Origin of the sequence: Paenibacillus sp. ClWae2A (assembly GCF_032452295.1) — a bacterium.
GTDB lineage: Bacteria > Bacillota > Bacilli > Paenibacillales > Paenibacillaceae > Paenibacillus.
Genome location: NZ_JAULSQ010000024.1, coordinates 1 through 44,274 on the forward strand (window position 1 = coordinate 1; position 44,274 = coordinate 44,274).

The 44,274-nt window shown below is 44.7% G+C and carries 36 protein-coding genes, 11 tRNA genes, 1 rRNA gene and 1 riboswitch; of the genes, 36 read left to right on the forward strand and 12 right to left on the reverse strand.

What is annotated here, in order from left to right:
* The 12 genes from rrf to QVE09_RS30905 form a co-directional block, all read left to right on the forward strand.
* Positions 1-108: ribosomal RNA gene (gene rrf / locus QVE09_RS30850) — 5S ribosomal RNA — on the forward strand; the annotation flags it as partial.
* 84 nt (positions 109-192) lie between these two features.
* A tRNA-Asn gene (locus QVE09_RS30855) sits at positions 193-268 on the forward strand.
* Between the two features lie 3 nt (positions 269-271).
* Positions 272-344 (forward strand) — tRNA-Thr (locus QVE09_RS30860).
* Positions 345-354: 10 nt separating this feature from the next.
* Positions 355-426 (forward strand) — tRNA-Glu (locus QVE09_RS30865).
* 7 nt (positions 427-433) lie between these two features.
* Positions 434-509 (forward strand) — tRNA-Val (locus QVE09_RS30870).
* Between the two features lie 10 nt (positions 510-519).
* Positions 520-594, forward strand: a tRNA-Gln gene (locus QVE09_RS30875).
* A gap of 9 nt (positions 595-603) precedes the next feature.
* Positions 604-679 (forward strand) — tRNA-Lys (locus QVE09_RS30880).
* A gap of 6 nt (positions 680-685) precedes the next feature.
* Positions 686-766 (forward strand) — tRNA-Leu (locus QVE09_RS30885).
* Between the two features lie 10 nt (positions 767-776).
* Positions 777-851 (forward strand) — tRNA-Gly (locus tag QVE09_RS30890).
* Between the two features lie 7 nt (positions 852-858).
* A tRNA-Arg gene (locus QVE09_RS30895) sits at positions 859-935 on the forward strand.
* 15 nt (positions 936-950) lie between these two features.
* Positions 951-1,024 (forward strand) — tRNA-Pro (locus QVE09_RS30900).
* A 10-nt stretch (positions 1,025-1,034) separates the two neighbouring features.
* A tRNA-Gly gene (locus QVE09_RS30905) sits at positions 1,035-1,105 on the forward strand.
* 234 nt (positions 1,106-1,339) lie between these two features.
* On the opposite strand, the gene QVE09_RS30910 is transcribed toward QVE09_RS30905, so the two are convergent.
* Positions 1,340-1,675, reverse strand: coding sequence for a WGxxGxxG family protein (locus tag QVE09_RS30910; protein ID WP_315939841.1), 336 nt, complete (start codon positions 1,673-1,675; stop codon positions 1,340-1,342).
* 590 nt (positions 1,676-2,265) lie between these two features.
* On the opposite strand from QVE09_RS30910, the gene ppc reads away from it, so the two are divergent.
* From ppc to QVE09_RS30955, 9 genes are all read left to right on the forward strand, one after another.
* Positions 2,266-5,058 carry a phosphoenolpyruvate carboxylase gene (ppc, locus tag QVE09_RS30915; RefSeq protein ID WP_315939842.1) on the forward strand — a complete coding sequence of 931 codons (2,793 nt, stop codon included), beginning with the start codon at positions 2,266-2,268 and terminating at the stop codon, positions 5,056-5,058.
* A 260-nt stretch (positions 5,059-5,318) separates the two neighbouring features.
* A complete protein-coding gene (gene sigW / locus QVE09_RS30920) occupies positions 5,319-5,885 on the forward strand; it encodes an RNA polymerase sigma factor SigW (RefSeq protein ID WP_017692117.1) in 567 nt (188 codons plus the stop codon).
* A 136-nt stretch (positions 5,886-6,021) separates the two neighbouring features.
* Entirely contained in the window at positions 6,022-6,636 is a 615-nt protein-coding gene (locus tag QVE09_RS30925; protein ID WP_315939843.1) for a zf-HC2 domain-containing protein, read from the forward strand.
* Positions 6,637-6,950: 314 nt separating this feature from the next.
* Positions 6,951-7,787, forward strand: a complete 837-nt coding sequence (gene cdaA / locus QVE09_RS30930; protein WP_315939844.1) for a diadenylate cyclase CdaA — start codon at positions 6,951-6,953, stop codon at positions 7,785-7,787.
* On the forward strand, positions 7,780-9,273 hold the full coding sequence (locus QVE09_RS30935) for a CdaR family protein (RefSeq protein WP_315939845.1): 1,494 nt from the start codon (positions 7,780-7,782) through the stop codon (positions 9,271-9,273). Before cdaA ends, QVE09_RS30935 begins: the two co-directional genes overlap by 8 nt.
* Positions 9,274-9,345: 72 nt before the next feature.
* The gene (gene glmM, locus QVE09_RS30940; RefSeq protein ID WP_145325919.1) at positions 9,346-10,686 is read left to right on the forward strand and encodes a phosphoglucosamine mutase; all 1,341 of its coding nucleotides are present in this window, start codon (positions 9,346-9,348) and stop codon (positions 10,684-10,686) included.
* A 348-nt stretch (positions 10,687-11,034) separates the two neighbouring features.
* Positions 11,035-11,190, forward strand: a complete 156-nt coding sequence (locus tag QVE09_RS30945) for a hypothetical protein (protein WP_315939846.1) — start codon at positions 11,035-11,037, stop codon at positions 11,188-11,190.
* Between the two features lie 245 nt (positions 11,191-11,435).
* The gene (gene glmS / locus QVE09_RS30950; protein ID WP_076217241.1) at positions 11,436-13,268 is read left to right on the forward strand and encodes a glutamine--fructose-6-phosphate transaminase (isomerizing); all 1,833 of its coding nucleotides are present in this window, start codon (positions 11,436-11,438) and stop codon (positions 13,266-13,268) included.
* A 365-nt stretch (positions 13,269-13,633) separates the two neighbouring features.
* On the forward strand, positions 13,634-14,812 hold the full coding sequence (locus QVE09_RS30955) for a hypothetical protein (RefSeq protein ID WP_315939847.1): 1,179 nt from the start codon (positions 13,634-13,636) through the stop codon (positions 14,810-14,812).
* Between the two features lie 117 nt (positions 14,813-14,929).
* Here QVE09_RS30955 and QVE09_RS30960 read toward each other — a convergent pair whose 3' ends face one another.
* Complete coding sequence (locus tag QVE09_RS30960) at positions 14,930-15,604, reverse strand: VOC family protein (protein WP_315939848.1); 675 nt, start codon at positions 15,602-15,604, stop codon at positions 14,930-14,932.
* A 21-nt stretch (positions 15,605-15,625) separates the two neighbouring features.
* Positions 15,626-16,492: a LysR family transcriptional regulator gene (locus QVE09_RS30965; RefSeq protein ID WP_315939849.1), complete on the reverse strand. Its 867-nt coding sequence runs from the start codon at positions 16,490-16,492 to the stop codon at positions 15,626-15,628.
* Between the two features lie 182 nt (positions 16,493-16,674).
* Between QVE09_RS30965 and QVE09_RS30970 the strand changes: the two genes are divergently transcribed.
* On the forward strand, positions 16,675-17,856 hold the full coding sequence (locus QVE09_RS30970; RefSeq protein WP_315939850.1) for an MFS transporter: 1,182 nt from the start codon (positions 16,675-16,677) through the stop codon (positions 17,854-17,856).
* A gap of 37 nt (positions 17,857-17,893) precedes the next feature.
* Here QVE09_RS30970 and QVE09_RS30975 read toward each other — a convergent pair whose 3' ends face one another.
* Entirely contained in the window at positions 17,894-18,925 is a 1,032-nt protein-coding gene (locus QVE09_RS30975; RefSeq protein WP_315939851.1) for a helix-turn-helix transcriptional regulator, read from the reverse strand.
* 87 nt (positions 18,926-19,012) lie between these two features.
* Between QVE09_RS30975 and QVE09_RS30980 the strand changes: the two genes are divergently transcribed.
* From QVE09_RS30980 to mmuM, 8 genes are all read left to right on the forward strand, one after another.
* A complete protein-coding gene (locus tag QVE09_RS30980; protein ID WP_076253518.1) occupies positions 19,013-19,456 on the forward strand; it encodes a VOC family protein in 444 nt (147 codons plus the stop codon).
* Positions 19,457-19,704: 248 nt separating this feature from the next.
* A complete protein-coding gene (locus QVE09_RS30985; protein ID WP_315939852.1) occupies positions 19,705-20,247 on the forward strand; it encodes a VOC family protein in 543 nt (180 codons plus the stop codon).
* A 346-nt stretch (positions 20,248-20,593) separates the two neighbouring features.
* Entirely contained in the window at positions 20,594-21,514 is a 921-nt protein-coding gene (locus QVE09_RS30990) for a methyl-accepting chemotaxis protein (protein WP_315939853.1), read from the forward strand.
* A gap of 152 nt (positions 21,515-21,666) precedes the next feature.
* The gene (locus tag QVE09_RS30995) at positions 21,667-23,391 is read left to right on the forward strand and encodes a spore germination protein (RefSeq protein ID WP_315939854.1); all 1,725 of its coding nucleotides are present in this window, start codon (positions 21,667-21,669) and stop codon (positions 23,389-23,391) included.
* Between the two features lie 20 nt (positions 23,392-23,411).
* Positions 23,412-24,512, forward strand: coding sequence for a GerAB/ArcD/ProY family transporter (locus QVE09_RS31000; protein WP_315939855.1), 1,101 nt, complete (start codon positions 23,412-23,414; stop codon positions 24,510-24,512).
* Entirely contained in the window at positions 24,509-25,711 is a 1,203-nt protein-coding gene (locus QVE09_RS31005; protein WP_315939856.1) for a Ger(x)C family spore germination protein, read from the forward strand. Before QVE09_RS31000 ends, QVE09_RS31005 begins: the two co-directional genes overlap by 4 nt.
* 69 nt (positions 25,712-25,780) lie before the next feature.
* Positions 25,781-25,883: riboswitch (SAM riboswitch) on the forward strand.
* 92 nt (positions 25,884-25,975) lie between these two features.
* Positions 25,976-27,388 (forward strand): S-methylmethionine permease, encoded by a 1,413-nt coding sequence (mmuP, locus tag QVE09_RS31010; protein WP_315939857.1) that lies wholly within the window; start codon positions 25,976-25,978, stop codon positions 27,386-27,388.
* Positions 27,366-28,433 carry a homocysteine S-methyltransferase gene (mmuM, locus tag QVE09_RS31015; RefSeq protein ID WP_315939858.1) on the forward strand — a complete coding sequence of 356 codons (1,068 nt, stop codon included), beginning with the start codon at positions 27,366-27,368 and terminating at the stop codon, positions 28,431-28,433. The genes mmuP and mmuM overlap by 23 nt, the downstream gene beginning before the upstream one ends.
* 156 nt (positions 28,434-28,589) lie before the next feature.
* On the opposite strand, the gene QVE09_RS31020 is transcribed toward mmuM, so the two are convergent.
* The 7 genes from QVE09_RS31020 to QVE09_RS31050 form a co-directional block, all read right to left on the reverse strand.
* Positions 28,590-29,762: a PQQ-binding-like beta-propeller repeat protein gene (locus QVE09_RS31020; protein ID WP_315939859.1), complete on the reverse strand. Its 1,173-nt coding sequence runs from the start codon at positions 29,760-29,762 to the stop codon at positions 28,590-28,592.
* 33 nt (positions 29,763-29,795) lie between these two features.
* On the reverse strand, positions 29,796-30,761 hold the full coding sequence (locus QVE09_RS31025) for a hypothetical protein (protein WP_315939860.1): 966 nt from the start codon (positions 30,759-30,761) through the stop codon (positions 29,796-29,798).
* Positions 30,762-31,033: 272 nt separating this feature from the next.
* Complete coding sequence (locus QVE09_RS31030; RefSeq protein ID WP_315939861.1) at positions 31,034-31,267, reverse strand: hypothetical protein; 234 nt, start codon at positions 31,265-31,267, stop codon at positions 31,034-31,036.
* A gap of 142 nt (positions 31,268-31,409) precedes the next feature.
* Positions 31,410-33,812: an ABC transporter permease gene (locus tag QVE09_RS31035; RefSeq protein ID WP_315939862.1), complete on the reverse strand. Its 2,403-nt coding sequence runs from the start codon at positions 33,810-33,812 to the stop codon at positions 31,410-31,412.
* Positions 33,813-33,814: 2 nt separating this feature from the next.
* A complete protein-coding gene (locus tag QVE09_RS31040; protein WP_315939863.1) occupies positions 33,815-34,573 on the reverse strand; it encodes an ABC transporter ATP-binding protein in 759 nt (252 codons plus the stop codon).
* 101 nt (positions 34,574-34,674) lie between these two features.
* Positions 34,675-36,117, reverse strand: coding sequence for a sensor histidine kinase (locus QVE09_RS31045; RefSeq protein ID WP_315939864.1), 1,443 nt, complete (start codon positions 36,115-36,117; stop codon positions 34,675-34,677).
* Positions 36,118-36,137: 20 nt separating this feature from the next.
* Positions 36,138-36,836, reverse strand: coding sequence for a response regulator transcription factor (locus QVE09_RS31050; protein ID WP_315939865.1), 699 nt, complete (start codon positions 36,834-36,836; stop codon positions 36,138-36,140).
* 409 nt (positions 36,837-37,245) lie between these two features.
* Between QVE09_RS31050 and QVE09_RS31055 the strand changes: the two genes are divergently transcribed.
* From QVE09_RS31055 to QVE09_RS31070, 4 genes are read left to right on the forward strand one after another with little or no spacing between them, the layout of a single operon-like run.
* Positions 37,246-38,091, forward strand: a complete 846-nt coding sequence (locus QVE09_RS31055; protein ID WP_315939866.1) for a transporter substrate-binding domain-containing protein — start codon at positions 37,246-37,248, stop codon at positions 38,089-38,091.
* 15 nt (positions 38,092-38,106) lie between these two features.
* Positions 38,107-39,441: a CapA family protein gene (locus QVE09_RS31060; RefSeq protein WP_315939867.1), complete on the forward strand. Its 1,335-nt coding sequence runs from the start codon at positions 38,107-38,109 to the stop codon at positions 39,439-39,441.
* Between the two features lie 49 nt (positions 39,442-39,490).
* Positions 39,491-40,249: an amino acid ABC transporter permease gene (locus tag QVE09_RS31065; protein WP_315939868.1), complete on the forward strand. Its 759-nt coding sequence runs from the start codon at positions 39,491-39,493 to the stop codon at positions 40,247-40,249.
* Positions 40,249-41,001: an amino acid ABC transporter ATP-binding protein gene (locus tag QVE09_RS31070; RefSeq protein WP_315939869.1), complete on the forward strand. Its 753-nt coding sequence runs from the start codon at positions 40,249-40,251 to the stop codon at positions 40,999-41,001. The genes QVE09_RS31065 and QVE09_RS31070 overlap by 1 nt, the downstream gene beginning before the upstream one ends.
* A 178-nt stretch (positions 41,002-41,179) precedes the next feature.
* Here the strand turns inward: QVE09_RS31070 and QVE09_RS31075 are convergent, their stop codons facing one another.
* Complete coding sequence (locus QVE09_RS31075; protein WP_315939870.1) at positions 41,180-42,010, reverse strand: helix-turn-helix domain-containing protein; 831 nt, start codon at positions 42,008-42,010, stop codon at positions 41,180-41,182.
* A 197-nt stretch (positions 42,011-42,207) separates the two neighbouring features.
* Here QVE09_RS31075 and QVE09_RS31080 point away from each other — a divergent pair, with 197 nt between their 5' ends.
* Positions 42,208-42,984, forward strand: a complete 777-nt coding sequence (locus tag QVE09_RS31080) for a sugar phosphate isomerase/epimerase family protein (protein ID WP_047841639.1) — start codon at positions 42,208-42,210, stop codon at positions 42,982-42,984.
* 55 nt (positions 42,985-43,039) lie between these two features.
* The gene (locus QVE09_RS31085) at positions 43,040-44,059 is read left to right on the forward strand and encodes a Gfo/Idh/MocA family protein (RefSeq protein ID WP_315939871.1); all 1,020 of its coding nucleotides are present in this window, start codon (positions 43,040-43,042) and stop codon (positions 44,057-44,059) included.
* The last annotated feature ends 215 nt before the right edge of the window (positions 44,060-44,274 follow it).

Genomic DNA, 44,274 nt, shown 5'->3' on the forward strand with positions numbered 1-44,274 from the left:
GATGGCGGAGGGGTTCCACACGTACCCATCCCGAACACGACCGTTAAGCCCTCTAGCGCCGATGGTACTTGGACCGCAGGGTCCTGGGAGAGTAGGACGCCGCCAAGCGAACTCTTTCATCATACATAGAAAACAGGCTCTGCATGTGGACGTTGTACGATGAATTGCATTTGCACTGCAAATGCATATTATTCCCTGATAGCTCAGTTGGTAGAGCACTCGACTGTTAATCGAGTTGTCACAGGTTCGAGCCCTGTTCGGGGAGCCATTTGCTCTCATAGCTCAGTAGGTAGAGTGCATCCATGGTAAGGATGAGGTCACCGGTTCGATCCCGGTTGAGAGCTTTGGAAATGGGGCCCGTTGGTCAAGGGGTTAAGACACCTCCCTTTCACGGAGGTAACAGGGGTTCGAATCCCCTACGGGTCATATAGTTGGAGGCTTAGCTCAGCTGGGAGAGCATCTGCCTTACAAGCAGAGGGTCGGGGGTTCGATCCCCTCAGCCTCCACCATATCTTTTATTGGGGATTAGCCAAGCGGTAAGGCAACGGACTTTGACTCCGTCATGCATAGGTTCAAATCCTATATCCCCAGCCATTTTAGTATGAGTCATTAGCTCAGTTGGTAGAGCACCTGACTTTTAATCAGGGTGTCGAAGGTTCGAGCCCTTCATGACTCACCATCATATGCGCGTGTGGCGGAATTGGCAGACGCACTAGACTTAGGATCTAGCGTCTTTGACGTGGGGGTTCAAGTCCCTCCACGCGCATCCTTTATTTGCGGAAGTGGCTCAGCGGTAGAGCATCGCCTTGCCAAGGCGAGGGTCGCGGGTTCGATTCCCGTCTTCCGCTCCAATATTTTGCGCCCTTAGCTCAGCTGGATAGAGCGTTTGACTACGAATCAAAAGGCCGGGAGTTCGAATCTCTCAGGGCGCGCCATTATTTTTTTAGTATCGGGATGTAGCTCAGCTTGGTAGAGCACCTGGTTTGGGACCAGGGGGTCGCATGTTCAAATCGTGTCATCCCGATTTTGTTTATGCGGGTGTAGTTCAATGGTAGAACTTTAGCCTTCCAAGCTAATAGCGTGGGTTCGATTCCCATCACCCGCTTACAGGACATAATGAAAGTGCCTTTGCAGATGCAGAGGTTCTTTTATTTTTATTAACGCAAAAATTAGCAGTTATTTTATGTGATTTTTTATGTGAATTACAGTACAGGTTTATTTAAAAAAGAGCCAAGACCCCTTTACTATTGAAATAGGGAGGTCTCGGCTCTTCTGTTTATCTCTGTGGATGAGCTGCTTTTAAGACGTAGCACCTATTGTAACGTGACGTGAGCACAATTTAACGTTCGTTGTGATCCGTCACTGTTTTACGCATGCCAGCTAATCCAAGCAGTCCCAGCAAACCGAGCCAGCCCCAATCCATGCCGTTGTCACGGTCGGTTGTTGTGGCGTTTGCACGAACACTGTTGGTACGATAGTCACCATTGTTGCGGTAGTTTCCATCCATATTCAGGTTGGTGTTTGTGCGATCCATGTAGTTGGTGTCCTGATAAGACCGGACACGTGAGCCGGTTGTATCCATTCCTTTGTTCATATGACCATCAGCAGCAGCAGGGCTGGCCATCGCGGCTACCAGAAGCACGGAAGCAATAATTGTAGTGCCTTTCTTCAACATTTGGATTCCTCCTTTTTAGTAAGAGCTATAGATTAATCTGCCCAAAAAGCTAAGAACATTATGTAGAAATGATGTGTTAAGATATGCCTACGATTACAGTAGGTTAGGAACATACATAAGAAACTCCCCTAATAAACTCCCCTAATAAGCAGACTTGTAGTGGGAAGAAATTTATAATTACATCTTTAATTTATTGCGTCACTGTGGTAAAGTATACAAAAGCTTGCTTTGCCGGTCATGTTTCTTTGTATATTATCTGTTCTCAAATAATGAGATTATGCGGTATAACCTTACTATCAGGTATATGGATCATATCTAAAAGAACTGTATATTTATAAATTTTTAAGTATAGGTATGAGATATTTGAATTATCTAAAGTACGTGAAAAAGGTATCATGCGACAGCATATGACCATTAATTGAAGCAGAACAAGAAAATGAATAAAAAAGCGTGTTTTTGTGCTGTAAATCGGGGATAATCCCCATTTTTTCTAGTAGAAAAATAAAGATTTTCGTACCATTTTATTGTATGATGTTATGAAGGTGTCAAATTTACGTGTACGAATGGAACGATCAGATGGGAGGATAAGCATGACTGAAACTATGGTAACCGCCAGCAAAAGCCAATCCAACAACCTGCTTCGTAGAGACGTGCGGTTCCTGGGCAATATACTCGGAGAAGTTCTTGTCCATCAAGGCGGCACGGAGCTTCTAGATATCGTTGAGAAGATTCGGGAAACGAGCAAATCGTTACGTGCAGAATTTTTGCCAGAACTGTATGCAGAGTTCAAAACGATGATCCAGGAATTAGACTCGGACAATCGTCACCAGGTTATTCGGGCTTTCGCTATTTATTTTCAATTAGTTAATATTGCTGAACAAAACCATCGGATCCGGCGTAAACGGGATTATGAACGTTCTGCAGGGAACGCTGTGCAGCCAGGATCGATTGAGAAAGCAGTACAGGATCTTAAGGAACGTGGATTGTCTCATACAGAGGTGGAAGAGATTCTCGACGATTTGTCGTTGGAACTCGTTATGACAGCTCACCCAACCGAAGCCATGCGCCGGGTTATTCTGGACATTCATAAACGGATATCTGAAGATGTCATGCTTCTTGATAATCCTACGCTGACGTTGCGTGAACGTGAACAGTTGCGTGAGAAACTGCTGAATGAGGTTATTACTCTTTGGCAGACAGATGAACTTCGCGACCGCAAACCGACTGTACTCGATGAAGTGCGGAACGGGATGTACTACTTTCACGAAACGTTGTTCCACGTACTTCCGGATGTATATCAGGAGCTGGAACGCTGCCTGAACAAATTTTATCCTGACCATGACTGGCATGTGCCGACGTATTTGCGGTTCGGTTCCTGGATCGGTGGAGACCGGGATGGAAATCCTTCGGTAACTTCAGATGTAACATGGCAGACGTTGTTGATGCAACGCAAGCTCGCTTTGCGTGAATACCAACGGATTATGATTGAACTTATGGGTCATCTCAGCTTCAGCACAAACATCATTCATGTATCGGATGAGCTGGTGCAGTCGATTGAGCAGGACCGCAATTCTGTTACATTGAAAAAAGTGGATATCTGGCGGAATGAAAAAGAGCCATATCGCATCAAATTGGCCTATATGATTGCCAAGCTGAACAATGTACTGGATGAGAACAAATTAGGTCAGGCTGACCGTTATCATACCGCTCAGGATTTGATTGATGATCTGATGATTATTGATCGAAGTCTGCGCCATCATTTTGCCGATTACGTAGCGGATACGACTATTCGTAAAATGATTCGTCAAGTTGAGTTGTTTGGTTTCCATACCGCTGCATTGGATGTGCGTCAGCACAGTAAGGAACATGAAAATGCGATGTCTGAGATTTTGGCCAAAATGAACATTGTAGAAGATTATGCACGTCTGACTGAAGACGGTAAAATCGATCTGCTTGCTCGTTTGCTGGATGATCCACGTCCGCTTACTTCTCCTTATCACCAATACACAGAGGGAACCAAAGAGTGTCTGGATGTCTTCCGTACCATTAAGCGTGCCCAGAACGAATTTGGGACTGGCTGTATCACAAGTTACCTGATCAGTATGACACAGGGTGCAAGTGACTTGCTGGAGGTTATGGTATTTGCCAAGGAAGTGGGCTTATTCACCAAAGGACACAACGGTGACGTTGTAGCTACACTTCAAGCGGTACCGCTGTTTGAAACGATTGATGATCTTCATGCGGCTTCGGACATTATGCAGAAGCTGTTCAACCTTCCTGTATACCGCGCAAGCGTAAAAGGACGGAATGAACTTCATGAAATCATGCTTGGTTATTCAGACAGTAACAAGGACGGCGGAGTAGTTACTGCCAACTGGGAACTGCGTGTAGCAATGAATGCGATCACGGCTGTAGGTAATGAACACGGCGTTAAGCTGAAGTTCTTCCATGGACGTGGCGGGGCTCTTGGACGTGGGGGCATGCCGCTTAACCGCAGTATTCTTGCACAACCACCACATACCATTGGTGGGGGCATCAAGATTACAGAGCAGGGAGAGGTCATTTCTTCCCGTTACTCCCTTCAGGGGATTGCGTACCGTAGTCTGGAGCAGGCAACTTCTGCTTTGATTACAGCAGCACTGAATGGTCTTGAGCCGCAAGAATCAGAATCCGAGCGTCATTGGGACAGCATCATCAAAGAGATTTCCGAAGTATCTCTGACGAAATATCAGGATTTGATTTTCCGTGATCCGGACTTCTTCACCTTCTTCAAGGAATCCACACCGCTTCCAGAGGTGGGTGAACTGAATATTGGTTCACGTCCGTCCAAGCGGAAGGGTAGCGACAAGTTTGAAGATCTGAGAGCGATTCCTTGGGTATTTGCATGGACGCAAAGTCGTTATCTGCTTCCGGCTTGGTATGCGGCAGGAACAGGGTTGCAAAGTTACTATCAGGATAAAGAGGAAAATCTGGTTGTCCTGAAAGAAATGTATGCAAGCTTCCCATTCTTCCGCACGCTGATTGATACGGTTCAGATGGCCGTAGCCAAAGCTGACCTCGTGATTGCCAAAGAGTACTCGGCCATGACTTCCAACAAGGAAGCACGGGATCGCATTTACGGTCAGATTGAAGCCGAATTCAAGCTCACCAAAGAGCTGATCCTGAAAATTACCGGAGAAGCTGAGATTTTGGATGATGTACCGGTTATTCAGGAATCCATTCGTCTTCGTAACCCATATGTGGATCCATTGTCCTACATGCAGGTTCAACTTCTGAGCGAGCTCAGAGATATGCGTGAACGTGGTGAGGATGATACGGAACTGCTCAGAGAAGTGTTGCTGACAATCAATGGCATCGCTGCAGGGCTGCGTAATACAGGTTGATCATTGAACTGCTGCATTTGAATAATGATGTGTAACAAAGTACCCATTACTTTGTTGAATAAAAGCTCCATTCTCTGCTCTACGGAGTGAGAGATGAAACGGGACTCCTGCGGGAGTTCCCGTTTTTACTGTTTTTGGCGGATATTTGTCATACAGTCTTGATTTTTGACCAAAGTTGATTTACGATTTGATTGGTGAATTACAAGTGTGGACGGGTATCAGAAGACGGAAGACCCATCAGCATGTCTGGGGGAATAAGGGTGGACAATTTGGAGAACAGGCTTGTTAAACTGGTGCTCAAGGGTGACCAGAGAGCCTTCGCAGAAATCGTTGAACTATATAAGGACAAGCTATTTCATTTGGCATATCGGATGCTGAACAATCGTCATGAAGCTGAAGACGTTGTGCAGGAGACGTTTTTGCGTGTGTTTCGAAATATGGAGAAGTATGATCCGAACCAGAAGTTCTCAACCTGGATCTACCGGATCGCGACGAATCTGTGTATTGACCGACTGCGCAGAAAGAAACCTTCATACTCTTTGGATGCTGAACTGAATGACCAGGAAGGATCTGATGGTTATGCGATGCTCCCGAGTGATGATCGTACACCGGAGAGTGAAGCGCTCCTGTCAGAAACGCAGACACTCATTCGTGAGGCCATTGACAGTTTGCCAGCCAAGTATAAGTCCGTTATGATTCTGAGATATTTACAGGACTTGTCGCTACAGGAAATCAGTGATGTGACAGGTATGCCCGTAACAACGATCAAGACACGCGTTCATCGGGGCCGTGATTTTCTACGTAAAAAATTGGAGTATAAGTTATAAATGTTAAACGCCTTTAAATATGGGCGAAATTATTTGAAACATATCCGAAACGGATGCGTATGTAATGTATGCAAGTCTTATGCGTGCTTTTTAATGGCACATGGACTAAGTGATTTAAGAAAGGATTGGCTCTCATATGGATTGCAACTCGGCCGTCTCTTTAATGCATGAATGTTTGGATGAGTCGTTGTCCCCGGCCCAGAAGGTTGACTTGAAAAGTCACCTTGTGATCTGTCCGGATTGTCGCATGCGCTTTAAAGAGTTGGAACAGACGGAAATGCTACTCTTTGCCATGAAACACTATTCACCGTCTGCCTCTGATGAGCTGACCAATCGAATTATGAATGCTCTGCCCCAGCCCAAGAGACAGCAAGCATGGCTCAAATGGGTCAAAGGACATCCCGCGCTGACGGCGGCAGCCTTCTTTTTGGTCGTGATGCTCTTTAGCGCCTTGAATTTCTGGAATCAGAATAACGAAATGGTTGTTAAGGGAAATAATCTGGACCAGATCGTGATTCAGGGTAACACGGTTATTGTTCCTGAAGGTAAGTCAATTGCTGGCGATCTTACGATAGAAAATGGAACCGCACAAGTATATGGTGATGTGAACGGCAATCTGACGGTTATCGACGGACAACTGTTTCAGGCTTCAACGGCGCATATATCAGGTCAGGTGAAAAGTATTGATCAGGCGCTGGACTGGTTCTGGTACAAAATAACCAATATGGTAAATGAAGTGGCTTATCGCTAGAACAGGGTAAAATCTTCAATGGTATATACCAAGCAGGGTACCTCCAGATTGCATGGGGTACTCTTTTTTTATACGAAAACTTTGTAATTAATGGTAAATGTGATGTTTATGTGCAGTTTGAGACTGCCGTAACTTGCAACCTGAACGTTAACGTTATAACCTAGATACTAAAGAGAACATACTACTACATATAGATACGCATTTTGCACAAATCGAATAATGCGAAAATGCGGAGACAAAGGATTATATAAAATCCTAATGGGTTAATATGAGATCAGGGTTTACTCATCAATGGGGATAGCGGGGGCTGGCTTATGAATTATTTTGCTGACTTAACGTGGACAGAGTCCATTAAGGACGTTATCGATATATTGATCGTTACCTATATTATGTACAAACTGATTTTGCTTGTGCGGGGGACACGTGCGGTTCAGCTCTTGAAAGGAATTCTGTTCCTTGTGCTGATCTGGGCATTAAGTACGTGGCTAAACCTATATACGCTCAAATGGCTGATGAATCAGATGTTTACGTTTGGTGTCCTTGCAGTCTTTATTATCTTTCAGCCGGAGCTCCGCCGTGGACTGGAGCAATTGGGACGGGGCAAGCTGTTTGCACGCTCGGCGGCGGCTAGTGAAGAAGAATTAACGGTATTGATTGGTGAGATTATTAAGTCTGTTAATTATTTGTCACGGCGTAAAATTGGCGCTTTGGTTGTATTCGAACGGGAAACGGGTCTGAATGATTACACGGAGTCGGGCATTAAGATGCAATCTCTTGTCAGCTCGGAGCTGATGATTAATATCTTTATACCGAATACACCGCTCCATGATGGAGCCGTTATTATACAGGGAAAACAGATCTCGGCGGCAGCTTGTTATTTGCCATTATCCGAGAATCCGTTTATCAGTAAGGAATTGGGAACACGTCACCGTGCAGCAATCGGGATTACCGAAGTTGCAGATGCGATCTGTTTGGTTATCTCCGAGGAGACAGGACAAGTGTCACTGGCAATGAATGGACAGGTCGTTCGTGATATTAAGGAAGAATCGCTGATTGCCAAACTGTATGAGGAGTTGCGCCCTACATCCAATCTGAAAAAGAATGGTTGGACAACCTTCTGGAAACGGAAGGGAGGACGTAACAATGGATAAGTGGTTTAACAATAATAACTTTGCCAAAATACTTGCGCTTGCGGTGAGCCTGCTGCTCTGGTTCATGATTCATCTGGATGAAGTCCCGACAACGCCGACGATCTCTACAGGGACAACCAGCAAGGTTGTAGAGCGTACGGTGCCTGTTCAGCCTTATGGGCTTGATAGCAATTCCTATGTACTTACTTCCCTGAGCACGGACGAAGTGCGTTTGGAGATTAAAGGGCAGCGTTCCATGTTAACTTCAATATTTACTAATGATGAATATAAAGTGCTTCTTGACCTTAGTCAGGTGAAAGATGGGTCCAATACGTTACCTTTAGTAGCTGATTTGCCTTCAGGAGTTGAGGTAGTCAGCATGGAGCCATCCATGGTTACGGTCAATGTGGAAAAATTGGGCACCAAATCCTTTGACGTGAATATTGTACCCGAAGGAGAGCCATCCGCTGGATATAGTGCTGGGACGCCCGTTGTTGAACCTTCAGGTCAGGTCAAGGTAACTCTGCCCGAAGGGCAACTTGACGCTGTAGCGAAGGTTCAGGGCAGTGTGAGCGTGAAAGATGCCAAGGAAGATGTCATACAGAAAAAAGTGAAACTTCAGGCATACGATGCTGAGGGCAAGGTCCTTGAAAACGCGATTATAACGCCTCAAACGGTTGAAGTCCGTGTTCCGGTCAATCAGCCCTATACATCTGTACCCTTAAGAATCAAATATTCGGGACAGCTACCGGAAGGCCTGGTTCTCTCCACAGTAGAGCCTAGCGTGAAAGAAGTCTCGGTTTATGGATCAGAGGGTGCGCTTGCGGGTATACAGTCCTACGACCAAGTAACCCTTGATCTTACACAGTTTGATCAGTCGGGTACATCGACAGTTAACGTGGACTTGACGCCGCCTCCCGGTTTTGAGAAAATCGAGCCTAGTTCGATTCAGATCAAGGTAACCATATCACCATTTGACGAGGCAGAGGAGACAACCAAAGTCTTTCCGAACGTCCCCATCACACTTACCGGTGCGGGGAATGGACTGGAAGGGACACTGGTTACGCCTCGAAGCGGGGGTCTGAACCTTACACTCACAGGCTCACCAAGTATGCTTGAGGGTCTGAGTAGTGAAGATCTCACGTTGACAGGTGATCTTGCTGGACTTGCGGTTGGAACGCATGAGATCAAGCTTGAAGCCGACCTGCCCCGTTTTGCCAAACTGGATGAATCATCCAATGCATTGAGTGCAACGGTGAAAATTAGCGAAAAGGCTGAAGACACCACGACTACTCCTAGCGAAGATCCAACTGACGAGGGAACGGTAGCACCTGACCCTTCACCAGCCGAGGTCGAAAATGGGGAAACGGAGCCTGTTCCTGATGAAGATGAAACGGAATCGAATACGGATACTCAGGATCAGGGGCAACAGGGGAGCACAAGCAGTCGAGGTAATTTAAATAATAATAACAACGGTACTGGTAGCAAAAGTGGCGCGAATCCGTAAACGTTCTAATTTTAAAATTCTCAAAAAATAATAATAGTGCTCATATATGATGCGAATAGAAGGAGTTAAATCATGGGGAAATATTTTGGTACAGACGGTGTAAGAGGGGTTGCCAATAAAGAGTTAACGGCAGAGCTGGCTTACAGCATTGGACGTTGTGGTGGTTACGTGCTTGCAGGTGGTGTGGAAAGACCAAAAGTGGTTATCGGCATGGATACTCGTATCTCGGGATTGATGTTGGAATCCGCACTGGTTGCAGGTCTGTTGTCCATTGGCGCTGATGTGATTCGTCTGGGCGTTGTATCCACTCCGGGAGTGGCGTATATTGCACGTTTGTTGAAAGCTGACGCGGGCGTGATGATCTCGGCTTCCCACAATCCGGTTGAGGATAACGGAATCAAGTTCTTTGGCGGAGATGGCTTCAAGCTGTCTGATGAAACGGAGAACCGGATTGAAGAGCTGATGGATGCGGAGACAGATCAATTGCCACGACCAGTTGGTGGAGGGCTGGGTACCGTAACGACGGATGAAGAATCCCGTTATCGTTACCTCGACTTCCTGAAAACGACTGTAAATGAGTCGTTCTCTGGTCTTAAAATTGTTCTGGACTGTGCAAACGGAGCAGCTTATGAGCTGGCACCGAAATTGTTCAGTGAACTTGGTGCAGAAGTCATTGCCATTGGCGCTGAGCCTAACGGCCTGAATATTAATGAGCAATGTGGATCAACTCATCCAGAGAACCTGAAACAAGAAGTGCTCAAACATAAAGCGGATCTGGGTCTTGCTTTTGATGGGGATGCGGATCGTTTGATTGCTATTGATGAGACAGGCGCTGAGGTGGATGGAGACTTCATTCTGTGTATCTGTGGTGATGCGATGAATCGTGCAGGCAAGTTGAAGGACAGTACCGTTGTATCAACGGTTATGAGTAACATCGGATTCTACAAAGCAACGGAGAAACTTGCACTGAAAACAGCCAAAACAGCAGTAGGTGACCGTTATGTGATGGAGGAAATGCGTCGCGGTGGTTACAACTTGGGCGGAGAGCAATCTGGCCATGTTATTTTCCTGGATTACAATACAACCGGAGACGGTATGCTGACTGCGATTCAACTCGTGGATACGCTCAAGGCTTCCGGTAAAAAACTGAGTGAACTCAAAGCGCTAATGACCCAGTACCCACAAGTATTGGTGAATGTGCGTGTTGAAGATAAGAGCAAATACGAGGGTAATTCTGCGATCGAGCAAGCTATTGCTACAGTAGAACAACAACTCGGCGATAATGGACGTGTACTCGTTCGTGCTTCAGGTACTGAATCCCTGATCCGTGTTATGGCGGAAGGACCAGATAAAGACGAACTTGAACAATTTGTGTCTCAAATCGCAGATGTAGTGCAAAAAGAACTGGTATAGGACCGGAAAATGTAAAAATTACCTTCTGAATACGGTTTTCTTAAGGGGATTGTTGTGTGGTAAAGGGTATAATATAACATGATTCAGAACTTATGCATGGATATTCCTACGTCCCGGCCTGATGAGACCATAGGTCCGTTTATCCGGTCGGGATTGTGGGTAAATATGCTGAAATTGTCACAGGTACTTTGCTCCATTGCAAAATGGACCTGACGTGCATATAATGAGTGGAGTCGTCATTCAGACACAGAAAGTGAGGAACGTAAGGTTACAGTTACACAAGCGCCAGAGCTTGGAGTTGCGCGGGAAGATGTTGATCAGGATTTCTTCGAGGTTGAAGGAAGGCTGATGGAGATCAACGGCAATCAAGCTGACGAGGTGGAGGTGTTCGGATTGTTCGGCGGGGACCTCCCGGTGAAGCACCAGAGCCGTAAACCGGATTGCGGAAAATGGATGGGTGACTGTCCACACAACGCGCCGGTGCAGGTGCAAGAGTCAAACTAAAATTCAAATGAATGTGCGTGAAGAGTGTAAACAGTACGCGGACGGGAAAATGATGTACATTCATGATTGCATTCATAACAGCTTATGATGACTGCGGGGCGACACGAGGTCGCTCTGATCATTGATAATTGAATAAGTAACAAGTGTTCATGAAACGCTAGGCAATCACTCATTTTTCCGATATGCCGCCTCTGCCTGTTTCTCTTCGTGACACAGTATTCATATACAAACGGAGGAAATAAACTATGTGCGGTATTGTTGGATATATTGGTAATAAGAACACTCAATCGGTATTGGTCGAAGGATTGAAGAAACTTGAGTATCGTGGTTATGATTCTGCAGGTATTGCGGTATTCACACCGGAAGGTCTGCAAATCACGAAAGCTCTTGGTCGTCTTGCGAACCTTGAAGCCAAGCTGGATGGTGCACCACTGGTAGGTAATGCCGGAATCGGACACACACGTTGGGCGACTCATGGTAAACCATCGGATGAGAACTCCCATCCACACACCGACGGAAGCCAGAAGTTCTCTGTTGTGCATAACGGTATTATTGAGAACTACCTGGATCTGAAGGACGAATTGATGGCTCAAGGCCACACATTCACTTCCGAGACAGATACTGAGGTTATCTCTCACCTGATCGCACGTGAATACAATGGTGATATCGTTAAAACAGTGCAAAAAGTGATCACGTTGTTGCGTGGTGCATTCGCATTGGGTGTATTGACAGAGCATGAGCCTGAGAAACTCGTAGCTGTGCGTCAAGCAAGCCCATTGATTATTGGTATTGGTGAAGGCGAGAACTTCATTGGTTCTGACATCCCGGCAATTCTGGAACATACACGTAACGTGTACATTCTGAATGATGGTGAAATGGCTGTATTGACACATGATGCTGTCGAATTGATGACGATTGAAGGCAATTTTATTTCTCGGGAAATGATTCGTGTCGATTGGGATGCTGTAACCGCAGAAAAAGGCGGATTCGAGCACTTCATGCTGAAAGAAATTCATGAGCAACCAAAAGCATATCGTGATACAATGCTGGGTCGCATCGATAATGAAGGTAAAAAAGTTCAACTTCCTGAGTTGAAAATGACTGAAGAACAAATTAAAAATATCCGTAACGTTCAAATCATTGCATGTGGTACAGCGTACCATGCAGGTCTGGTTGGACGTACAGTGATTGAGCAATTGGTACGTATTCCGGTTGAAACAGATGTGGCTTCCGAGTACCGTTACCGTTCCCCAATCGTGCACAAAGATACACTTGTAATCGTAGTGAGCCAATCCGGTGAAACTGCCGATACGCTTGCTGCATTGCGTGAAGCACAATCCAATGGCGCACATGTACTGGCAATCACAAACGTAGTGGGCAGCTCCATTGCACGTGATGCAGATGATGTTATCGCAACATTGGCAGGCCCTGAAATTGCAGTAGCTTCCACCAAAGCGTATACTTCACAGTTGATCGCGTTCAACTTGCTTGGTCTGTACCTTGCACAAGTTCGTGGTACTCAATCTGCTGAAGAGATTGCACACACGCTGGCAGCGATGCAAGCATTGCCTGAGCAAGTGGAATCCATGTTGGAGCAAGCGGAAGCAATCAAAGGATATGCAGAGCAAATCTCCAAACATGAACATCTCTTCTTCATCGGCCGTGGTCTTGACTACGCAGTAGCTCAAGAAGGATCGTTGAAACTGAAAGAGATCTCTTATATTCACTCTGAAGCTTATGCTGCAGGTGAGTTGAAACACGGTACGCTTGCATTGATTGAAGACGGTATCCCTGTTATTGCCTTGGCAACTCAGGAGAACGTGCTTGAGAAAACAGTGAGCAACATCAAAGAAGTGAAAGCACGTGGAGCAGATGTACTGGCAATTACGTACGAAGAGCACGTAGCACCATTGCTGAAATCCGTAGACCAAGCGTTTGCAATTCCTAAGACGCTGCCATTGCTTAGCCCGGCTCTGTCTGTAGTTGCGCTGCAATTGCTGGCATACTACGCTTCCCTGGCACTGGGTCACGATGTGGATAAACCACGTAACCTGGCGAAAAGCGTAACGGTTGAGTAAGGGATAGACTGACTTACATTAACTGTTTAAACCAATGAAAGAATCCCGATGATATTAGATCTCATCGGGATTTTTTGCGTATATATATTTTTAGTTAAAATACTCCATATTGTTCTATGAGAAAAATTATTTTATTTTGAAAAAAATGAAAATACATTATATGATAAAGTCAGCTAACAAAGGGGGTTGAATAATGGGGGTAAACTAGAATCATTTTTTTCATAGTTTGGAATGTTAGAAGATACTCAGAACAACATTGACTTAACAGTTTATTATTTATTTAAGGAGTGAAGGGTTGTATATGTCGTTCAACTATAGTTCAATTAAAATCGATTATTAGAAGAAATGAAAGTTGAGGAAAAGTAATGAAAAAGACGTTTATAAGTTTTATCACTGTTATATTCTTATTTGTAAATGTTTCTGGAATGGCTATTGCTAAAAGCTATGAAACATTACCCCAAGCCGTATGGTCTCAAAAACCTAATGCCGACTATATACCAGCTCAAGAGGACATTTTCTTTGTACCTAATAAAGACACGCTTTATCTACATATGGGAGAAGAAAGATTTTCTCAAACAAAGGTCTGGTCACCTGACACATTACGAGCAGTAGATCCAATTACGGGAAAGGTAAAATGGGTGTTCTCTTTCGCAAAGGTGGGATATGGATGGCCAAGTACTGATGATCCTTTTGTATATGCACCTGATGGTACGGTATATGCTTATTTTGCAAATGAAGGTTTGTTATACTCAGTCAGTCCAAAAGGAAAGGAAAATTGGAGTAAACAATTAGCTTTAGAAGTTGCCCCCTACAACGGAAAATTATATCGATTGGGGGATGGGACCTTAATCATAGCAGCTGAGAAATCAACCAAATTAGGGTCCGAAACGGTTCAGCTTATTTCTTTTGACAAAAATGGAAAACAAAAATCTAATAAAGTGGTCTCGGGTAAGTTGAATGTTGTGACGAAAGACCAGCTAGTGGTAGAATTTCCCTCAAAGGATAAAGAATCTAGAATAGTTCACGTATATAATTCATCTTTGAAGCAGGTTTTCCGCTATACATTCCCTCAGGGAGATTATGTTAACTTCTATACAACATTTGTATTAAATGATGGTACGATTGTTTTTTCCGTTCCTAGCACTAAATTTAATAAGCTCATTGCCTTGTCGCCAAAAGGGAAAGCGATTTGGGAGAGATCTGTTGATTCATTTGGGTTTGCTTTTCAGGCAGGCTCTGGTTATATGATCTTTAACACTCAGTCCAAAAAATTAAGTTATTATAATCAGAAAGGCTTAGTAAAAGAAAGAATAATTCCAAACTTTATCATCCCAGAGGGTGATACGCTACCAAGTGCATACGAAACGGTCGATGGAAAATTATTTGTAGATTTGATAAGCAAACAATTTGTTTTGGATAAAAAAACTTTGTCCACAATTCACGAATTTAAAAATATTAAAGGCTCTATTTTAGATTATCGAAAGAATAGTATAATGGTTTACTATCCCCAAAAGGATACGATTTCCAAGCACATATTGAAGTAAGGTTATTGAATAAAGTAGGGTTTAAATGTAATTATTCCGAAGAAGGGCCATCTGAGGAGGCCCTCTTTTTGTGATTTTGGTTTTATATGTACTATTCTCTACCGAATATTTATCGCTTCATATTGAATCAATAGAGTACAAACCATTCTGTAACGAAATGTTTCCGGTCCGTCCAGTTTCAACCTTTGCCTCAGTGGCAAATACCCCGGGTTTGCGTCCGTCCGGGAACCAGGGCATCTCTTTGTCTATTACAATAAACATGCCCTCTGCGTCACCGATCGGGGAAAATTGTTTTCCGTCTCCCGCAAAGGGTTCGAGGTGATACAGTCCATTCATTTTGCTTATGGTATCGGGTACATCATCGACAGGCAGACCAATTTCACTAATGCATAATAGATGCTTCGCTTCGAAAGCTTCATTGACTGCATTATCGAGTGAGTGGTGAGCGATGAATTCCATCAAGTTGCCACTTGGATCATAGAAATAGATGGCCGTTGCATCCCAGTAAGGAAAATAGAATTCATCTTCTCCATCTATGGAAAGTAACGGAATGTTACGGTCTTGGGCCCACCTTTTCGCATCAGCAAGTTTATTCGTTGGTATCGTAAACGCTACATGATAGTAAGGCTTCTCTTGTTCTGGCGCCTTCTTGAAAGAAAGGACCGAGTTCCCCGCACGGAATGAAACGAATGTTGTACCATCCTCCACAAGCTCCAATTCCAGTAGTTTACCGTAAAAATCCTTTATGGCCTCAATTTGATGTGTCAACAAACCAACTTCTCTTATTTTCATATCAAAATCCTCCTTTTAAACTCACCTTTGATTGAAATACTCGATTGTCTTCTCAATAAATGCCTTGGCCGATTGCGTCAGGTAACGGTCGGAGCGATGGATAATCTCAAAGTGTCGGTATGGCGGATCGTCTGTAATTCGGATGCAACGTAGCGTGGGCTCATTCATGGCTTGAATCAGAGGATAAGGCAGCAGTGTTCCTCCGACGTTGGCTTTGACCAGGCTAATGATGGAGGTTGCCGAACTGGTCTCCATGATGGTATTTAGGGTAAATCCATATTTGCGGCAATAGCCATCGACCAATTCTCTGCCCGTATATCCTTCGGGGAACATCACCGTTTGAATATCACGTAACTCCTGGATTCCAATTGTGCTTCGTTCAGCCCAATCATGATTCTCGGAAACAACAAGTACATATTCTTCACTACACAAAGGAATGCGTACAAGCCGATCATCAGGGGCAGATGTGATCTCAATGCCGATGTCGACTTCATTTTCCAACACTTGATTCACGACATAGATCGAAGAGATAACCTTCAATTGCACCTTGGGGAATCGGGCATGAAAATCAACGAGCAGTGGAGTGAGACGGTAATCCAAATCGGATGGAAGAACACCGATAACCAACCGACCTCGCTGATCATTGCGGAATTCAGCCAACGCATCTTGGGTATTCTGTAAATGCCGGATCATCTGTATACAGTGCTCAAGAAACAGGGTCCCTGCCTGGGTCATCACAATCTTTTTGCCGACACGGTCAAACAAAGGAACACCAAGTTCATCCTCCAACCCACGTATTTGTTGACTCAACGTAGGTTGAGATATGCCAAGTTTCTCAGCTGCCCGTGTAAAATGAAGCTCTTCGCAAACCGTAATAAAATTTTCCATCTGACGAATCTCTATATGGGTCACCTTCAATCATTGATTTTAGTAATCATTTTAATAGAAACAATAGTATTGTTCAATCATTATATTAAATCTATACTTAGTCATGTATCAATCCAAGGCCCTTTCATTGACCAATAAGATCTTGGAAATGCTTCGAAACTACTACCATGAGGTGATCCATAATGAAACTTTTTTATATTGTATTGGCGCTGATTCTGGCTTCACTGAACTTAAGACCACCGATTACTTCCATATCTCCTCTGATGAGCACCATACAGAATGATCTGGGTTTGAGTGGCATGACGGCCAGTCTGTTAACAACACTACCGGTACTATGTATGGGCATATTCGCTCCGTTCTCCGTAAGATTAAGTAGAAGGTGGGGGAACGAAGGTGCCATTGTGCTGGCTTTAATCCTTATTGGGATAGGTACGGGATTACGTTTGTTCGTTGGTGCAACTCCGTTGATGATGTTCACTTCTTTTCTGTCGGGTGTAGGGATTGCATTGGCAGGGCCGCTGTTGTCCAGCTTCATTAAGCAGTATTTCCCTAACCGAGTGGCAGCCATGGTAGGCATCTACTCTACAGCAATGGTGATGGGGGCTAGTATTAGTGTGGGACTATCGGTTCCGCTCCAGCATACGCTGGGTGGATCTTGGAGAGGTTCTTTGGCCACATGGGCATTACTCGCAGCCATTGCATTGCCGATCTGGTTAAAATTAGCTTGGTCTGCGCGTACAGAGCGGCAATCCGGACAAACTTCGGCTGTAGTTCATGCATCACTTCCGGTGAAGAACAGGCGTGCATGGGTGCTGACATTGTTCTTCGGACTGATGGCCGCGATCTTCTATTCATTAACCGCTTGGCTTGCGCCAGCCATTCAAAGCCATGGATATAGCCAAGAGACTGCTGGAAACATCCAAACGTTATTTACATTGATATCACTGCCCTCAACGTTATTCATTCCGATGCTTGTACACCGGTACCAAAGACGTGTCTTCTGGCTTGTCGGCTGTGCGATGTTGGAGTTAATAGGTGTTCTGATGCTGAATCTCTCTGTCAGCCCGTGGCTCGCTGCAATCCCGCTTGGTATTGGTGCAGGTGGACTGTTCCCGATCGCACTGATGCTGCCAATTGATGAGACAAACAATGCTCAGGAAGCTAGTAGCTGGTCCGCGATGACTCAATCTGGTGGCTACATTCTTGGAGCACTTGGGCCGCTGGCGATTGGTTGGCTCCGTGATTTAACAGGCAGCTTCGTGCAAGCATTTTATGGTTTGGCTATCATTATCGTGTTGCAGATTATCGTCCAATTGGCTATTGGTAATAAAAAAAGTTTAAAAGTTAGCCAGGAGCAGAGCTAAAAGGCATGTAAAGTAAATGAATATAGAAATATGATCTTTATACATGATCCAACAAATCCAGATAGTACTGCCTTAATGCTTTCTGTAAGATGACGGGCTCCATAATCTTAATCGATTTACCATAGCCCGCGAGGTATCGAGTGATGAAATCAAGCTCGTGAATTTCATATGAACCCACAAGAAGCGTTTGTGCCGATTCACTGCCCAATTCGTTGACGTGCATGATCTGCATGGATGGAAAATGTTCTTGCTGGAATAGCTCAACCCCGGCTTCATCAATCAGGCATTTGAATGGAGTTGCTTGTTCCGATGGTTCCCATAATGAATGGGTATCCTGTGCATGAAGGTTAATAACATGAGCCAAAGGTTCAATGTCGGATACTTCGGCTGAAATGATCCGGTCGCAGCGGAAGACTCGGTACGCTTGTTTATGCAGATCATAGGCCTGGCAATACCAGTAGCCTTTCCTCGCATAGAGTGCGATGGGTTGAATGGTGCGGATGCTGGTGTTGGATGTACGAGATGCTGAATTTGTTTGCTCAGAATCAGGAAGGTTCGCAGGAGATGGCCTTTGATCAGTAGTTCTCCGCTGATCAGGATACGTAATCTGAATCACTATATTCTGCACAGCAGCCATCAACAGAAACTCCAAATGCGCACTATCGCGAATCTGCTCCGTATGACGGAAGGAAACCCGGTGTTGGATGTTCTCAATATCCTGTCGTTGCTTATCGGATAACGCGCTCATAAACTTATCATGTATGGTCCGGAAAGAGACCTGAAAGGGTAAGCTGGAGAAGCTGCGGAGGGCCTGCATCGCAAAATAAAGGGCATGAAGCTCACCCGTATTAAACGAAATGGGAGGCAGTTGCATCTGCTGCAGCAGTCGATATCCGCCGTAGCGTCCATATTCGACATAGATGGGCGCACCCAACGCTTCCAATGAAGCGATATCTCTTAACGCGGTTCGTTTGGAGATCTGGAACTCCTGCATGAGATCTTGCAGGGTGAACTGTTGTTTTTGATTAATAAAGCGCAGCATCTGGTTCATGCGTTCTGATTTTTTCATATCGAACCCTCTTAATGGTGCCACAGATTGGCACCTTTCGTTGTTATAGTGATAAGTGTAATCCAATAGGAACAAGGAGGCAATATAATGAATTTTGAAGTGATACCATTTTTGTCGATGAACGGGGATGCGGCGGCAGCCATTGCTTTTTATGAGGAGTTTCTGGGCGCCAAGGTGATATTCAAGAAAAGTTATAAAGAGATGAAGGAGATGAACCCGGGCTTCGAGTATCCCGCCGGTCAAGATGAGTATATTACACATTCGGTGCTGGAGATTGGGGTTAACAAAGTCATGATTGCGGAAGAAGCAATGGACACGGAGAGAGCATGGCAGCTGGGGAACAGCACGTCACTATGTATTCAATCCAAGGATAAAGATACAATCGATCAACTGTATCATTCTCTGATGCAACATGAGGGTGTGAAGGTATTGGTGCCTTACGAGCAAAATGAATTTAGTCCAGGTTATGGTATTGTGCGGGACCCGTTTGGCATTGCGATTCAGCTGTGTGTCACTGTGCACGATTTTTAAAATGATATTAAGCCCCCGGGTACTCACTCGTTATGTACACCTATAACTAACTTAAAAACCGAAGAAAGAAGAGCCATGGATATCATGCGCTCTTCTTTCTTCGGTTTTTATACAAGGTCATCTGCACAACCATCAGGATGAGTGAGACAGCTCGATGGTTATAGCGGACCTCTTTTCGTGTAAATCATATAGGTACGGATTTCGCAGTGTACAAGCAAGTTCAATGGATAAAGGGAAGAAGGGATAACATGATTACGAGAGGAATCGACCATATTGGAATAACTGTACCGGATATGGAGCAGGCGACACTATTTCTACAACAGGCGTTTGGAGCTCAACTTGTCTATGACCATATAACGCCGAATGATCCGCCACAGGAAGGCCCTGAGGCAGAGCGTAAATTAGGACTGCGTTCAGGAGCAAAGGTTATTCATATTCGGATGTTATCGCTCGGGGAGAGTGCCAGTATAGAACTATTTCAGTACGCGAATACAGCGCAATCTGAGCCAGTTAGGGCATCGGATTACGGATTGCAGCATATGGCGTTGTATGTGGACGATATGCAAGAAGCTACACGACACTTCAAGGAAGCGGGCGGGGTGTTGCTGACAGACCCTGGCGCACTGTCCGGTCATATTGAAGGTGGGGAAGGCAATCAGTTTGTGTATGGAAGGGCACCTTGGGGGATGCTGATCGAGCTGATCTCCTACCCTGCGGGCATTCAGTATCCGAATCACAGTGAAGCGAAGCGCTGGACACCACAAAAAAATAATAAAGATAAGACCGGATAAGGAACAGGACGATGCACAACAAATCGTCCTGTTTTCTTGTATATAGGGGCTATACGGTTACTAAAAAACAGAAAAAATGTTAGAAATACAGAAGTGTATGCTTCTTTGCTTTGTGTTACGATACGTAGATACAGAGACATTTTAAGGATGGGATAAGCCATTGCCTGCGGATGAGGTGGAGCAGATTTCCCTTTAAAAAAAATAAATGACAACAGGTGATCCAAAATGCTGCAAATTGGGTATCAATAGAAGAGTCATTAGAACCTGATGGATACATATGTTGCTTTGATCGTTGTTTTGCTAGTTAAAGGCTGTCTATTATGGAATGAACTGTGGGGGTTATCAAGTGTCTATATTAGATATGGAAAAGAAAGATGTTGTCACCGATGCAATGGTCATCAAGGCGATGGAGAAAAGTCTCGCTATCATTCGATTCGATCTGGATCGGCGGGTAACCTACGTTAATGAAGTCTTCGCTCAGACGATGGGATATACGGTAGAAGAGATGTATGGCATGAAGCATCAGCAACTATGCTTCGGTCAATTTGCGAATACCCCGGAATATGATGCTTTTTGGAATGGAATATTAAATGGTGTCAGCTTCCAGGACAAGGTTGAACGTAAGGATGCAAAGGGAAATTCCGTATGGCTTGAGGCGACGTATATGCCGGTGTACGATGAGGCGAATCAGAAGGTACTGGGTGTCTCCAAAATCGCCACCAACATTACCAACCGTCAGAACAACATTTCGGTCGTCGTGAATGAGCTGAAAACGATGTCCCATGAGCTAAATGAGCAAGCAGATGTAGGTATTGAACGGAGCCAGGAATTAATGTCCAGTATCTCCTATATCTCAGAGGTGTCGGCTACTAACCGTGCAACGCTGACTCATTTGCAGGAACAGGCGGGTTCGATTCAGGGTGTGGTACGAACGATACGCGAGATTTCATCACAGACACAGTTACTTGCATTAAATGCCGCCATTGAAGCTGCGCATGCAGGGGAATACGGACGAGGATTCGATATCGTGGCTAAGGAAGTTAGGAAACTATCCATAATGGTAGAGAATTCAATTAACGAGATTCGTGATAGCGTGACTGGAATAACCAAGGAAATTGGTAATATTACAGGTGGCACCAAAAAAGTAGAGGAATACGTCGAGCGGAGCCAGAAGCAGATTGAGATCGCTTTGAATGACTTTATGGCAATTGCTGCATCGGCTCACTTGCTGGATGCCAAGGCGGAGCATGTAACCAGAATCGTATAAGAATATATAGTAATAGCGGTTCCTTATACAGGAACCGTTTTTTTTTTGTCGTTCAGTACACAAAAAAACGGGAATTATTGTGATCAAACGGGGACACAATACTTGGGAATACCTGCAGCTTTGTCATGCAGAGAAATATTGGGGTGAGGGTGATGTGGTCAAAAATCGTGTCATACATACCTGAGGGGTCTGTGTGGTTTCAAGCTTTGATGGTTGTTATTGTGCCTATCTTCATCTTTAAGGTAACCCATTGGTTTCATAATTCAGTAAAAAGAGGAAGCTTCAGTAAGAATAACCATCATAGCATGGAGAAAGCGAACAAATCATTGTCTGATACCAGTGACCAGGGTCAGCAAGCAGAAACGGGGAAATATGCCAATATTAAGCTTACTGGAAACTATGCTACGGATCTGATCAGTTCAAGAGAAACGTTTGGTAAAAATGCTGACGTACATATCCGGGAATTCACTATTCGCGGCACGAATACATCGGTTGCTATCATGTATGTTGATGGTCTTGTGGACCAGGAAATGATTGATGAACATCTGATCACACCGCTTATGTTGCGAGGCGTGCCGGAACTGCAGCAGGCTGATTTCCTGCTTCCGAAAAACGAACATCTTCTCAAGGATTATTTAATCAATCACATGTTGCCCGTTAGTCAGGTGCAGGAAACCCAGTCTCTGCAGGAGTTAGCCATAGGTGTACTTCTTGGCAAAAATGCGCTGCTGGTAGATGGTCTGCCAAGTGCTCTGTTAATCGGGACTGCCAAAGGGAAAACCCGAAGCCAGGAGGAGCCTTTGTCGGAGGGATTGCTGAGAGGCCCTCGTATTGGATTTACTGAAGAGTTAAGTGACAATACAGGTATATTACGTCGGTATGGAAGCGAACAAAGTCTGTTTATTGAGAAGTTTGAAGTAGGTGAACGGATCAAAAAGAATCTGGCGATTGCTTATATAGAGGATATTGCGAACCCTGAACTTGTGGAGGAAGTTCGGAAGCGAATTGAAGCGATGAATATGGATGCAATGCTGGAATCTGGGTATGTTGAACAATTGATCGAAGATAACACTCTGAGTCCTTTTCAGCAAGTGCTCAATACAGAAAGACCAGATCGTGTCATGGGTGCGTTATTAGAAGGAAGAGTTGCTATTCTGCTGGACGGTACACCATTTGTATTGGTTGTGCCCGTAACGTTCAGTATGCTGTTACAATCACCGGAAGATTATTATGAACGATGGATTCCAGGTACATTTTTGAGAATTCTGCGTTTTGTTTCGGCCATGCTGGCATTACTTGCACCCGCACTATATATTTCCTTCATTTCGTTTAACCCAGGGCTCATTCCCACTAAGCTGGTTTTAACGATTATTGAAACGAGAACCGGAGTGCCATTTCCTTCGATTATTGAAGTGTTAATTATGGAGTTGTCCATTGAAATTTTGCGGGAGGCAGGGATACGTTTGCCCAAGCCGATTGGTCCTGCGATGGGAATCGTTGGGGGTCTGATTATTGGACAGGCGGCGGTTCAAGCGGGGATTATAAGCCAATTTTTAGTGATCGTAGTTGCCGTTACAGCCATATCTTCTTTCACTATTCCGGTCTATAGTGCGGGACTCACGCTGCGTATTTTACGCTTTGCTGCTATGTTCAGCGCCGCAGTGCTCGGATTGTTTGGAGTGGTCATGTTCTTTCTGCTTGTCTGTACCCATGTTGCAAGACTCACCAGCTTTGGGGTGCCTTATGTTGCGCCGGCTGTCCCTTACAGTTTCAGGGAATGGAAGGATTTCGTTATTCGTGCACCTCTCAGCATGATGAGACTACGTCCGGATATGACGAAACCGATAGACGAGGACCGAAAACAAAAAGAATCCTGAAGGCATGGAGGTGAAAAGGAATGAACGGCTCCCAAGGAAAGATTAGCACCACACAGGCGGTCGTGATTATCGTTAATTATATGCTTGGCGCCGGAATACTGACCCTCCCCCGAACGACCGGTGATGCAGTCGGAACCCCTGATGTATGGATCTCGATTATTCTGTCCGGGCTGATCATCACAGGAGTCGGACTCATTATGGTCACCCTATGCCGAAGATTTCCAGAGAAAACGGTATTTGAGTTCACTCGCGAGATCACAGGAACATGGGTAGCCTACATTCTGGGCCTCGCGATCATCCTGTACTTTATGGTGATTGCTGCATTCGAAATCAGGGTCATGGCCGAAGTTACCGGGATGTATCTGCTCGAACGGACGCCCAACTGGGCAATCGTGATGGTTTTCATGTGGATTGGCATCTATCTGATCACAGGTGGATTGGCTGTCATTGTGCGAGTATTTGAGATCATTTTGCCCCTTACGTTGATTATATTTGTCATTGAAATCCTGCTAGGTAACCAACTGTTCCAGATCAATAACCTGAGACCGGTGTTGGGTGAGGGGATTATGCCGGTTCTCAAAGGACTTAAGCCTTCGCTCCTGTCGTATACGGGATATGAAGTGATGTTCATCATGACTGCCTATATGAAAAATCCGAAAAAAAGCAACAAGGCAATGATTTGGGGCATCTTCGTATCCACGATAGTCTATCTGATTACAGTTGTTATGGTTGTGGGCAGTTTGTCTCTGGATGGAATAAAAACCAGGACCTGGCCAACGCTTGATCTGGTAAGAAGCTTTGAAATTCAGGGGTTGATTTTCGAGCGTTTTGAATCCCTGTTACTGGTGATCTGGATTATGCAAATTTTCTCAACATTCACCATTACCCATTATTGCGCTTCCGTTGGAATACGTGATCTTTTTCGTACGAAGAAGATGCAGATTATTATATACAGTCTGGTACCGTTCATTTATATCGCGGCGTTGATGCCCAAAAACGTGTATGAAACTTTTGCATTGGGTGACATGTTGGGGAATGTATCCGTGTTGTTATTCGGCCTCATGCCTCTGCTGTTATTGCTGCTAAGTCTTATTCGAAAAAAAGGAGGGAGGTATGTATGAATGGGGTACGTGTCTTTATACGCATCATCATTGTCTTGTCACTTCTCCTGATCATATCCGGATGCTGGAGCAGCCGGGAAATTGAGGATCTGAGTGTTTATGTTGGTCTTGGAATTGACGTTGCCCGGGAGACACGCTTTGAGAAAGATATTGCCTCGAAGGGAGGTTCATACTCCAAGGAAAACAACGTGACAACAACGGTACAAATTGCGCCAGGCAATTCCAGCTCCCAAAAGAGTCAACAATCCGGTTCTCCTGCTTCGGGGAAGACCTCATATTCTAATGAACAGCTCACCGGAGACTCGATGCTGCAAATCTTTCGGCAGTTCGCTCTTCGACGGGACCGTCCACTCATAGGACACCATCTGAAAGTTATTGTGATCTCCAAAGAAATATCCAAAAAATATGGCCTGGATCAGTTACTTGATTTTGTGCTGCGGGATAATGACATTCGTCCCAATTGTCTTGTTCTGGTTAGTCACGATCGTGCTGAAGACGTACTGACTTCACAGGACCCCTCACAAATTCCGGCGTTTTATCTTACGGGTATCACCAAAAATTCGTACTTGACCAGCAAAATGCTGCAACCGATGACCTTGGCCAAATTGGATGCAAAAATACAATCCGGTGCCAGTTTCCTGTTACAAAATGTGTTGAGTTATGATGGAGAGGACAAATTTTCGGGTGCCAGCATTTACGATGGAAAAAAGACGAAATTTATCGGTGAGCTTAGTCAGACCGATCTGGAAGGTTTAGCCTGGGTCTTGCTCCAAAAAAGTGGGGGCGTATTGAAGACATATAACAAAAAAGGATTTACCGTTGTATATGAAATGAAGGACAAAAAAACAAAAATAATTCCTAAGGTCAAAGGTGATGAAATCTCATTCCATGTTCAAGTCGAATCCAAAGGCTGGATGATGGAGGATTGGAGTGCGCCTGAAAGAGAGGAAAAGGGAGCTTATCTCAAGGAACTGGAAAGTGATTTTTCTGATATGGCGGAACAGCAAATTCGTCAGGTTCTATACAAGTTGCAGCATACCTACAAAGTAGATGTTGGTGATTTTGCAGAGATCTTTCGAATAAAGTACCCTAGAAAGTGGAAAGAGATCGAGAAAGATTGGGATAAAATTTTTAGCACTGTGCCGATCACTTATGAGGTAAAGATCAATATCATCAATCCGGGGTCTTCCACCGAATAGCGAGTGTGCCATTTATTATTTAAATGTTGACACATTCATGATAGATCGCTATATTTATAAAAAATCATTTTCTTATCCAGAGAGGTGGAGGGACTGGCCCTTAGAAACCTCAGCAACAGATCTAAAGGATACTGTGCTAATTCCAGCGGGTGAACAGCCTGATAGATAGGAGCGTTTGTTTTTATTTGTCAGTAACGGCGCACTCTTTAGGAAGAGTGGGTCTTTTTTGTTTTTTCTGGATGAAGAAGTAGGGGAGCAGCAGGTATGGAGAACAACAACGACAAAGGGCATTTTCAGCGGAAAATGCAGGCACGGCATGTGGTCATGCTCTCTCTCGGAGGAGTCATTGGAACCGGATTATTCCTCAGCTCAGGCTACACCATTCAGCAGGCGGGACCACTGGGAACCATTCTGTCCTATCTGATCGGAGCCATAGTTGTATATCTGGTAATGCTCTGTCTTGGTGAGCTGTCTGTTCATATGCCAGAGACGGGAGCATTTCATAGTTATGCAGCCAAATATATCGGACCAGCAACGGGCTACACGGTGGCTTGGTTATACTGGTTAACCTGGACTGTTGCGCTTGGCTCCGAATTCACAGCCGCCGGACTGCTGATGCAGCGCTGGTTCCCATCGGTAAACGTATGGATATGGAGCGCGGTTTTTGCACTGATGATCTTTCTGTTTAACGCTTTAACGGTGAAATTATTTGCGGAATCCGAGTTCTGGTTCTCATCTGTAAAAGTAGTTACTATTGTAATCTTTATTATTATCGGCGGTGCAGCCATGTTTGGTATCATTCCCATGGCGGATTCTGAACCGGCTCCATTTCTCTCGAATATTACCGCATCCGGGTGGTTCCCTCATGGGGCTACAGCGATATTGATGACCATGCTTGCTGTAAACTTTGCATTCTCAGGCACCGAGTTAATCGGCATTGCCGCCGGTGAGACGGAGAATCCGGAAAAGACGATACCAAAAGCTATTCATACCACGCTGTGGCGTTTGGTTATTTTTTTCATCGGAACGATTATTATCTTGTCGGCCTTGCTGCCTATGTCGGATGCAAGTGTACTGGAAAGTCCATTTGTAGCGGTAATGGAGCGGGTGGGTGTACCCTATGCAGCAGACATTATGAACTTTGTTATTCTGACGGCGATTCTCTCTGCTGCCAATTCAGGCCTGTATGCATCTTCACGTATGCTCTGGTCTCTGGCTGATAAAAAAACGATCTCTCCGTGGTTTGCCAAATTGACCAAAAGCGGGGTACCGCTGAATGCACTTCTGATCAGTATGGTCGGCGGTGCGCTGGCTTTGCTGTCCAGCATCATTGCACCAGGTACGGTTTATATTACGCTGGTCTCCATTTCAGGTCTGGCTGTCGTTGCGGTATGGATGAGCATCAGCGCTTCCCAGTACATGTTCCGCAGACAGTATATGCGGGAAGGACATGCGGTCAAGGATCTGGTCTACCGCACACCACTGTATCCGGTGGTACCGATTGTTTCATTTATATTATGCCTGGCTTCATGCATAGGTATTGCCTTTGACCCGACACAGCGAATTGCGCTGTATTGTGGGGTTCCGTTTATCGCAGTGTGTTACGCTGCATATTATCTGACAGAACGTGTGAATAAGAAAAGAGGACAAGTACATGACGCAAGCACAACAGACTAACTCCATAGAACAGATCCTGAGTGAACATCCGGTCATGATTCTGGATGGAGCGCTGGCAACGGAACTCGAACAGCATGGCTGTGATCTGGATGATCCGCTATGGTCTGCTCGTGTGTTGCTTGAGAATCCGGATGTTATTGTTCAGGTCCATGCGGATTATTTTCGAGCGGGAGCCGACTGTGCGATTACATCCAGTTATCAGGCGACGGTGGATGGCTTCCGCAAGAGAGGGATTGGGGAACAGGCAGCACTGGATTTGATTCGCAAGACGGTGGAACTGGCTGCACAGGCGAGAAATGACGTGTGGGCAGAAGTGCAGAGTGGTTTAGTAGGGAAAGAAAGCTCGACAGGTCAGCTTGTAAAAACTCCTTCGGTACGTGAAGAGACGGTGGAGAATGAGGAGCATATAACAGATCTTACAGGGGATGGCGAGGGAGACTTTCTTCGTCCACGTCCAATTATTGCCGGGTCCGTTGGTCCTTACGGCGCCTATCTGGCGGATGGTTCAGAGTATGTGGGACATTACGGCGTGTCGGATGATACGTTGGCGGCATTCCATCGTCCGCGTATGGCGGCGCTGATTGAAGCGGGTGCTGATATTCTGGCGTTTGAGACGATTCCTTCGTTGCAGGAAGCACAGGTGCTGGTTGATTTACTGAAGGAGTTTCCTCATGCGTATGCCTGGTTATCTTTTTCTTTAAAAGACGGGACAAGCATCAGCGAGGGCACACAGCTTGAGTTATGTGCACAGACGTTTGGTTCCGAGCCGCAGATTGCGGCGATTGGCCTGAATTGTGCTCCGATGGAAGTGGTGACAGAAGCCGTAAGTATTCTCAGCCGTGCCAGCGACAAACCTGTTATTGTGTATCCGAACTCGGGAGAAGTATACGATGCAGCAACGAAGACGTGGAGTGGACAGGGTACATGTGGCAGTATGAGTGATGCTTCGGAGGCATGGGTTGCTGCGGGTGCAAAAATCATTGGCGGCTGTTGCCGTACTACGCCACATCAGATTGGCGAACTTGCGAAGAAGTGGCGGAATTAAAAGACTTGATGTAGAGTTGTACCCCAAAAAGCTAAAGATACAACCAAATATGAAGAAGCCCTCACGACCCATTACTGGATTGGTGAGGGCTTCTTCAGTGTGATTTAGCATTAACATCAACATGAGGACATTCCTCTTCTGATGCTTCTGATTATGCTATTTAATTAACTGAGTGCTAACTAAGGTACGACCTTCGTCACTCAGGATGTACAGACCGGTTGTGTTATTGAGAAATAGACGTTCCTTTTCAAGATCAAATTCGCCTTTCTTGTAGGTGAACAAAACCTTAAGATTGCTTGTGTCCATAATAACAAGTTCGTCATTTCCATTCTTTTTAGCTGTAAACATAAAACTTGTACCATCAACTGCCATATGAAGAGGCATCCAATAGATGTTATAGGTGGTTGGTATTGGAAGATATGCCTTCTCAGCGATTAACTTACCCGCAGATGAATATAATTTTATTCGTTTATTTTTAGCATCCACAAACAAAAAACGATCCTTCAATGCAACAATTTCTGTTGAATAATCAATATAAGGAAGTTCTTTTGTCCATCTGATTTTCCCCGCACTATTGTATGCTTTTAGCGTCATAGTTTTTTTGTGAATACTATAATGCAACAATGTATCATCAGATACACTCATAATCTGGTTATACCCTTTTCCGCCAGCAATCGTTTTTATTTTTTTTCCTGTGGTCAGGCTGCTCATGTAGAAATCGGGATGATCACTAAATTTTTTGCCGATGATCACATTTCCTGTAATCTGTTCAATTAAATATGGAACCTTGAACTTTTGGATTGAATTTCCTTTTGTATCGTAATAGTAGAGTGTACTACTTTTCGAATCGTCAGCGTGCATAACCACATACAAACTTCCATTCTCTCTTGGATAGGCTGACTCAGGTCCGTAGTATCTCAAAAAATCTTCTGGCGGCCCGGGCAGAGAAGCTGTCCAACGGATCTGACCCGTAGCTATATGCTTGGCACTCACTTGATTATCGGCAAAAATAAACATGTATCCATCATCGGAAAGCGTGTACTCGTTGTCCGTGGGAATCGACCAAAGGAGCTCCCCTGTTTTGGCATCCACACTGTCGATATAATAATCATTATTCTTGTCTACTTTAGTTACGAGAAGACTTTCATTCCCCATGGCATCTGTAACACTCTTCATTGAATATGAGCTTGTTGCACTCTGTCCACCGTTGGTAATATCATACCCCCATTGGAATTGCAGCAGATCTTTAGCCAGAGCTGGCTCGGATGGGATTGCAAGGAAGAAGCATAGGCTGGCTATAAGCCAATAGTTGATTCGCTTTAAACTCATGATTGGTAGACTCCTTATGTAATGTTCTCTGGATTATGGAAGTAACTGATACTTTCTTATCGTCTGCCCGTCGGGAGGCAGGAAAAATAATTCATTTTGCTTATTGAGGAACAATTCATCTTGATTAAACCTTACATCGTTCCAATCGTTCTGTGTCACCCGATAGAGCTCTCTCAGATTATTTGAATCTCTAATCACGAGTTCTATTCCCTGTTCCGTGTATTGGATGTACATAAAACTCTGTAAATCGATTGCCATTTTCAGAGGGCTATTTGGATCACCTTGCATGTAGAAGGGATTTTGATTGACTCCTGTCATGAATTTTCCATCCGAATTCATAAGCATGATATTGCCTGCGGTTTGTTCCAGATACAGCACACGATTATGGATGATAAATATCTGGGGAGGCCCTTTTTTAAAAGAAAAATCATACTTCCATTTCAAAGCTCCCGTAGGCGAGTACGCCCTCAACTCAAGTTCACGGTTATTGATAAACTTCCGGGTTATTAGGGTTCCATCGTCCGTAACCCTATTCCCGTAGGGCAAGGTTGTTTCATTGGTCAGCACCGTTAGCTTCTTACCTGTAGAAAGATCAAAAACATGAGTATACGGACTTTTGTTGCCCGGTTGACCTAAAATAAAATTGCCTTCTATTGTGTAGTATTGCATATAGGGGAGAACAAGCTTTTTGCTTCGATGTCCCTGTTCATCATAATAATAAAGAGTTACATATTTGTTTTTGTGATAAGTGAAAGAATAAACTGTTCCATTTTTGGCGAAATCTGAGGACTGACTTTCACGAAAGTAAGGGTTTATTGAAGACCATATCGGTTTACCAGTTGTCAGATCCGAGACCGTAATAATATCATCTAATCTATTTTCATAGTCATCAGTTTCAGCAGGTTTGAAAGTATACATGTAACCATCACTTGTTGAACCATAATCAGATTCTGGCTTGGACCATCGGATGTCCCCGGTTTCACCACTAATGTTCTCCACATATATGAGGTCCTCATTCACAACCTTTCTCACCAGAATGTTTAGGTTGCCGGACGAATCCAGTCTGAAGTAATGCGGAGTGAATCCATCCCCCCATTGGCCAGAATCGACCTGCTTGACCCATTCAAGTTGTGGCACGGTCTTGGCTTTAGCCGACGCTGAAGGTTTGTCTACTGACAACAATCCTAGACTCAGGATGCTGATCAACAAACAAAATCGAATACATAACCATTTCAAAATAAACAACTCCTTAACAAAAATCGAGGTTAAACTTAATCTGGACCTACCGTTTCATTTTTAATATCCTGCACCAACCGTATGATCTCCGCAACACCTAGTAACAATAGTCCTGCTAAAATACCGTTCATCATAACTGGAAGAGTCAAAGACCATTGAAAGCCACTGAACTCATTTTGCCCAACGAGGATGCCGGCAATAATGGATAGAATGATGCTAATCCAAGCTATCCACTTCAACAATTTACTCGTTTTATTTTTGTTGTACAAAGAAATTAACTCCTTTACCATAGTATGCCATTAAGTCTATCATATCTATCATTGCTAGGTATATAGGACTATTTCTGTGTCGGATTTAGAGTCTTGTTGAAATATATTGTCATGTGTTTTAATGTCTGTCTGCTGCTGCATGTTATTCAATAACAAGAATGCGCGGGGATGCCTGACGAATCACCTTGGATGATCTCCAGGAGCCAAAAGCTGCTGCAAGGATGCTCAGAGAAGAGAAAAGTATAATTCCCCACCAATTCAGAACCAATGGGATTTGAACAATACCGTATCCCGAGAGTACTTTTTCAAGCAACAACGGAAGAAGGTACACGCCAGCAATAACGCCAAACATTGAACCGATCAGGGATAACAATACGACTCCCAGTGTAATAGAAGACCGAATACTGCTAGATGTCATTCCAATCGACTTATAAATGCCATACGTCTTGCTCTCTTTGCGAATACTGATCCGGCAGGTGCTGAAGATAATGATAAATGTAACCAAAATGAACAGCAGACCAATGAGAGCCATGGGGTACACAAGAATGCTTGCAGCTTCTGCATAAACGGAATCCAGCAGCGTTTTTTGCGTGACGATGGAAGCAGAGTCTTTGAACCGCTCATTTAATTGGTTAGCAATGGCTCCCGCTTGTGAAGGATCGTTGACATTGATAAACGCCACATCAACATCTCCGTAATTCGGATTCACGCTTCGAACCGCTTGAGCTGTGATTCTTCCGGATACCGACAAGTCGGAGATGGCCTGATAGATGCCCGAAATCATAAACGTGCGCTTCTCTCCTGCAATGTAGAGATCAATGAGATCTCCCATATCCTTGTTTAACATCTTGGCAACACTAACCCCGATTGAAATTTCATTTTCACGTTCCGGGTTGTTTCCTCTCAACGTCTCAAAACCAAGATCTTGATAGTTTCCATCCAGTACTCTTAGATAAAGGCTGGTAGACTGGCTGACCACGTCGGTTGAATCATCTGGAAGGATAACTCCGGTGGTGTTCCCTTGCCAGCCCACATTTTTGATGCGAGGGTCTTCTTCCAATGCGCTCTGCAGCTCTGCTCTCGGAAACGTAGTTTTGTTCACAACAACTGCGGCAATGTTAGCATTGTCATAACCCCATTTGGCCGCCGTCTGATAGATTCCGGTAATGCTGGTCAGTACAACATACCCGAGGACAAGTACGGAAGCAGCCATCGTTGTTAGCAATAACATCAGAAACGAGCTTTTGCTGTTTTTGATCAGATTGCGTATGCCGATTACAAAAGAGACGGGCAATCGTCCAAACAAGGCCTGGTTTGCGAGCGGTGAATTCATTCGTCGCGCCATGCGTACATTGTCGCTCTCCGACATACCGTACCGAATGGCCTGAACAGGCTCGATCGTGCGAGCTTTTCTGGCGTATAACACGACAAATGCAATAACCAAGACGAGTAACAGCAGCCCTACAACAATAGCAGCTCCAATGCCCTTAATTGGAAGATCACCCTGGCCAGTCCGCAGGGACGATACGGAGATGTTGATGATGAATTTGGAGACGAATACGCTAAGTACCAGCCCGGGAAGAACGGCGATGATGGACAGCAGGGCATATTGAATGACGTAGGTACCAATGGTGCCCCAGGAAGTGATTCCCAGCGATTTAAGGATACCTATCGTTTTGTAGTTGGCCAGAATGGCATCGGATATGGTGAAGCCAATCGTAATGAGGGCAATAATCATCATGACGGCCCCTAAGAATATCATAATGAACCCGACGATCTGATTGATGATCAGATAAAAGGATGAGATACTTTCAAATTCCATTTTGGTTTCCAAGAATGGGGCACCCGTCTCGCTTGTATAACGATCCCAGTAGCTGGAGTTTGTACTGTAATCATCAAAATGAATGCCCATCATGTGAATATCTTTTCCTGCAAGCGTACTAAGATCATTTTGGTAATCCGTACTATTCATCCAAATTCTTGCAGTATTGGTGAACGGTGCTCCATAAGGAACATCCACAACAATAGCTGAGACTGCGAGGTCAAGTGTGGTAGATCCAGTTTTGAATTGAATGGTATCACCGACAGCGATGTTATAGCCATTCGCCATGGAAGTTGGGATCCATACGCTTCCTTGTTCAGGAGCCGAATGCTGTGTACCACTTGCAAATACAAGTTCATCTACACTCCACGGGGGAGGCGGGGTATTCATCATGTATAGATAAAGGTTAGGGATGTCAGTGCCGCCAAAAGTGATGCCCGACAAGATGCGGTAAGTAAGCAAAGGTGAGACTTGAACACCGTTCTGGGCAGCCCACCAGTCATGCACAGTTTGGGGATCATTCAGTCCTTTGTCGAACGTCAAGATCTGATGGGATCCGTTGGTCCGACTATGCATCTCCTTGAACTGGTTACCCGTATTGGCCAGGATGATGACTGATGTGGACACTAGTAGGGTAGACAGCAAAATAAGCAGGGTGATGAACAGGTTTTGTATTTTGTTCCTACTCAGATACGACAAGCTAAGTTTAAACATGACCGCCATCGTTATTCCTTCCCCGTAACCAAAGCGAAGATGATCGCTTCACGATCTTGAATTTGATGTTCGTCATAGGTATCGAACTCAAGGATTCCACCAATCTTGCCGTCCTGAATATAGATCAGGCGGTCTGCCCGGCAGGCTGCTTTTATATCATGCGTAACCATAACAACAGACTGTCCTTTCCGGTGGATATCCGTAAGGATATCGAGAACAGCTGTGCCGTGTTCCATATTCAAGCTTCCGGTCGGTTCATCTGCAAAGATGATATCCGGCGAATTAATCAAAGCCCGTGCAATCGCAGCTCGTTGCTGCTGTCCTCCAGAAGTTTGGGAGGGGAGACGGTTATGTTGTGCATCAATATCCATGGCATCCATCAGCTCAGCAGCACGAGATAGAATGTCCTTCTTTTTGTTTCCTGCAATATATCCCGGTAAAGCAATGTTTTCTTTGATGGAAAGGTCTGGGACCAGATTGATACTTTGATAGATATAACCGATCCGGCGGGTGCGGAAGTTGGACATTTCCCGTTCACTATAAGCGTCAATCCGCTGGTCTCGAAAATAAACCTCACCAGCTGTGATCTGATCCAGTCCGCTTAGCAGATATAAGAGGGTTGATTTGCCAGAGCCAGAGTTACCCATGATGACCGTGAATTCCCCTTCATAGATATCGAGATCAACATTACGGATGGCATGATGCTGATCGGTTCCGCTGTTGTACGTCTTGCACAGATTCTGTGCACGGATAATCACTTTTTTGGACAAGTCGAATCACTCCCGAGTGCAGTATAGGATTCATTCTAGAGGAGGGATGTTGAGAAAGCCTTATCAAATTATGAATAAAGTATTACAGCTGTGCAGGCTGCTCAGCAGATCGGCAGATAGAACCGGAAGGTTGTACCTTGTCCTTCTTTACTAGTAAAGGAAATATGGCCTCCGTGTGCTTCAATAATGCTTTGGCAGATGGAGAGACCGAGCCCTGTACCTTCCTGAACATGTTGTTCTGCATGACTCGCTTGACCTCTGAAGTAACGCTGGAAAACAAACGGCATGTCCTGTACACGTATTCCCTGACCCGAATCGGCAATCGTCACTTTCAAGTGTCCGGATTCCAGTTCCATATCTATACGTATCGTGTCTCCTGGAGCTGTATGCTTGAGGGCATTGGCGGCAAGATTGGAGATCACCTGTTCAATTCGAGTGGGGTCGATAGCGAGTAACACATTGGGGATGTAGTTGGGTCCTTTATAGATAAGCCCCTTTGTTAGGACAACATGTTCAATAGGTTTCAACATCGTCTTCAGTATAGGCCCACTGTACATCTCATGGGTTTCCACCGAAATTTGTCCCAATTCCTGAAGTGCATGAACCAGCAGATCCTCCACAAGTTGGGCAGTTTTATCCGTATGAGTACGCATGACTCCCATATATTCCATCAGCGTCTCCTGATCGTTGCACAGTCCTTCCTCAATAGCTTCTATGTATACTTTTATTGTGGTAATTGGTGTTTTGATGTCATGAGATATATTGGTGATGAGTTCTTTTTGTGCTTGTTCCTGCTGAATACGCTGCTCGCTCATATGTTTAATCTCCGTGCGCATGAGATCAAACATGGCATATACTTCGAGCAATTCATCGTTCCGGTTGTACTGGATTTTTTCTTCATAATTGCCTTTAAGCATGGATTCCGCATGTTGCTTCAATTGATGGATGGGAGAGAGCAGGTGTTTGTCCAGTTTTCGTTTCATCCAAAATAGAAATAAGCTCAGAATCAGTGACAGGAGCATGAGTGCGCTAATCAATATAACCGGAAAAGTCATCGATTGCTGAACCGTAACCATGGCTTGGGGGATGGAAAAGATGGCATTGCCGATCTGACTTCCCACTGGTCCGTCCATCACGGGAAACGCAATATCAAGCAAATCGTTACCGTCCGCGGCCTGCGTGGCATGATGCAGATCATAATGAAGGGCTGAACGCAGATTAACTTGCGTTCCTTCAGAGGTGGGGTCGGAGGACAGAATGACTTTTCCATCCAAGTTTAGATAGGTAAGCAGAACCCCGGTCTCTCTGGCGGTGGAACGTATGTCTTCACGAATAATTTGTTCACTGAGATGCTGATGATTTTGCTCCAAAGCGAGTAAGATCGGATTGACCTTGAGGCGAACCTGATTCAGGGACAGATTGGATTCGCCTGAATTTCGATCTTGTAACAGCATCATCGACAGTGCAAGGATACTTGAAACGATAATAATGAGAAGCCCAAGTGTTGTTAACAACCAGCGTTTGGACCAGCTGTTCAATGACATGTGGGTGCCTCCAATCTCACTTATTCGTAATTGAATTTGTAACCGACACCCCATACCGTCTTCAGAACGGTCGGATGCGAGGCATCTGCCTCAATTTTTTCACGCAGTCTGCGAATGTATACGGTTACGGTATTCTCATCACCGTAGGTTGCATACCCCCAGATGGCGTCGAGCAACTGGGCTTTGGAGAATACCTGATTCTTATGGCTTGCCAAGTAATGAAGTAGTTCAAATTCCTTGGCAGACAGAGAAACTTCCGATCCGTTTAATGTAACTTTATAGGCTTTTTTATCAATCACCAGGTTTCCAAGATGCAGCAGATCTGTTCTGTCTCCAACGGATGTCATGCTGTCATAACGCCTGAAGTGGGCATTAATTCGTGCTAACAATTCACTCAGCGAGAAGGGCTTGGTCATATAGTCGTCTGCTCCAAAGCCAAGACCAAGTACCTTATCGGTATCACTGCCTCTGGCACTTAGAATGAGGATGGGGATATTGTTGCGCCTTCTGATCTCTCGGCAGACCTCAATCCCGTCCATGTCAGGAAGCATAATATCCAGAATGATGTAGTCTGGTTGAATAAGCTCCATGATCTGAAGCCCGTCTTGTCCAGTGGCTGCGACGGCGGCTTCATATTGATTTTTGGTTAAATAATCTCGCAGAATGCGCGAAATATCTGGTTCATCCTCGATGATGAGGACTTTGCGTTTAGAGTTCATTCTGATCGCGCTCCAGTAAAAGGATAGTAAGCTATGGCCATGACTGTAATTATGTATATCCTTATTTTATGTCATTTTTAGTCATAGAGGAATCAAGTTATTGGTTTAGCTATTTATTTTGTTCAGGAAAGCATGATAACTTCTCATTAAATTAATAATACCAATGTATTGTTCCGATATTTGATAAAACATCTAATTTGGATGTCAAAATGACAAAGATCAACAAGGAAAATATGAATGATCAGAAGGGTGATCTCTTGTTCCTTAATCGGTATTGGCAGTTTCTGCAATCCATTACCGGTTTACCTTGACACAGTATATATAGCGTGACATAATACTTTTCATACTAAATTACTATGTTAAGTTGGACATCGTATTTTTTCCGTTGATAAACGAGGGGGCAGTTAAAATGAAAAAGAAATTTTTGCCAGTTGTTTTTGTATTATTGTTAGGGGTTGTCATTGCGGGTTGTGGAAACAAAAATGAGACAGGCTCAGGAGCAGAATCCGGTGCAACACCAGGCCAAAAGACGATTGTAGCTGGTACGAGCGGAGTTAGTAATCCGTTCAGTTATGATAAGGACGGCCAATTGACGGGATACGATGTTGAAGTCATGAAAGCTGTTTTTGAAGGTCTTCCTGAATATAAGTTGGAAGTACAAGCTATTGAATTTGAAGGCATTTTGACTGGCCTTGATAATGGACGTTTCCAATTGGGCGCGAATAATTTCAGCTCCAACGCAGAAAGACGCAATAAATATGATTTCTCTTTGCCTATCATTGAAAATGCGAATGTGTTCGTTGTCCGCAAGGATGATAATACACTTAAATCGATAGAAGATCTCAAGGGCTACAAAGCCGTGACTGAAGTAGGGAATTCCGGCGCTACGCTACTTGAAAATTATAATGCGGAACATGCGGATGCCAAAGCAGAAATTATGTACACCGAAGAGAACTTCGTCAAACAGTTTGAAGGTATTGAAGCAGGACGATACGATGTAAGAATCATTTCTCGCGTCTCTGCTGAAAAGGCGATCAAAGAGCATGGCTTTACCAATTTGAAAGTAGTTCCTTTCTCTACTGAAAATAGCGATCCAGGCTCCTATATCCTGTTCTCCAAATCTGCTGATAGCACTCTACGGGATGCAGTTAATAAGAGAATCAAAGAAATGTACAACGATGGAACGTTGCTGAAAATTAGCGAAGAACAACTTGGTGGCGATTATCTGCCTAAGAAAGAACTAATGGAGCAATAAGAAAAGGGTGATTGTATGAAATTTATCGTTACAGGGGATGCGTTATTTTCCAGTCGTAATGTAGATAAAACCATGGACCCGAATCTGTTGTCTCTGTTGAAGGGAGCAGATGAGGTCTTTACCAATGCGGAATTTGTCACGCCGCGAAAACATACAGCTCCGGCGGCAGGCCGGGGTTATCAGACGAGTGTACGTCCCAATACACTGGATGAATTCGGACGTTTGAACATTCGTTATGTCGGCTTTGCCAACAACCATACCGGTGACTATGGAATAGAAGGACTTACGGACACACTTGAGGAAGCGGAGCAGCGCGGGCTGATTCCTCTTGGGGTAGGCATGAGTCTGCATGATGCACGCAAGCCGGTTTTTATGGATACAGCAGATGGACGGATTGCGATTATTACGATAGGTGTGACACGAAGCGAGGTTTTTGCCGCATCCAATCCGGGGAATGGCGTTCCTGCACGTCCAGGTCTGAATCCGCTGCGGTGGTCACGCACGTACGTGGTTAACGATCAGGACTTTGAGGCTCTGAAGGGCATCAGTGAACGAATCGGTATCGCCGCCAGCATGGAAGTAGGCAAACGGATTGAGACGTTTAAGAGCAAGTCCGAGAATCATTATGAGTTCGGATCGTTGTTTGAAGGGTATCTGACCTTTGAAAAAGGCGAGAACCCTCGTGTCAAAACGACAGCGCATGAACAGGATCAACAGGACATCTTTGAGACCATTCGTGATGCTAAAGAGCGCAGTGATTTTGTTTTTGTCAACCTGCATACGCATGAGGGAGAAAATGAAGACTGGTATTCCGATTATCCTGCTGCATTTATCGAAAGTTTTGCTCGTGGAGCTGTGGATGCAGGAGCTCATTGTGTATTCGGGCATGGTGCCCACTTCACAAGAGGTGTAGAACTTTACCAGGGACAGCCGATTTTCTACAACATAGGCAGTTTGCTCATGGAATTTGAGGCCGGAGAATCCATCATTTCTCCCGAGATGTTCACCGCTTATGGTTATGACGAAAATGAATCGCCATCGACCCTGCACAAAAACAGAACGAAAGACAGTGAAGGAAACTGGCAGGGCTTCTACAGTGATCGGAAGTTCTCGGAGAACTTTGTAATCTCATTTGATCTGGATGTGGAGCAGCAGCGGTTTGATTATGAATTGATCCCGATTGATCTCCAGCTGACTCATTCAACCGTGACGAAGCGGGGGTTGCCTGTGCTCGCATCGGAAGAGGCTACAGCGTCTTTGCTTGATAGGCTGAATACAGTGAGTAAGGACAGATATAATACCGAAATTGTACGCCAAGGCGAACGTATAACCGTTAAAGAGTGGAAGTAATTCCGCTCTTGCTTTTTTTTGAAATTGAACGTGGAAGGAATGTACAACCATGGGAGAGATTTTTGATATCAACGCGGTATTCTCAGCCATTCCTCGTCTGTTAGAGGTTCTTCCTGTGAGTCTGCAAATCACTGCTATTTCAATGATCGTTGGTCTTGTTTTTGCTTTGTTATTTGCGATTATTCGCATGAAAAAAGTCCCTGTCCTGAGTCAGTTGGTCACTGTCTTTATCTCGTTTATACGGGGAACACCAATTATTGTACAGTTGTACCTGACCTATAACGGGATTCCGTTGTTATTAAAATTCATTAATCAACAGTACGGGACAGACTACAACATTAATGCTGTGCCTGCTATGCTTTTTGTTTTGGTTACTTTTGCGTTTAATGAAGCAGCCTACAATTCGGAAACGATTCGTGCTGCCCTCCAATCGGTGAATAAAGGGCAGATTGAGGCTGCTGAATCGCTGGGTATGACCTATCTTCAGGTTTTGAGAAGAGTCATCGTTCCTGAAGCACTTGTCGTTGCGATTCCACCGCTTGGAAATGCATTGATTGGTTTGTTAAAGGGAACGTCCTTGGCGTTTGTTGCCGGAGTTATTGAAATGACAGCACAAGGGAAAATTATTGCCGGAAGCACGTTTAGATTTTTTGAAGTCTATCTCGCTCTTGCCATTATCTATTGGGTCATGACGATTATCATTGAACAAATTCTTCGATATCTGGAGAAGAGATTCTCGATTCCAGACCCGGTTCAACAAACGATCAGCGGAGGCGGTTGGTTTAATTGGGGAAGGAGGGGCATCTGATGATTAAGGTAAACCATTTGTCCAAGTCCTTTCACAGCAATTTAATCCTTGACGATCTTTCAGTTGAGATTGAAAAGGGAGATGTCGTGGCTCTAATCGGTTCGTCAGGCGCGGGCAAGTCCACCTTTTTGCGTGCGTTGAACTGTCTGGAAACAGCGGAGCGAGGTACGCTGGATCTCGAAGGATTCAAAATTGATTTTAGTACGATCACTAATAAACAGCGGCTGGAGCTTCGGAAGCAAACGGCGATGGTTTTTCAGCACTTCAATCTATTTCAACATCGAACTGCGCTGGATAATGTCAAAGAAGGCTTGAAGGTCGTCAAAAAAATGAATGATCGTGAAGCTACGCAACTTGCCAAAGAGCAGTTGGAACAAGTAGGGCTTTCCGAACGGAGTCATTATTATCCGAAGCACTTATCTGGAGGCCAACAGCAACGTGTCGGTATCGCTCGTGCTCTTGCCATGAAACCTAAACTGTTGTTGCTTGACGAGCCAACCTCTGCTCTCGATCCCGAACTCGTGGGTGAGGTACTGCAAACCATCAAAAGAACAGCGGCTACGGGTCAAACGATGCTCCTTGTTTCACACGAGATGAGTTTTGTATACGAAGTAGCGAATAAGGTGCTCTTTTTGGATAAAGGGAAAATTGTTGAAGAAGGGACTCCGGATGAGGTATTCAATCACCCTAAATCGGAGCGGGCAAAAGAATTCCTTCAAAACTATTTCCGTAACAAAGGTGATAATCGCTGATGCGAGCCTTAATCTGCAAGCCATGATTGGACGCTCAAACGTTATTTGTGGATAGCGAACCAATAGGCATTCTTTAAATATAAATAACACCTTGGACAGACACGATATGCGTGTATTGACCAAGGTGTTATTTGTATCTATCGTTTCCTGGAGTGTGAGAGTATCTTAAATAGAATCCTCATACATGCTCCAGATCATCGATAGGCTCATGCTGTCTGGATTTGAGATACTCCGCCGGAGACACACCGAAATGCGCCCGGAATACCCGGTGGAAATAGGAGTAACTTGCAAAACCGCAGGATTCGGCAATATGCTCCAGTGTCATTTCACTGTATTTCATTCGTTCCAATGCCGCATTCAGACGGATTTCAATCGCATATTGAATCATGGTCTGATTGTAGTGCTCCTTGAATAAACGGACTGCACGTGACAGACTGAGCCCTGCATAACGTGCCGCTTCCTCAAGCTTGAACGTAACCGTGGCATGTTCCTCAATAAAACGCTTTAACTTCAACGCAGAGGAAACTGCCCGATCGGTCTGAATATTCTCTTTAATTGCCCGGTCGATATACAGACATAATCCGCGAAGTAAGGCATCCTTTAGCTCCGCATTTTCCTCAAGAGGCCCGCGACGTTTCTCCAGTAACATATTTCTCCACAGGCTGATGAGTTTATCATCAAGTCCAATTCGGCTCACGGTAGATCGATGCTGCCTTTTCCACCAGTTCTCGATCCAGCTGCCCTCGCAGAACAGATAATAATCTCCGCTGGACAAGCGTCCTTCCTTATGTGGTTCATCGACCACGAGATGATAGTCGTCACCAGGCTTTAAGAGCAGCAAATCCCCGCTAGTCATCCTGAATTCTTTATCCTGTACATACACTTTGCACGAGCCTTCAGTCTGCAGACGGAACAGATAGGTTTGCAGCTCGCCCTTCATATTATGAGTGAACGCTTTATAGTGGTATGAGTAGTCACAGATCAATACAGATGTCTCTAACGTATCCAAAGATAAAATCCCCCAATATGTACATCCTGCATGCATTCAAATGGGTACATTCAATAGATGCAAAATGATGGAAATAAAATTTGACCAGATAGTTCATGTTCTGACTATATTGTATATGTTCATTCTAGCCTGTTTTGCGTTAGGATGATACCAGATAGAGCAATGAAAGCAAATTTGAGAACAGAGGTGTATCCTACATGAAAAAACTTAATATTGGTTTGCAATTGTTTACACTCCGTGATGAAACTGCAGCAGATTTTCGTGGTACGTTGCGTAAGGTAGCGGCCCTTGGATATGAAGGTGTGGAGTTTGCCGGATATGGTGATATTCCAGCTGAGGAAATGAAAGCGCTACTAGATGAACTTGGACTGAAAGGATTCAGCAGCCACGTTTCACTACATGCGATGCGCGAAGACTTGCAAAAACAAATCGATTACTTGAAAACAATTGGTGCACAATATATCATTTGCCCTTACCTGATGCCAGAAGATCGTCCTGAGAATGCAGAAGGTTGGACCAAGCTATTCGCTGAGTTACAACAATATGGAGCTGAAGCAGCGAAACAAGGATTGATCTTCGGTTACCATAACCATGACTTTGAATTCCATGGCCAGGTTGGCGATGCCAATGCCTTTGATGCCATGTTCGCTCAAACATCACCGGAAGCGGTAAAAGTGGAAATGGACGTATGTTGGGTACAATTTGCGGGACAAAATCCGATCGAGTATATTAAACAATATGCGGGTCGCTTGCCGCTGCTTCATCTGAAGGACTTCAGCAAAGACGAACAGGGCCAGATGAAAACACTGGAATTGGGACAAGGTTCGGTTGACTTGCCAGCTGTTATTGAAGGCGCTACGAATGCAGGCGTGGAATGGCTGATCGTGGAACAAGACGTATGTCAGAACCCTCCGCTTGAGAGCGTATCCAACAGCTACAACTGGTTGAAAGAAAACTACCTGAATCAATTCTAATGGACCATCGAACCATGAAAAATGCTAATCTATTTGTCAAAGGAGACTTATGTACATGAGTAAAATTAAAGTTGCTGTATTCGGCTGTGGAGCCATTGCCGAGCGCAGACATATTCCAGAGTACGCTGCCAATGAGAACGTAGAACTTGTCGCTTTTGCTGATCCGATTGTGGAGCGTGCGGAGAAGATGGCCGAGACTTACGGTGGTAAAGCGTACTCCAGTTACGAAGAATTGCTTGCAAACGAAACGGTGGATGCCGTTAGTGTGTGTACACCAAACTATCTGCATGCGCCAATGGCGATTGCTGCTGCAAATGCAGGCAAGCATGTATTGGTTGAGAAACCAATGGCAGTATCCACTGAAGAAGGCGAGCAAATGATCAAAGCTGCCAAGAAAAATGGCGTGTATTTGATGGTTGGACACAACCAGCGTCTGATGCCTCCTCACGTGAAAGCAAAAGAAATTCTCGAATCCGGCAAACTCGGTAAAGTCCTGAATTTCCGTACATCATTTGGTCACCCGGGTCCGGAAGGATGGAGTGTGGACGGAGCTGAAAGCTGGTTCTTCCGTAAAGAAGAAGCTGTTATGGGCGCTATGGGCGACCTGGGCGTGCACAAATCAGACTTCATCCGTTATTTGCTGAATGATGAAGTATCTGAAGTAGCTGGTTTCATCAGCACACTGCACAAGGAAGGCACTAAAGTTGACGATAACGCAACTTGTTTGCTGCGTATGAAGAGCGGAGCAATCGGAACGCTCGTAGCGAGCTGGACACAATACAGAGCTGGAGACAACAGTACAGTGCTGTGGTGCGAGAATGGTGTTATGAAGATCGGAACAGTGGAAGGCGATGAAGTTATCGTTGAGCTGACCAATGGCACAGTTGAGACGTACAAAGTTGGTGCCATGGCTACCAACGAGAAACAAGTACCGAGTGGTGTAATTGACGCATTTGTAGAGTCGATTGTAACCAAAACACCTCCAGCGATTTCCGGGGAAGAGGGTTTGCGTTCCCTGCAAGTGATCTTGGCAGCATTCGAATCCGAGAAAACAGGTCAGATCGTTAAACTGTAATCCAACCGAATGACAGTGCAATTTCTAACATTCTATATGGCTTAATCTATGATATAAGGGACTTATCTTCAGAGAAGTGTTCTAAAATGTACCCCTTGTACAGCACAAATTAAAAAAGGTTAGGCTGCTTCAAGCTGCTGTCTGTATCGCGCAGGCGGCAGCTTGTTTAAGTTCCATTGACCTCGATAATGATTGTAATAGATCATGTAGCTTTT

Bases quoted from the DNA above. Each gene is read 5' to 3' on its own strand.
- QVE09_RS30910 (WP_315939841.1), bottom strand. From the start codon at position 1,675: ATGTTGAAGAAAGGCACTACAATTATTGCTTCCGTGCTTCTGGTAGCC.
- ppc (WP_315939842.1), top strand. From the start codon at position 2,266: ATGACTGAAACTATGGTAACCGCCAGCAAAAGCCAATCCAACAACCTG.
- QVE09_RS30925 (WP_315939843.1), top strand. From the start codon at position 6,022: ATGGATTGCAACTCGGCCGTCTCTTTAATGCATGAATGTTTGGATGAG.
- cdaA (WP_315939844.1), top strand. From the start codon at position 6,951: ATGAATTATTTTGCTGACTTAACGTGGACAGAGTCCATTAAGGACGTT.
- QVE09_RS30935 (WP_315939845.1), top strand. From the start codon at position 7,780: ATGGATAAGTGGTTTAACAATAATAACTTTGCCAAAATACTTGCGCTT.
- glmM (WP_145325919.1), top strand. From the start codon at position 9,346: ATGGGGAAATATTTTGGTACAGACGGTGTAAGAGGGGTTGCCAATAAA.
- QVE09_RS30945 (WP_315939846.1), top strand. From the start codon at position 11,035: ATGGAGATCAACGGCAATCAAGCTGACGAGGTGGAGGTGTTCGGATTG.
- glmS (WP_076217241.1), top strand. From the start codon at position 11,436: ATGTGCGGTATTGTTGGATATATTGGTAATAAGAACACTCAATCGGTA.
- QVE09_RS30955 (WP_315939847.1), top strand. From the start codon at position 13,634: ATGAAAAAGACGTTTATAAGTTTTATCACTGTTATATTCTTATTTGTA.
- QVE09_RS30960 (WP_315939848.1), bottom strand. From the start codon at position 15,604: ATGAAAATAAGAGAAGTTGGTTTGTTGACACATCAAATTGAGGCCATA.
- QVE09_RS30965 (WP_315939849.1), bottom strand. From the start codon at position 16,492: ATGGAAAATTTTATTACGGTTTGCGAAGAGCTTCATTTTACACGGGCA.
- QVE09_RS30970 (WP_315939850.1), top strand. From the start codon at position 16,675: ATGAAACTTTTTTATATTGTATTGGCGCTGATTCTGGCTTCACTGAAC.
- QVE09_RS30975 (WP_315939851.1), bottom strand. From the start codon at position 18,925: ATGAAAAAATCAGAACGCATGAACCAGATGCTGCGCTTTATTAATCAA.
- QVE09_RS30980 (WP_076253518.1), top strand. From the start codon at position 19,013: ATGAATTTTGAAGTGATACCATTTTTGTCGATGAACGGGGATGCGGCG.
- QVE09_RS30985 (WP_315939852.1), top strand. From the start codon at position 19,705: ATGATTACGAGAGGAATCGACCATATTGGAATAACTGTACCGGATATG.
- QVE09_RS30995 (WP_315939854.1), top strand. From the start codon at position 21,667: ATGTGGTCAAAAATCGTGTCATACATACCTGAGGGGTCTGTGTGGTTT.
- QVE09_RS31000 (WP_315939855.1), top strand. From the start codon at position 23,412: ATGAACGGCTCCCAAGGAAAGATTAGCACCACACAGGCGGTCGTGATT.
- QVE09_RS31005 (WP_315939856.1), top strand. From the start codon at position 24,509: ATGAATGGGGTACGTGTCTTTATACGCATCATCATTGTCTTGTCACTT.
- mmuP (WP_315939857.1), top strand. From the start codon at position 25,976: ATGGAGAACAACAACGACAAAGGGCATTTTCAGCGGAAAATGCAGGCA.
- mmuM (WP_315939858.1), top strand. From the start codon at position 27,366: ATGACGCAAGCACAACAGACTAACTCCATAGAACAGATCCTGAGTGAA.
- QVE09_RS31020 (WP_315939859.1), bottom strand. From the start codon at position 29,762: ATGAGTTTAAAGCGAATCAACTATTGGCTTATAGCCAGCCTATGCTTC.
- QVE09_RS31035 (WP_315939862.1), bottom strand. From the start codon at position 33,812: ATGGCGGTCATGTTTAAACTTAGCTTGTCGTATCTGAGTAGGAACAAA.
- QVE09_RS31045 (WP_315939864.1), bottom strand. From the start codon at position 36,117: ATGTCATTGAACAGCTGGTCCAAACGCTGGTTGTTAACAACACTTGGG.
- QVE09_RS31050 (WP_315939865.1), bottom strand. From the start codon at position 36,836: ATGAACTCTAAACGCAAAGTCCTCATCATCGAGGATGAACCAGATATT.
- QVE09_RS31055 (WP_315939866.1), top strand. From the start codon at position 37,246: ATGAAAAAGAAATTTTTGCCAGTTGTTTTTGTATTATTGTTAGGGGTT.
- QVE09_RS31060 (WP_315939867.1), top strand. From the start codon at position 38,107: ATGAAATTTATCGTTACAGGGGATGCGTTATTTTCCAGTCGTAATGTA.
- QVE09_RS31065 (WP_315939868.1), top strand. From the start codon at position 39,491: ATGGGAGAGATTTTTGATATCAACGCGGTATTCTCAGCCATTCCTCGT.
- QVE09_RS31070 (WP_315939869.1), top strand. From the start codon at position 40,249: ATGATTAAGGTAAACCATTTGTCCAAGTCCTTTCACAGCAATTTAATC.
- QVE09_RS31080 (WP_047841639.1), top strand. From the start codon at position 42,208: ATGAAAAAACTTAATATTGGTTTGCAATTGTTTACACTCCGTGATGAA.
- QVE09_RS31085 (WP_315939871.1), top strand. From the start codon at position 43,040: ATGAGTAAAATTAAAGTTGCTGTATTCGGCTGTGGAGCCATTGCCGAG.